Here is a 55,552-nt window from a genome sequence, read left to right as displayed (position 1 = left end):
ACGTAACCGTGTTTCACTAGGTCTTAAACAACTTGGTGAAGATCCATGGTTAGCGATCATGAGCCGTTATCCTAAAGGTTCTATCGTTAAAGCACGTGTAACTAACCTTACTGATTACGGTTGTTTTGCTGAAATCGCTGAAGGCGTTGAAGGCTTAGTTCACGTTTCTGAAATGGACCACACTAACAAAAACATCCACCCATCTAAAGTTGTTCAGATCGGTGATGAAGTTGATGTAATGGTTCTTGAAGTAGACGAAGAACGTCGTCGTATTTCTCTTGGTATCAAACAAACTCGTGCTAACCCATGGGAAGAGTTTGCTAAGAACCATGACAAAGGCGAAAAAGTTTCAGGTACGATCAAGTCTATCACTGACTTCGGTATCTTCATCGGCTTACCTGGCGGTATTGATGGTCTAGTTCACTTGTCTGACATTTCTTGGAATGAACAAGGCGAAGAAGCAATCCGTCGTTACAAGAAAGGTGATACTGTTGAAGCGGTTATCCTATCTGTAGATGCTGAAGGCAACCGTATCAGCCTTGGTATCAAACAATTGAATAGCGATCCATTCAACGATTTCTTGGCTACTAACGAACGCGGTGCGCTTGTTAAAGGTACTGTAACTGCAGTTGATGCTCGTGGCGCAACGATTAAGTTAGCTGACGAAGTTGAAGCAACTCTTAAAGCATCTGAAATCAATCGCGATCGCGTTGAAGATGCGACTAAATTCTTAGAAGTTGGTCAAGAAGTTGAAGCTAAAATCATCAATGTTGATCGTAAATCTCGCTCTATCAATTTGTCTATTAAAGCAAAAGATGAAGCTGAAGAGAAAGAAGCTGTTGCTAACTTACGTCAAGTAGCGGCTACTGGTCAAGACAATGGTCCTAAGACTATTGGTGATTTGATTAAAGCTCAAATGAAGTAATAACGTAAAAAGGTTGAAAATTAGTGTAACTAATTGATACTTTTTATTTAATTACTGTAAACGGTAGCGTAGTATTGGTATACTGCGCTACCGTTTTGTATTTAAACGGGTTATTATCAATTGACTGATAAATCGATATAAACCAATGAGGTCATAGATGACTACAGAAGCACTTAATAAATCTGATTTAATACAACGTATTTCTTTGAAAAATCCGCATTTGGCTGAGCCTCTTGTTGAGGAAGCTGTCAAGATTATGATTGATCAAATGATTGAGGCGTTGTCATCGGACAATCGTATTGAAATCCGCGGCTTTGGAAGTTTTGCGCTACATCACCGTGAACCACGTGTAGGACGTAACCCTAAAACAGGTAAATCTGTTGAGGTTGCAGCAAAGGCGGTTCCTCATTTTAAACCGGGTAAAGCATTGCGTGATGCTGTCAATGAAGCTGGAAGTGAAAAATAACTAAAACAGCACGCTGATGTAGGAGGCCTTATGCGCTTTATCCTTATTCTTGTATTGATTATATTGTTTGGCTATTCATTGGCTTTGGTTTTACAAAATGGCACTGAGTTAAGTGTAGATCTGCTATTTACTCAGGTTCCTGCTATGCGTTCAGGCTTAATGTTATTATTAACATTGGCTTTAGGTGTGGTGCTGGGGTTATTGCTAGGCGTACAGGTTTTTCGTGTGTTTCAAAGTCGTTGGGAAATCCAGCGCTTACGTAAAGATATTGATCATTTACGTAAAGAGCAGATTCAAAGCGCGCAACTGGCTGCTACAGAAGCAATTACTCACAGTAGGCAAGAAAAAACTGTTTTGGATATTAGCCCAGAAGATAAAAGCCCATTATAATGGGCTTTATTTTTGGTTGGAATTAATCTCTTGAGTATTATTGTTGCCTTAGATGCGAAAAGCCAAGCCCAAGCGTTAACCATTGCTGAACAGCTTGACCCTGAACTTTGCCGAGTGAAAGTAGGTAAGGAACTATTTACTCATGAAGGTCCTCAGATTGTAAAAGCTTTACATCATCTTGGATTTGAAGTCTTTTTGGATTTGAAATTTCATGACATTCCAAACACAACTGCACAGGCAGTGTGTGCCGCTGCAGATTTGGGCGTCTGGATGGTGAATGTCCATGCTTCTGGTGGTCGTAAAATGATGGAAACCTGTGTTGAACGACTAAAAGCTGGAAATTATGCAACCCAATTGATTGCGGTTACTGTATTAACGTCTATGGGGCGTGAAGATTTACGTGATATTGGTCTGGATATTGAGCCAGTTGATCAGGTTCGTCGTTTAGCAAAATTAACCTATGATTGTGGTTTGGATGGTGTTGTGTGTTCAGCACAGGAAGCTAAAATTTTGCGTCAGGATTTGGGCAGCGAATTTGCCCTTGTAACTCCAGGCATTCGCCCTGCAGGTTCAAATGCAGATGATCAAAAGCGTATCGTGACACCTGCACAGGCAATGCAGGATGGTTCTACACATCTAGTTATTGGTCGACCAATTACTCAAGCGCAACACCCTCAGCAAGTGTTGCGCGATATTTTGGCAACCATATAATTTCCTTTAAATACTCGTTTAATGTTAAAAAAGGCGTGCAATTTTGCCGCCTTTTGCAATTTCAGGGTAAAAAAACTTGAAATCAGGCTTTGCTTTATAAAATAATACGGTTGGATTGTGCTGCAAATCATATGGATAAATATATAATTTATTCAGATTTTTATGGTGCAAGGGAATGAATGTTTAAAATGATTGTATTTATGTCTAGATGAATTATTGTCTAAGACATAAAAATCACAGCCAAATTCGCATAACGTTGTTTATTGACATGAAATATTGAAGCATATGTTTAATTCTAAATCTGAAAATCTGACTCATGCCGCGGCATTATCGCCTGCGGAACGTTATGCGAAAGCATTGTCTTCAGGGCAGTTTATGCCAGATGATGCGCAAGCTCAGGCAGTGCATGAGCTAGAGCGAGTCTGGCAAGAGTTGCTAAACCGTTATAAAGCCTCAAAAAAAGCGTTCCGCCGCTTTCGCCGCCAAACTACACCACAAGGTGTGTACATGTGGGGTGGAGTGGGACGTGGTAAAACTTGGTTGATGGATCAGTTTTTTGATTCAATTCCATTTCGACGTAAAACCCGAATGCATTTTCACCATTTTATGCAATATGTGCATAAGGAATTAAACAAGCTTTCAGGGCAGCGTAACCCTTTGGATTTGGTTGCTGATCAGATTTATAAAGATGCGGTCATTATTTGTTTTGATGAATTTTTTGTATCGAATGTGACCGATGCTATGATTTTGAGTGATTTGTTCCAAAAGTTGTTCCAACGAGGGATTACTTTGGTTGCGACATCAAATATTGCACCAGATGGCTTATACAAAAATGGTATTCACCGAGATCGTTTTCTGCCAACCATCGAAATGGTCAAGGAAAACTGTGCTGTTTTAAACGTTGATGCGGGTGTGGATTATCGTTTACGGGTATTGAAGCAGGCAGAGTTGTTTAAGCATCCACTTACACCTGAAGCAGACCGATGGATTGATGAGCGTTTTCATGCACTGACTCAATCACAACATATCGTCAAAAGTAATATTGAGATTAACCATCGCCAGATTGAAACACTTGGTCATAGTCAGGATGTATTGTGGTGCGAATTTAAAGAGCTGTGTTTAAAACCACGCAGTCCTGCCGATTTTATTGAAATTGCGAATATTTACAATACGGTACTGGTCAGCCATATTCCACATTTAACTGATCAGCTCAGTGATGCAACACGACGTTTTATTTATTTGGTTGATGAGTTTTATGACCGTGGCGTCAAGTTATTGTTAACTTCACAAGACAGTATTATTGAAATTTATTCAGGTGAAAAGTTGGCATTTGAAATTGAGCGGACACGCTCGCGGTTACTTGAAATGCAGTCGGATGATTATTTGAATTCTGAGCATCATCATATAGAGCAAACATCTGATAAAAAAGAAGAAATATAAAAATAAAAGCGCCGAAAAGGCGCTTTTATTTTCTTACATCTGTGTAAAATAAAAGCATAGACGCTGTTGGTTGAAATTTGTTAGAGTCAATTTGACTGCAATGATGACGAGTGGCACTTTAGTCTAATTACAGATCCTTTAAAAATAATTTACATCCTTTTTTCTGTATTTTATTTTTATATATCAATGATATGGTGGGGTGGTGTTGATTTAAAATGTTCACTATTTCGCAAGTTAATAAAGCTATTCAGCCCAGTATAAATGTTTATACTGAATACCTCGGTAATAAAAAGTAGCACAATCAGGAAAGACAATGACTGCACGTATTCAAAAAGGCAAACTTGCAATTGCTAAGGAATTGTACGATTTTATTGAAAATGAAGCTCTACCTGGTTCAGGTTTAGACAGCGACAGCTACTGGAAAGGATTTGAACAAGTTGTTGTTGATCTTAGTCCAAAGAACAAAGCGCTTTTAGCCAAGCGTAATGAGCTTCAGGCTAAAATTGATGAATGGCATCGTAATAACACATTCAAACTAGAAGCTTACAAGGCTTTTTTGACAGAAATTGGCTACTTATTACCCGAAGTAGAAGATTTCCAAATTACAACTGATAATGTAGATGAAGAAATTGCATTACTTGCAGGGCCGCAATTGGTTGTTCCTGTGCGTAATGCACGTTATAGCCTGAACGCTGCCAATGCACGTTGGGGTTCATTGTATGATGCACTTTATGGTTTCGATGTAATTCCTGAAACTGATGGTGCAGAAAAAACTAAAGCTTATAACCCTGTTCGTGGCGAAAAGGTTGTTGCATTTGCTAAAAATTTCTTAAATGAAATTTTCCCTTTAGCTCAAGGTTCTCATGCAGATGTAGTGTCGTATACCGTTGAAAATAACCAATTGGTTGTTACGCTAAAAGACGGCACAAAAACCACACTTGCAAAAACTGCACTGTTTGTTGGTTACAATGGTGACGCTGCTCAGCCGACAGAAATTGTACTAAAAGAAAATGGTTTGCATGCAATTGTGCAAATTGATGCCAATAGCCCAATTGGTAAAACAGATAGCGCTAGCGTGAAAGATATTGTGCTAGAAGCGGCTGTAACGACGATTCAGGATTTAGAAGATTCAGTTGCGGCTGTTGATGCTGAAGAAAAAGTGGAAGGCTATCGTAACTGGCTTGGTTTGATGAAAGGAACTTTAGAAGATTCTTTTGAAAAATCAGGTAAAACAGTTAAACGTGCGTTGAATCAAGATCGTAGCTATCACAATTTAGTGGGTGGTACGACTACCGTTCATGGTCGCTCACTGATGTTGTTGCGTAATGTTGGTCATCTAATGACAAACCCTGCAATTTTGGTCGATGGTGAAGAAATTTACGAAGGCATCTTGGATGCTTTAGTGACTCCATTATTGTCTAAGGTTGATATCTTGGGACAAAATACAGTGAAGAACTCTCGCAAAGGTTCAATGTATATTGTTAAACCAAAAATGCATGGCCCTGAAGAAGTTGCTTTTGCAGTTGAATTATTTGAACGTGCAGAACAATTGATTGGCTTGCCAGCGAAGAGTTTGAAAGTCGGTATTATGGATGAAGAGCGTCGTACCTCTGTAAACCTGAAAAACTGTATTGCAGCAGCCAAAGATCGTACTATTTTTATTAACACAGGCTTCATGGATCGTACGGGTGATGAAATCCACACCTTTATGGAAGCAGGTCCAATGGTGCGTAAGGTTGAAGTGAAAAACCAAAAATGGTTTGCAGCTTATGAAAACCGTAACGTGATGATTGGTCTAAAATGTGGTCTACGTGGTAAAGCACAAATTGGTAAAGGCATGTGGCCAAAACCAGATTTATTGCTTGATATGTATAAAACCAAAATTGAGCATCCACAAGCAGGTGCATCGTGTGCTTGGGTTCCATCTCCATCGGGTGCGGTGATTCATGCGATTCATTATCATCAATGTAATGTATCTGAGCGTCAACAAGAACTCTTGTCTGAATCAGCATTGCCTTTAGATGATTTGTTGACACCACCTTTGGCTGCTGAAACTAACTGGACAGCAGAAGAAATCACTAAAGAACTTGAAAATAACTGTCAAGGGATTTTGGGTTACGTTGTACGCTGGGTTGACCTTGGTGTAGGTTGTTCTAAAGTTCCAGATATCAATGATGTTGGTCTGATGGAAGACCGCGCAACTTTACGTATTTCTTCACAGCACGTTGCGAACTGGTTACGCCATGGTATTGTGACTCAGGCACAAGTTGAAGAAGTCTTACATCGCATGGCAAAAGTGGTTGATGAGCAAAATGCCAATGACCCAGAATATACAGCGATGTCAACAGACTTTGACAACAATATTGCGTTCAAAGCTGCTTCTGATTTGATTTTTAAAGGTGCAGAGCAACCAGCAGGTTATACAGAACCTTTATTGCATGCAGCACGTTTAAAATTGAAAGGTTATACAGGTGATTAATCACCTGAACTAAAAAAAGCCTCTTCGGAGGTTTTTTTTATATCTGTAAAATGGCTTTTAGATCGCCTGAATTAGAAAAAATATGATTTTTCATTGATAATAGGTCGAGACAGTCAAATTTGATTCGAATATGTGCGTGAATTTCAAGCCTCTAACACTCACTCAACTTCAGCAATTACAGTTACCTGCGATTGATTTTGAATATTCTGATGAAGTTTACCCGATGGGAAATTGCCCTTTACTGTTTCAGTCAGAGCGAGAGTTAGAATGGCGCAACGTCATGTTTGGTTTAGTGCCAAAATGGGCGACAGATGTAACGGTTGCCAAGCATACTTATAATGCTCGGCAGGAAACACTGCTACAAAAACCAAGTTTTCAGGCATCAATCTTGAAATGCAAATTTGGTGTGATTCCTGTTACGGAGTTTTATGAGAGTAAATATATTGATGATCAACCGCAGCGTTGAGGTGTTAAACGTAAAGATGAGCAGGCTTTCTTTATCGCAGCTTTATATGAAATTGTGAAGATCGGAGAACAAATTATTCGTTCTGCAACTATGCTGACGATGGATGCAAGTCAGCATTTAAATCATAAATAATTTTTTTTTAAATTAAATAATTTAATTTTATAGATTAATTACTCACGATGTTACTCACATTTGGTTTTTTTGCAAAAAAAGATCGCACTTGGCGACCTTCTTTATTGGTGGTTTCATGCAACCAAATCCTCATTATTGGAATCAGTAACACACTTTAAAACATAGCTATTAAGCCAGAAGTTTTTACGACCATCCTTGATTCGTTCGTATAGCTCTTTTTCAGTAAAATTCATCCGCATTGCAAATTCTGCAGTAGAAACCCGACGCTCAGTATTTGTTAAATCTATAGTTGTCTCCACATCACACCTCCGCCGTGGAATTGTTTGTCAGATTACGGACAATGAAGCCCGAGCATTCCAGCGTATTATCCTAGATATTCGTGCTATTGATAGCAAAACACTACAAGACTGGATAGATGCAGTTTGGCAAATCTGTGTAGAAGATAAAAAACTACGTGAAGTTGCTAAAATGTATGAAACTTCAACTATCCAAATTCGCCAAGATATGAAATGCGCGTTGGCTTTTATTTCTGGACGTTATCCAAATTTAAAATCTGATTTTCTTCATAAATGATATTTATATAAAAATAGTGCTAAATTTTGGTTTAGCAGTATATAGGGAATTATAAATCTTTATATAAACAATCAAATATGTGCTTATTCGCTTTAAGTGGAACTTTTTAATGATAATAGATATCCCAGCTAAAGAAGATTTTTATGCTTCAGCAGATGATATGGTAAATGAAGCTTGGAAGAAGATATCAAACTTAGCTCATACATATTATGAATTAGACACAGATAATATGTTTTATAAATCTTCAGATTATTCATGCGACTATATTACTTTAGGTTTAGATAATTATTGGAGTCATGTAAGACCAAAGCTTATATCAGCTTTGACATTGGTTATACAGTCAGTTGAATTTAGACTAAAAGGTCTTATTGCTGAAATTTCACCTTACTTATTGTTATCTAGTAGCTCCAAAAACATACCTAATAGATCATTTACCCAATTCCATTCTATTGATGCTCAAGATTTGATTAAAGTCTATGAAATGTTTGCAGATAAAGATTTTAGTCCAAAATTTAAGAAATGGTATGAAGACATTCGTATACTACGGAATAGATTCATGCATACAGTGGATAAAAGGTCAGATATTAGCCCAGAGTTAATTTTTAAAAGTATTATATTTGCTCATGATGAATTAAATGGGAATAATTCTCATTGGATTTAGCATCGATACAAATATAAAGTAAGTCATTCAGGAGGGGGGATTGATTTTGATCCGAATGAAGTCTCAGGTGATATTTTTGAAATGCTTCAAGTCCATTATGAATTGACAGGTGCTATTCACTCTTGTTCAAGAGAAACTGCTAATGAAACATTTAAATTTGATAAAGCTGTTGATAGTTTTTATTGTAAAAAATGTGTTTCGATTATGGAACAGTTTGAATATTTTGACAGTAAGCATATAGATACTTGTATTGGAACTGTCCAAAAAAATAAAAGATCAGAAATTTATCAGTGTGTATTTTGTAGAACAGAATATAAAAATTATACAGGTTCTATTTGGGAAGATGATTAAAGCTAGCAACCATATTTAAATAATTTTCATAACTGGCATGTGTACACGAGTTATGGCATATTTCTGTTATAGTGTTCGAAGTGTAAGTAGTTCACTGGTTATTAAGCCTGACAATTTGTTGTTGGGCTTTTTTCATTCTGTAGCATGATATATTGATTTTATAGCCATAAAATCAGAGCAAAAAATGTCATCAGATAAAATAGTGATTACATGTGATTTACGCGGATATAGAATCCTAGAGAATGCTATTAAAAATAACACCTTGCCATTACAAGCTTGCAATTACTTTGATGATGGCATAAACGGATATGTTTATTTTAATACTCAAAGACCAAATTATGATAAAGATTTGCTAAAGTGGTCTGTAGATGTGGTTTTGGCTTTTGCATCTTCTGGCAATCCTAATATCGAAATTATAGAATTTTAAAAGCTCACATGATGGTGGGCTTTTTTAATAATTAAAGTAGTATAGTGGGGCTAATCCTCAAGTTCTTTAATTTATGTCTGAAAAATATAATTACATTTATACTAAAATAAGTACATTTGGCTCATTACCAACACATAAGGTTTTTTTAAGTAACATAAGCAGAAAGGTAAAATTAGTTTTTGCTGATAATACGTTTATTTATGGTGTTGTTTCTGATTGGGGGTTGACTCATTCAGGTCTTGACTCAAGGAAACCCACTTGGGTAGAAGAGCCTAAATTATTCCTAGAAGGTGAAAAAATAAAATTAAGCACATATAGGGATTCACATCCAGCATTCATAACTGAAGTAAGTACGGGTTAGAGTATAGGTAATTTTGTATTCATTGCACTGTAAGAAAATTATATTTCGTATAAAGTTTGCTTTGTTTGCTCTTGGTGTGTATAAAGCTAACTCGTTGATGCGGGATGGAGCAGTCTGGTAGCTCGTCGGGCTCATAACCCGAAGGTCGTTGGTTCAAATCCAGCTCCCGCTACCAACGAAAAAGATTCAAAGTTTATAGCCTAATTTGCTTCATGCTTATTAGGCTTTTTTATTGCCTGTGTTATACATATATCTCTAAAAAAACAGAGAATACTCAGGTGAAAAAACAATATATTGGAATCATAAATAGTAGTATTAAAGGTGCTGAGAAATATTATGAATATGCTCAAGTGTGGTCGGATGGTGTAATTCACCTTGTTAAAGATGTAGAGTCAGTGACAAAATTTAAATCAGAACAAGAAGCAATTGATTCTTTATTTATGGTCAGTATATGGGTGTGTGAATATCAAGATGGAAAAGTTAAACCATTACAACCATCACGATAGGGATGACAGTACTGATGAATACTAGAGATGAATTAATCAAAAAAATTGAAGCAGATAAACAAGTTTATGGTATTGAGTCCTACGAGATAGTAGGTCGTTCAATATCTATTAAAACCAAAGAAGGATTTGAGGAGGTTGCGGCAGTATATATTGCTGAGTTGAATGATCAGTTCCCTGATCTAATAAATGGCGGAAACGCAACCTCAGATTAAACCACCTTCGGGTGGTTTTTTATTGCCTGAAATAATTGCGCCATTAGCTCAGTTGGTTAGAGCCTTTGGGTCGTAGGTTCAAGTCCTACATGGCGAGCCATTATCGATGTTGTTGAGTTGGTAAGGTAGAGCCATGAAATGGCTGATTTAGTCATTTTTTTGACTTGATTAAGACTCAAAATTATGCTGAATTTAACATGGAAACTTTGCCTAAGTTTTTGAGTTGAATTCACCCACATATTGAGTTACCAAGGAGACGGACATGCTTGGATTTTTAAAGCGATTGTTCTGGATTGATGAAGATTAGCCGAACGGATTACGGCACATAAGACCGCACTGCTTGAGAAAGTTGGTGCGGTTTTTCTTTTGTTATATATAGTATTATATAATAAAACTTTTAATAACAATAACTTGAATTATGTTTGATTATTAGATAAGCTTTACTTATCGATTTTTTTGATGAATAAGATTGCAGTTAATGTTTGGATACCCAGATACGCTAATTATTATCGACCTTGATGGTAATGAATCTAAATTGTCTCGCTGTCGTATAGATAACAACAAAAAGATATGGACCACAGATCATGAAACAAAAGTTTTTAGAGGTTACAAAATACTTAAGAAGTATTCGGATGGTCGGGATCAAGAATTCATAGTAAAAAATGTTGGTAAAATTAACTTATTGGGCTCGATAGAAATTGATATTCAAAAGTTATAGAAACCATGATTCAAATACCCCCAGCCATCGTGCTGGGTTTTTTATTGCAGGTATAAAAATGCGTTTCTCTAAAGTTGCTTTATTAAGTGCATTGGCTCATGGAATTTTTGGTGCTTCAACGACTATTCAGGGTTATCCATCCACGTTACTACCAGTTTTTAATGAGCCAAGTTCGAGCAAGCCAAAACAAAATAAATTGCGCCAAAAGAAACGCCGTTTGATGAAACGTCGGATTGGGTATAAGTAAAAGGATTCATCATGACAGACAAAGTACAATCAAAAAAAGACTTGAATTACTGTTGTGATGAACTCAGCAAATATCAGTCTTTATCAAGAACTGGCTTGACCCGTGATGAGTTGCTGGCGATTGATGGCATTATGGTTAAGCTGAAAGAGCGGATTAAGAATATTCGGGCCGCTTTGAATGGACATTGATCAATACAAGCGGCTCACTAAAAAAGAACCGCCAAGAAATACGCCGTTGCCTAAAGCTAAAAAAAAATACCTTGAAGCTGAAGGAAAACTGACTGAGCAACTGGAAAAGCTTGGAATTAAGTTTGAAAAGAAATTTCAGTTTAAATCTACAAAGCACTGGCGTTTTGATTTTCACATTATCGGAAAGCAATTGTTGATTGAGATAGCTGGTGGATCGTGGTCAGGTAGTCGTGGTGGAAAGCTGGCTAAAAAGGTTTGGAGTTTGGATCGTTACGACCATGCTGAAGAAATGGGGTATTTCATTAAGCGATTTGAGTCACATGAAGTGTTTTTCAATGAGGCAATCTGTTGGATAAGAGACTATGGAACAAATCAGACCATTTCCACCGACAGACCTGATTGACCAAGCTGAGGATGAGGAAGCAATTCGCTTGGCACCTGCACCCGATCTAAAGGCATGGGTGGTCAAGAATTTTCTAACGATTGGTGCTGAGCTGTATAACCCTGACCATGACCACATTGCCGAGCTGCTGCATGACAACGATGAGCTTCTAGCATTCGCTTGGGCATCATCTGCCTCCGTTGCAAAAAAATGCATGGTGCTTGGACAGTGTGAAAAGGTGATGTTCAATCAGGGTGGCTGGAAAAAGGCTCGACAAGAGCAACAAATGCGTGACTGGTTTGGCTTTGTGCCTATCTACCTGATCACCACTGATGCCAGTTACTGCGTTTTGTGCGCTGATCGAGCATGAGCTATATCACATCGGTGTTGAACGTGATGGCGATGGCGAGATTGTTTATAGCGATATGACTGGACTGCCAAAGCATTATTTGGCTGGGCATGATGTTGAAGAATTTGTGGGTGTGGTTAAACGCTATGGAGCAAGCGAAAACGTCAAGCGTCTTGTTGAAGTCGCAAAACAAGCGCCGTTTGTATCAGAAAAGAATATTGCTGCGTGTTGTGGGACGTGTGTGATTAATTGAAAAATTATGTGAAATATTTAATTAAAATAATTTAGGTATTTCATGTATATTATTGGGAAATTTTAATAGAAATCGTTGTAAAAGAAGACATAATATGAAATTACTTTTAAGAACTAGCCTTATCCTGTTGTGTGCTTGTAGTGAGTTTGCTCAAGCGGAAGGTTTATCTCAAGCCGTAGCATCTTTGCCTCACTACCAAAAAGACCGAAACAATAGTTCAGAAAATAAATCTGATGATAAATATGCATATACTAAAGAGTTAAGAATCATTACACGTGGTACTAGAGCTAAAACATCTACCGCTCAAGTGGCTAGGCTGTTACTGCTAGGAAGTAATACCTCAATTTATAAAGACGAACTTGTTGGCAATGTTATTGAGGATATTCAAGATAGATCTAAGCTTAAAAATCCATCTGAAGATATTGAGAAAAACCTTAATGATTACTTGGCATTGAATGCATACAAGAATATTCAAAAGACGGAAAAAAATAACATTCGCAAAATCACACTTGAGCCAGCTCGCCCATATTGGTCTCTGCTATATAACTCAAGCGATAAAAATGTTGATAATGGTTATAGTTTGAATTTTGGTGCTAAAACGCATGTATTTTTACCTATAGGTGCGGTTGATTTTAGCGTGAATCTGCGTGTTACAAACAAAGAGTGTAGCTACACTAGTGAGCCTAAGTCATTGGAAACATGGAAAGCAAATGACTATGCGCTTGTTAAAGATTATCGCGATAAAGCTATTGAAATTTGCACTAAAAAATACATTGAAGAAATAGATAAGGCTTTACTTAAATCAGTACAGTAAGTCAATTTAAGTGGAAAGACTGGCTATATGCTGGTCTTTTTTTTGCCTATTTTGTTGGACGTAGCATGACAAAGAGGTGTTTATGGTAGCACTAAAAGAGCCTGTTAAAATCTTTATAGTTCAGTCTCTTGCTTGCTTTAAAACCCCTCAACAAGTTGCTGATGCTGTCCAACAAAGATTTGGAATTGAAATTGACCGCAGACAATGTGAGGGTTACGACCCTACTAAATTCACAGGTCGCAATCTAAGCAAAAAATTAAAAGAGCTGTTTGAGCAAAGCTGAAAGGATTTTAAGGCAAATATTTATGACATTCCTTTAGCTAATAAAGCTGTGCGCCTCAATGAATTACAAAAAATGTATGAAGACTGGGGTAAAAACAAAGTCATGAAGCAAAACATCATCAAACAGATTAAAGATGAAATGCAGGGGCATGACATTCAGTTATTAGATATTGAGCTTAAAAAGTTAGAAATTCAGCGCATTCGTAAAGGTGAAGATGGTGCGGGTGAAAACAAGATTGTTTTGGTTGATGCTCCGGACGCATAGTTATGAACGCTTACGTAAAATTTAAAAAATTTCATGACGGTCAAAAAGCAATCCTTAACAATAACCTGCCTCAATTCTCCGTTATTCGTGCCGGTCGTCGTTTTGGTAAAACCACAGGACTGGAAGAATGGGCCTCAGCAAAAGCTACACGTGGATTAAAGGTTGGTTGGTTTGCGCCTACGTTCAAGTTGTTACATCCGACTTTTGCAAGGGTAAAAAAAACACTTAAACCTGTCATTGAGCGCTCATCAAAAACTGAATGGATTATAGAAACCAAGACAGGTGGCTGTGTTGAATTCTGGTCGCTTGAGGATGAAGATGCTGGGCGTTCACGTAACTATGATTTAACAATTATTGATGAGGCTAGTTTAAAGGCTAAAGGCTTACGTGAGATCTGGGAACAGGCGATAAGACCTACGTTGCTTGACCGCGATGGCAGCGCAATCCTTGCAGGCACACCCAAAGTAATTGATCCTGAAAATTACTTTTATTTAGCTTGCACAGACCAAACACTTGGATGGGTTGAGTTTCATGCTCCAACGATGGCTAACCCTATGCTAAATCAAAACAGTGTGGCGCGATTAAAGGTCGAGAACGCTCCACTTGTGTACCAGCAAGAGTTTTTAGCTGAGTTCGTAGACTGGAATGGATCAGCGTTCTTTTCTGAATCTAGTATGTTGGTCGATGGTTTATCTATCCCAATGCCTGAGAATTGTGACCAAGTTTATGTGGTTATTGATACTGCGCTTAAGGATGGTTTAGAGCATGACGGCACGGCAGTCACATATTACGCACGTAACAAATATACAGGCCACAAGTTAATTATCCTTGATTATGACTTGGTTCAAATTGAAGGTGCTGTCCTTGAGGATTGGCCGCCTAGCGTTGCGCAGCGTGGTGAAGATTTGGAGCGTCAATGCGGTGCTCGTGAGGGATATTTGGCGCTTGGATTGAAGATAAAGCATCAGGGATTGTATTGCTACAACAAGCGGCACGCCGTGGCATTGTTGCATATCCGATTGATGAGAAGCTTACCTCACTGGGAAAAGATGGGCGTGCGCTAAGCGTGTCTGGCTATGTTTATCGCGGTGATGTGAAGTTTTCGACTTATGCGCACAACAAAGTAATTAATTTTAAAGGTCAAACACGAAATCATTTAATTTCCCAAGTCTGTGGTTATCGAATGGGGGTGAAAACACCTCACGGCATGGACTTGCTTGATACATTCACTTATGGCGTAGCGATTGCGCTAGGCGATGCAAACGGTTGGTAATCTTATGTCGTCAAATCCAGATACAAGTGGGGCTTCAAGCTTGGGGCTGACCTCAAGCCTATCTACCCAGCTCATGGACTTATTGGCAACCAATGACATCATGCCGGGTTCTTCACCATCTTACCAAGTGTGTAAGGCGATTTACTCATACCACCCCTTGGGCGCAAAAATGGCAGAAGAGCCAATCAAGCGTGCACAGGCTAAACCGCGCGAAATCATAGTTGATGTTGCGATCAATGATGACTTGGTAAAAGCGTTCAATCAGGAATGGAAAACTATTGGAAAAACTGGTGCTGATTTAATTATTCGCAACGTGATGAGGACTAGCCGTATTTATGGCATTTCATCACTCGCCGTATATTCCGACCACCCAGAAAAACCAATCGATTACAAATCGCTATACAAAAGCGATATTAGCTTTAATGTGCTTGATCCGCTAAAGGGTAGTGGGATAACCAAGTTGCAATTGGGCGTGCAGCAGAAGCGATTAAAAAATTAGGAAAATCTCTCCCTTGTCATGTTACTGCTGTAAATAACCAAATTGTTACCGTGGTATTTGAAGTAGATACATCCCCTTGGACATTGCCACCAATCACTATTCCAAAGGCTGAAAGTCAGTGGTTGCAAACACCCACACAAGTTGGCGACAAAGGCATGACCATGCCTGTTGATGTGTATCATGGTGCAGTATCAGGGCTTGGTAGTGCTACACCAAACATGATGACACCTTCAAACTTATCCGCATTGGTTTTTGTGCCAATCAGCAATACACAGCAAGAAAAACCGGATGAAGGTGCTGTGTTGATGCAAGGCCCCAATGGTGTGATTGCTCAAACAGAGGATGGTTCATCAAAAATAACAGTTAATAAATCTAGTATCACTATGAAGTTTGGAACGCACACATTAGAGCTAAATGAATCTGGTATCTTTATTGATGGTGTTGAGTTTGAAACACACAAACACCAATACACACCGGGTACAGGCGCTCCAACAAATACGGGTGGGCCAACATCATAAGAGTTTACGGAAGAATCACAAATCCAAATGGTTCAAAAAGCTGGGTTGTGGTTACTATTGATGCGAAGGGTTTTAATGATGCTGTTTATGTTACTGCGCTTGCACAGGCAATTAAGTTGGTTTTACAGGAAAGCCCATTCTATGGAAATGTAGGTATTCCGCAGTATCAAACCATTGTGACACAGGTCTACCCTGATTTTTATGTAGCACAACTGCAGTCACAGTACGCCCAATATTTTGCGTCATTAAATATTACGCGGCAACAAGGGGTAGATCCCCCAACATACAACGTGACAGCAATCACCCATCAGGGGTCAACTCTTAGCGCAGCGATACCGATATGACATATAACCTAAACATGACTGCTTCTGGTCCAGCACCAACACCAGCAACAACTCTGCTTACCAATTTGCTGGCCTATGTTGCTTCAACCAATCCAGACTACACAGCTAATTTACCGGGTACATTGATCGAAGACATTAGTTCAACCGATGTTGGTGCAATGTTGATGATAGACCAAGCTGTTGTTGATTTGGTGAGTAGAGTATCCCCATACGCTGCACCACCATTTATCTTGGCTCAGATGGGAGCGATGTTTGGTATTCCGCAAGGCCAACCAACCAATACCAGCGTATATGTTGTATTCGAGGGGTTACCGGGATTTGTAGTTCAACAGGGTTTTATTGTTGGCGATGGTACAAATCAATATGTTGTACAGGATGGTGCGATTATTGGTAGCTCTGGTTTATCACAACCAGTCTATTGCGTGGCAAATCAAGCTGGGTCGTGGGCTGTTCCTGTAAACACAGTTAATCAGGTTATAACTTCGGTACCTTCTGGCTACACATTAACTGTTAACAATACATCAACAGGTACAACGGGTACGGGGGCTGAGCAGGTTAATAGCTATCGTAGTCGCATTTGGCAAGCATGGAATAAGACGGGGCATGGAACACCTGCTTACATTAAATCATTGCTTGAAGCGATTCTAAACCCTCGCTTGATTTCAATTATTCAAAACGGTGCAAACTGGGAGGTGATTTGCGGCGGGGGGGATCCTTATGCTATTGCTGGGGCAATTTACCTTGGTGCAATGGATATTAACAACTTTGTAGGCTCAGCAACCACAGCACGAAATATCACCGTATCCGTTACTGATGCACCAAATAGCTACAACATTACATTCGTAAATCCACCTCAACAAACCGTAACCGCTAGTGTTGTCTGGAATACCGACTTGCCGAATTTCACAGGAAGCTCTGCTGTCAATCAGTTAGCTTCTGTTGCACTAGTAAATTACTTAAATAGTATTGTGGTGGGCCAAGCAATCAATATTCTGCAGATGCAAGCAATCTTTCAGGAATCGGTTGCAAGCATTTTACCGCAGCAATATTTATCAACATTAACATTTCAAATCTACATTAATGGGGTGCTTACACCACCATCCGCTGGAACTCAACTGGTTACTGGTGACCCTGAATCATACTTCTTTTGTCCGGCTACAGGCGTATCGGTGGCGCAATGAGTATAGAGAACTTTAACTCACCAATGATGCAAATCATTAAGAGTTATCTGTATCAACAGTACGCGGATGATGATGACCTACAGGCTTTTGTCGATGCGTTTAATAACACTGCTCAAAACTATTTGGATTGGCGCAATCAGACACCATTGGCGATTTATACATCGCCCATGATTTATGAGCAGCTACTTGATTGGATACTGGTGGGTATTTATGGGATTTATCGTCCAATATTTGGATTAATTAATCAATCACCACCGCCAGCAGGGGGGAATACAGCACCTTGGAATGGCTTTGATATTCCAACCAAAATAAATGCAAATGGCAATACATCAGCATTTACGATTGTTGGCCCTTATGAAACAGTAACTTATAACACCCGGCCATTTGGTTATTTTTCATCTGTAGCTAATTCGGGTGGTGCAACTACCGCGCCAGCTTATACCGTAGCATCTGATGACACATACAAGCGATTAGCGACATGGATTTTATACCGTGGAGATGGGTTTCAAATGTCTTTGAATTGGCTGCGTAGGCGTGTTGCTCGGTTTTGCTATGGTTTGAATGGTGCTGATATTGATATAGGACTTGTTTCAAATATTAGCATCACCATAACGGGCGACAATATTTTAATAAAAGCACCAAAATCCCCCTCTTCGCAAATCCTTATACAACTCATTCAAGCCAATCAAGTCCCCTTGCCGCTAGGGGTAAATATTACGATGACAACGGTGTGACATGATTAATTTTATCTTTGCCAATAATGTAAACACAGCTTTGGCTGCCAGTGCTGCATCAAACGCGACCAAAAGTGTTTTTGAGGTATGTTACGTTACTGCAATCAGTGGTAATACATTAACAGTACTGCGTGGACAAGAAGGTACCACTGCACAAAGCTGGCTGGCTGGCTGGTGATATTGCGTATTGTGAGCCAACGGCTGGTTCTGTATCACCAGCAATTGGTAATGTGGCTTTAGTTGTTCCAGTATCAGGAACGACATACTTATCAAGTGAGGCGGCATTTGCGCGAATTACAGCGCCATCGACAGTTTCAACAACCCAAACCACAGTATTAAATATTGCACCAAGCTGTGTAACCATTGATGTGTTATTTGATAATCAATCGTCATTTGCACAAACACTTCAGCTGGTAAGCAATACCCAATACACAGGTGCAACTGGGACGCTGAATGCGGGTGTCTGGACAACAAATATTACTGTCCCAGCAAATAGCCAGTTAACATTACTGCTAAAACAAGATGGAACTTATCTAACCTCAATAAATGTAGATATAACCAATTTACAGAACCAACTAAATACGACTGTAACTACATATCCAGGAGGTACCATTGTCCAGTATGGCGATGGTTATATGGAGATATTTGGGTATGTTGTTAGTGTTACATCTAGCGAATTAGCAGTTAATTTTCCTGTTGCATTTACAACTTGTTATGGCGTTTTGGCAACGTGTTATTCCAACGGTTCCGCATCACCAGTTGCGATAGGAACAACTTTGCCAACCAATACAGGGTTTACAGCTTACGCAGGATCTCAAACGGTAGGGTTTCAGTATTTTGCAAAAGGGCGGTGGAAGTAATGAAATATAGTGAGTCAACAAAAGCATTTTATTTTAATGAAAACACTCAAGCACCGAGCGATTGTATTGATATAACCGATGAGCAGTGGTTACATGCGATTGGTAGCATTGCCGATGGTGGATCTGTAATGGTTGAGGGTGGGCAATTAATCATTGAAAACCAAGTGGAAGATAAGGCCTCACCTGTAGCCACACAAGTAACTTATACAGGGCGATCAAATGAATGATTTTGTATTTGCCAATAATTACAGTAGCACTTTAGGGGTTGCATTAGCAACCTCTTCTAATTCTATAACAGTGGTTTCATCTATTGGATTACCTGGGTTGCAGAATGGACAAATGGTTCCGGTAACAATCACTGATGCTGCTACTCGCACCAAGTTTGAAATCTGTTATGTTACAGCTATCTCAGGCAGCATCTTGACTGTACTGCGCGGGCAAGAAGGTACAGCAATTCAAAGCTGGAATATTAACGATATTGTGTTCTGTTGTCCGGCAGCAGGTACGATTGCACCAGCCGTCACTAATGCCACAGCAAACGTACCGTTGTCGGGGACGATGTATCTGACAGCCACAAACAGCTATCAACAGCTATTGGCACCATCTGGTGCAGCATTAAGCATATCAACACTAAACATTGGTGCGGGGGTGATTACCGCTGACTTCATGTTTACCAACAAATTAGTAAACACTCAGACGCTACAGTTGGTAAGTAATACCCAGTACACTGGCACCAATACCAGTCAGTCGGGTAGTACGTGGACGATGACATTCACCATTCCAGCCAATACAGGTCTGATATTGCGACTAATGCAGGATTCAACCTATCTCGTAGCTGTTAACCAGAAAACCTGCCCTTAAGGATTGTTTTATGAATAGCTTGATTAAGGCTTTATTCATGTTGTTTTGCATGGTGAATTATTGCTATGCGACGACTGATTACTTTCAAAATATTAACGTCTCCACCCCAAACCCAACAATTAGCTATCAGGCTAGTCCTGCTGGGGCTGTAGCTCGTACCTACCAAAGCAAATTTGGCGAGCATGTTTCACTGCAAGATTTTGGTGGAAAAGGTGATGCTATTAGTGGTGCCGATGGTGCAATAACATCTGGTGCAGCCACTTTTACATCAAGCAGCGCATCATTTGTATCTACTGACGTCGGTAAAGCCATTGAAGTGAATGGTGCTGGATCATCCGGCGCACCCTTGCTGACAACCATTTCAGCTTTTAACAGTGCGACATCGGTAACGCTTGCAGTTAATGCCTCAACCACTGTATCTGAGGCAACATATACCTACGGAACAGATAATACTTCCGCGATCAACTCATGGTTGTCTGCAATTCAAAATGGCACTGGCTATATCCCTTATGGCAAGTACATGTTTACTTCAGCATTAACTCTGCCTAACTCTTTCACGTCAATCACTGGGGCTGGGAAGTACAATAGTATATTTGTTTATGCTGGCACCAATACAACAAACAACCTGATCAGCCTTATTGGTACTTCATCAACAGCGATTGCGAATTCAATGAACCTCAGCGGGTTTGGTATTCGCAGCAATACTGTGATGACTGGTGGTGATGCGCTATTCATCAAATGGTCAGCGCAGATCCGTATAAAAGATATTGCTTTGGGTGCGAGTCATGACCCGAATCATAATCTTTATCATGGCATTGAATACTACTCAACCGACTTTCAGACGCTTGAAGATTTTGAAATTCAAGTTCAGGGTGAGGGTATTCGTGCTAGTGGTTGCGGTGTAGCGTGTTCTTACCCGCAGTTTGACCTCTGGGTAACGCGCGGAAAAGTATCTGGCGGTACAACAGGCATTCACATCGGTGGTGGTTTTGATAACGCTTACTTTGACAAAATGATGGTTACTTTTAATAACCAGAACGTAGTCATCGATAATGCGATTCAAAACTACAAAAACCAAGAGATCGGTTTTGGTTCTCAGTTTATTACTGACCAGCCTCAGACGGGTGATAACTACTACATTAATGACACACTAGCCAACATTGCTCAATATTGTCAGATTTCAATTTATGGCGCTGTCACTGGTTCAAAAGCAGGTAATGGCATTCATGTCCATAGCTGGCCTAGCTGTTATATCAATGTACTTAGTCCGCATATTGCCAATAACAATCAGAATGGCATTCTGATTGACGATGCTTCTTCGAAGGTATTAATTTCCAGTTCGACAGACATTGTGAACAATGGCCAGTGGGGTATTAACTCGGCATTTGCAAATACTGCGGTAAATGGCCAGCCTATTGTCGCAAGCAATACTGTTGGTCAGGTTAACGCTAACACCATCATGAATCACTATGCCAACTCCTATGTGACCAATACACCAGCAACAAGCCAGCCAGCACTAGATACATCAGGAAGCAGTGCGACAATTTCAATTGCAAATGGTGGTAATGCAACCTTACCTATTGGTTCTGGCTTGGTGATTGCCACCAATAACAATGGTGGTAATAACGTAGGTGTTTACTCAATTGGTTCTGGTGTGGTTGCTCAAATTACCCCAGCTAACATTTGGGTGGCACCAACAACTAGCCCTGCAAGTGGTAAAATAAGTATTCAGTGGAATGGCTCTAACTATGCCATTTACAACAACACTGGCTCAACAGTTACCGCTGGTGTTGCCTTTATTCGTACTTCCAACTCCAACTAACTAAAATCAATCAAAGCACCTTTTGGCGCTTTTTTATTGCTAAAAATAAGGGGGTAATCGTGGAGCATTTTTTATCCAACTTGGGCGACCTGATTGCTCAGAATGGGGCAACCGTAGTGGGGGTGATTGTGGCTTTCTTTATGGCTTTATTTCGAACAGCACAAATGCATGGAAAATCAGACTGGTTAGAGGCATTAATGTGCGCACTGTTCGCGCTTGGCATCAATGGTGCCTTGTCATGGCTCAATTTTCCGAGTGGCATTGGCATTCTTGCCAGTGGGTTTATCGGTTATATCGGAACGGTAAAATTTTCAAGATACATCAAAGAAAAATTAGGAATGAAAGAATGAAACTCATTAATAACGCACAGCAATTACACAAGCTTTGGAGTGTTCGATTAAGCGCCTTAGGCGCTTTTTTTATGTCTATTGAGATGGCGTATGGCACTCGAATCACAATTTGGTGGCAAATGTCGGCAAGTGAATATTTCCCATTCCTAAACCGAGGGCTTTCCTGTCGATGAATTTGAATGTTTGCATGTGCTCAAACAAAAACCAATTAAACGAACACCTCAACTCAATATGTTTGAATAAAAAAAAGCACCTATTTATCGGTGCTTTGGGCTACTTACAGAGAGGATTAGTGTCCGCCAAGCAAGATTTGTGCAATTACGCCTGTTGCGATGGCAATAAGAACGTAGTCACCATTAACGCGAACCCAACGATGACCACGTGGAGGTGCTGGTAAGTCATGTGAACGCCAGTCACGGACTTGGTATTCGTTACCACGGTATTGAGACGGAACGCGTCCACCTCTACGCCATTCTTGGCCTGGTCGTGGCATATCATGTCGATAAGCTTGATGGTTTTGTTGGTAACGAGGCGTATTCCAGTGATGGTCTTGCTGATGATTGTCGCGACGATCGTTTGACTGATGTTGTTGATAATCACCATCACGACGATCGTTTGATTGATGCTGTTGGTAATTACCGTCACGACGATCATTGGATTGTTGCTGTTGATAGCCACCACCGTCACGACGATCATTTAGTTGGTTTTGTTGAGGGCCGCCACGGTGGTCATCATTTGGGTCTGCAAATGCTGCACCTGCGGATAAGGCGGTAGTCATTGCTAAAGTGATTGCCATTAATTGGGTTTTCACGAGATTTCTCCAGTTGATTGTGCTTGGCGCATATTATTTTGTTTGTGTATTTGTCATGAATAAAAATAATACGTTATCAAGCTAAGTAAATTGAACCTGACATATTAAAATTCACCTTTATTTGTACAGATAAAAAACCATACGGATAAATAGATTGTCAGATTTTTAAACATAGAAATTGGGGAGAATATCTTTTCTGACCAATATCTTATTTGTTGCTAATTTATCAATATATTAAGGGTAAATAATGGAGATATTGCTGTATTAGATTAAAGTTTAATATATAAACTTTAATCTAATGATAATTAGCTAGTTCTTTTAAAGAACATCAATACCATCTTTGTATGTTAGATGTTCTACCAAATAATCAATAAAAACTCGAACCGCAGGTAACATGCCGCGTCGGGAAGGATAAACTGCATGTAAAATACCATGAGGTGCTTTCCATTCAGGTAAAACACGAACGAGTTCACCTGTTTTGACATAGTCAGCCGCAATGGAGTCGGGTAATAAAGCAATACCACAATTTTGTCGAGCCAGTTGGCATAGCATTATTAAGTCTGAACCCATCACAATTGGGTTGATTTTAATTTTAGTTGGTTGATTTTGTTGATTATGTAACACCATAAACTGGTCAGCATGTTCATCTACCATACTCAGTACTTTGTGCTCACTTAATTCTTCTGGACTTTTCAAATCACCATACTGATTCAGATAAGCCTGACTAGCAAAAAGATGTTGTTCATGTCGGTCAAATTTACGCACAATCAGTCCAGGATCATCATCAATTTTTGCACGAACACGTAAGGCGACATCAACCCCTTCATTAATGACATCGACACGACGATTGCTAACGATCAGTTGCAAACGAATTTCTGGGTAACGCTTCAGGAAATCAGGAAGAATCTTGGTAAATTCATTTTGGGCGACCGAAACAGGTACGCTCACTTTGACAATACCTCTCGGTTCAACACTCAGATGGTCGATGAGATCATGTGCTGCTTGCGCGGCATTCATCATGACTTGAGCATGTCGGTAAATATTCATGCCGATATCAGTCACAGCAAAATGACGTGAACTGCGCTGAATCAGGCGAACACCTAAATGTTCCTCTAAATTATATACACGACGACTTAATTTAGATTTGGGAATGTCTGTAGCACGTTCGGCTGCACTGAACCCGCCATGTTCAACGACCAAAGCAAAACAGTAAAAATCATCTAAATCGCTGAGCATTACAAAGCCGACCTGAGAGATAAAGTATTTAGAAAATATACGTTCTTATAAACAGATACAAGTTTTAAATGCCATGCTGCAAGATTTCTTGAACCTGCTGATACTCTTTTAGATGTAAAAAGTCCCGTTCAGTTGGGTGGGTAATTCGACTCAGATCCATATTGTCTGCAACATCGGCAAGTTTGACTTCTCGTGCAATTGGATTTTTGACAGCACGCCATGCAGCTTCTATACGATTTTCGCCTTCTTTTTTGGTGAGTGCACAAACCGCATCAATAACATCTTGATTAAACCCCAAGGAGATGAGATCGACAATTGTTGCATCGGTATCTTCTATGACATCATGTAGTACAGCGACTATTTGCTGTACTTCGTTTTTCATTTTTAGCATTAAACGCAGTGGATGAAGAATATAAGGTTGACCAGCTTTATCGACCTGTCCTGCATGTTTGCGTGTTGCAAATGTAATGGCTTTTTCTAGAGTTGCCATGTTGAGTTCCTTGAAAGATGTTCCACTCTTTTTGCCAAAATTATAACCAATTTCAAAGTATACAATGCTATTTATCTTAAAATATTTTAAACTATACCACCGAAAAAAAATGATATTTTATGAATTACCAGCTTATTGAAATTCAGGGTGAGCAGGCAAATCTTGCTTGTCCTTATTGTCAGCATGTTGTGCTGAATTGGGAAGAAGAACAGTATATACAGCCTTGCGAGCATACGGCATTTATTGCGATGGATTTGGGATTTGAATATATTGCAGATCAGTTTGAGCATTGCTTGCCACATTCGGTCGATGATATTCATACGCAAGAAATGAATGTATTTGAAGAAATCACTCATGCTCAGGTAGAGCAGTTGTTTATTTATAAAATGGAATTGGGAGTAGCAGATTTATATCGCTATGTTGGAATTATGCTGTTTTAGCCATGTTTTTACAGCCCAACAGCCATACATTTGCAAGTCTGGATGCAGATTATTCAGATTGGCATAAAGGAAGAGATCAATTTTCTCTCTGGTATTTAGAGATAGACGATGCTGCCTGTAGTGAATATTTAAAGCAAATACAACAGCAATTTCAAGCTTATCTGTATATGCCTAACCGTCGACGGTGGCATATTACATTGTTTGTCTGCGGGTTTTGGCAATCACCATTTCATTTACAGCATTTATCTGATCATTTTCATGAACGCCAGCTTAAGCAACAGATTGAATTGTTACAACAACTACAGGCGAATACTTTTGAGCTTAAACTGGGGCGGGTACGCAGCTTCCAAAGTGCTTTATTTGTCGAGGTAATTGATGAACAAAATATTTTATTGCAGCTACGCCGCTGTTTTTGGCCTGTTGCAAAAGAAATTGATGCGATTATTTACTGTCCGCACGTAACGCTAGGCCTGTATCGAGATGAGTTTGCTGCCAATCCAATTTTAGAACAAATTGAGCAAATACCAGTTCAACCATGGACAGTTAAATTTCGATATTTGACCTTTGGTTCATATCAGACACGCCAATTACAAGGTGAATTGTCTGCACATTATCATTTTCATTTAGGTTAGTTTTATTTATGTTGCATTTAGTATTGGGGGGAGCGCGTTCAGGAAAAAGCCATTATGCTGAACAGCTTGCACTGGCAACACAAAAACCGCGCGTGTATATTGCCACGGCTCAGGCAGTTGATCAGGAAATGCAAGAACGTATCTACCATCATCAGCAGCGGCGAGGTCAGGATTGGCACTTGGTTGAAGAGCCTATCTATTTGGCAGAACGTTTACAGGCACTCGATCGTGAAAATCAGGTGATTTTGGTGGATTGCTTAACAGTTTGGATGAGTAATCTGCTTTATGCACAAGATCCTGAAGTTCAGAAACGTGAGTGTTTGAAATTATTGGAATTATTACCAAATTTGAAGTCGGAAATTATTTTGGTTAGCAATGAAACGGGGCTTGGGGTTGTGCCGTTAGGGGAAATTACCCGTCGTTTTGTCGATGAGTCTGGGCGTTTACATCAGGCTTTGGGACAGATTTGTCAAAACGCGGTATTTTGCGTTGCAGGATTTCCGATGCAATTGAAAGGAGTAGAAAAATGAGTTGGTGGTTACAGCCGTGTCGCAATATTGATGACGCATTTAAAGAAAAAGCATTGGAAAGACAGGCGCAACTGACAAAACCTGCTGGCGCATTGGGGGATTTGGAAGAATTGGCAGTCACCTTGGCAGGTTTGCAGCGTACCGAGCAGCCAAATATTGATCATGTCTGGATTAGCTTGTTTGCAGGAGATCATGGCGTGATGCAGGAGAATATTTCTGCTTATCCGCAAGCTGTAACTCGGCAAATGCTTCAGAACTTTACCTCAGGCGGTGCTTCAATTAGTGTAATCGCCCGACAGTATCAGGCTCATCTGCAGGTGATTGACTGTGGAACAGTTGGTGAGGCTTATGATTACCTAGGCGTGCAGCAGCATCCAATTGCCGCAGGAACACAGAATTTTGTAAAAACAGTTGCCATGAGTGAAACCCAATGTATCGCTGCGATGACAATTGGTAAAAATAGTGTCGATCAGGCGGTAGAACAGCATAGTAATTTGTTTATCGCAGGTGAAATGGGGATTGGGAATACTTGTTCGGCATCAGCACTAGCATGTTTGTTGTTAAATGAACCTGCTGAAGTCCTAACGGGCGTAGGAACTGGTATTGATCACGCTAAATTGCAACATAAAAAACAGGTGATTCAGCAAGCGATTGAATTACATCAACCTGATGTACAGGCAGATCCAATTAAAATTTTAGCGGCAGTCGGTGGTTTTGAAATTGCTGCAATGGTTGGGGCTTATTTACGCTGTGCACAAGTTGGCATTCCTATGCTGATTGATGGTTTTATTAGCTCTGTAGCTGCTTTAATTGCAGTACAGATTCAACCTAAAGTCCGTGCATGGATGCTGTTCGGGCATCAGTCTGCGGAATATGGGCATCGCCGTATTTTAAAAGAGTTACATGCACAGCCAATTTTGCAATTGAACTTGCGTTTGGGTGAGGGAAGTGGTGCAGGTGTTGCGCTGGGTGTACTCAAAATGGCATGTGTGTTGCACAATGAAATGGCAACCTTTCAGCAAGCTGCTGTGACAGGTGAAAAGCAATAAATGCTGCAACTGGATGTGTTACGGCATGGGCAAACAACGCAGGGGCATACCTTACGTGGGCATCTAGATGATGCCCTGACTGTCGAAGGCCGCCAACAAATGCAGGATACGATAGCCTTATATTTACAACAGCATTCTGTTTGGGATGCAATAGTGGCATCACCCTTACAGCGCTGCCTCAGTTTTGCTCAAGATGTGCAGCAGCAGTTTGGTTTGCCTCTCGTTACGATGCCGCAATTTAAAGAGTTGTATTTTGGGGATTGGGAAGGTCTGACTTTACAACATATTCATGAAACTCAGCCAGAACAGTTAGGGCAGTTTTGGCAAGACCCTTGTCAGTATGCGCCACCACAAGGGGAAAATTTACTGGGTTTTCAGAACAGATTGCAGCAAGGCTGCCAAATGCTGCTTAATCAGGCACAGCAGCAACAGTGGCAAAAGGTATTGCTGGTTTGTCATGGTGGTGTGATTAAGTGGTTGAAATGTATGGCTCAACAACAACCACTCACTCAACTGCTGACTATGCCTGCTGAACTTGCCAGTATTCAAGCCATATATCTCAAGCAAAATGAATACTTGCAACTGTCTATTCAAGAGTAAATCCTATGATGCCATTTTGGATAGCATTACAGTTTCTAACCATTTTCCCCATACAGCTCAAACAGTTACCCAGCCCACAGCAAAATGCTTATTCACTCGCTTTTTATCCTGTGATTGGTTTGTTACTCGGTGGTCTAATTTTTGGGCTAGCTTGGGGACTCAATTATATTCATTTACCTGTTTTGCTTTCCGCTAGCCTGATTTTAACGGTTTGGGTTATTATAACGGGTGGTCTGCATCTGGATGGCTTGGCAGATACGGCTGATGCTTGGGTCGGCGGATATGGTGATCGTGAACGTACTTTAAAGATCATGAAAGACCCACAGTGTGGACCAATTGGGGTGTTGAGTCTGGTTTTGAATTTACTGCTCAAATTTTCCAGCATTTATGTCATTTTACAAACCCAGCATCTGTATGGGTTGGTGATGATTCCTGTCCTTGGGCGCTTAACAGCCTTATTTTTATTTCTGACTTGTGACTATGTACGAGCACATGGATTGGGTTCATCCTTTTTACAGGATTTACCTCGCAAGCTTTTATGGCTCATATCGCTTATTTGTCTGTTTGCATGTAGCAGCTTAGGATGGGTAGGGCTTGCGGTTGTAGCCGTATTTTGTAGCTGTTTGGGGTATTTGCGTCATGTATTTGTACACCGTTTAGGTGGAATCACAGGCGATACCGTGGGGGCTAGTATTGAAATTTCTGAATGTGTGAGCTTACTTAGCCTTGCAATCTTGTTATCAATACGACTTTTTTGACACAGAATAACTCACTTATATTTTTACAAACTGATCACAATGCGAAGAATTTTAACAATTACAAAAAATTCTCATTTGAAGATTTGTGCTATAAAAAAATCACCAATTAGATCAGGATGAGGGATCGAGTTATGCGAACGATTCATATTCAAGTAAAAGATCAATTTAATGTGTACCATATGGCAAAAGCTGTATTGAAAGAATTGGCAGATGGAGATGATTCTGGGCAGTATTCTTTAGAGCAAAAAGTTGATTTTATTGAAATTTATGGAGAACGGATTTTACCATCAATCGAATTGCTCTTTCAAAGTGAAGCCAATTGTAAAATTTATAAAGTTATTGAAAATTAAACATTTTAATGTGAATGGTTTAGGTAGACAGTAGATGCTGTTTACCTAAATCTTTGATTATTTTTCTCCCTATACATTTTAAATTTTGTATTAATAGGATGATCTAATTTTGTGTATTTCATCACAGTATTTTTAAGCGATGCGAAAGAATATTAAAATTAAATTTACCTGCGTATCAGAGAAAAATTATTGATGATACAAATACATGGTTGAATTTAATGTTGTATAAAAAAGTTAATGAATGCAATTTTGAGTATTTAAAGATTATAAAATTATATTTTTTTGTTATTGAATTGTTTCTTAAAATATTGTATAAAAAATATTCAACTTACCTGAGAGAGGTGGGCTATGACAACTTTAGAATTATTATTAACGTCATCATCTGTATTAATGCTAATCACCATCGTGTATGCCTTTGGACAGATGTTTAATTGGGCTATTTAATGAAATAAGTAAAGCACCTTCGGGTGCTTTGTTATTTGGAATGATGATGACTTGTTCTTTCAGAACGGTTGTGCTGTGATGCTAAATTAAGTCATTGGTTATAGTGGTTATAGTAGTTATGGTATCTTCAGAGTGAATTGTATTTTTAGGGGTTTTCACGAGTTCGATGTTTTATGCTTATATCATTTTAGCTTTTGCAATTATTGCCGAAGTTTTAGGAACAACTTTTCTGGTTAAATCAGAAGGCTTTAGCAAATTATTGCCATCGCTCTTGGTGATTATTTTTTATAGCGCATCATTTTATGCACTTTCTCAGGTCACCAAAACGCTTAATATTGGGGTAGTCTATGCCATCTGGAGTGGAGTTGGCATTGTATTTACAACAATGATTGGCTATTACGTATTTAAGCAAGCTCTAGATACACCTGCATTTATTGGTATCGGGTTTATTATTGCAGGTGTATTAATTATGAACTTATTTTCAAAAACAGTTGGGCATTAAGTTAAATAGTTGAAAAAGCGAGCTTTGCGCCAAAAGTTAAAAATAAAATACCAACTGCACAGGTGGCCAGACTTGCAAGGCGCTGCTGCTGGGAAAAGTAACGCGCCAATTTTCTGCCACCAAAAATCAGGCTGGTTAAGTAACTGAAACTAATGAACTGTAAAATCACGGCAAGAATCAGAAAACTGAGCATCGGTGCAGAACTATTTGGGTCAACGAATTGCACAAAAAAAGACAGAAAAAATAAAATGGCTTTAGGGTTTAGTAAACTGATGGTTAAGGCGGTACGAAATGGGTGCAACGCATTCATAACAGGTTCACTTGTTGATGTGGCTTCGGTTACAACAACTGGATTTTTAGCATTTTTCCAAATACCAATACTGTGTAAAAACAGTTTAATGCCTAAATATGCCAAATAACCTGCACCCAATACTTTCAGAATCGTAAAGATGACTGGGTAAGCATGGATTAGAGACACAGCACCTAACACTGTCGCCAAAATCAGTATGCTGTCTCCTGTTAAAATGCCAAGAGCAGCTTGATAGCCTCGTTTGATTCCATAACGCGAAGCTGTTGCTAACAGATATAAGGAATTTGGACCAGGAAGTAAAACAATTAAAATCGTACCAATAATAAATCTTGGTAAATCAATAATCCCAAACACGATAACCGACCATAAATAAAACCGAAACTGTTTAAATCAGTTTCGGTTGCTATAAGAAAGAGAATATATTTTAGTTCTTTAATTCGGCAGTTATGCCAAAAGATTGTCTTAATAAAGCACTGAGTTGCTCACGAGCTTTAATAAATCCATCAATACCTGCCTGTAATAACTGAAATGCCATGAGGTCATGTTCAAGCTGATGCTTAAATTCTGCTTCAGTCAGTTCCGCTTCAGCAGGAATAATGTTTTGTGTTGGAACTAATTGAGCAGTGACCTGACGTTGATCTTCACTCAGTTGGGCCAGTAAATTTGGCGCAACGGTTAATAAGTCACAACCTGCTAAAGCCAGAACTTGTTCAGTGCTGCGGAAACTTGCGCCCATCACTTCAGTTTGAATACCATGGGTTTTATAGTCGTTAAAAATAGCCTTAACCGATAGCACACCTGGATCTTGTTCGATTGGATAATGGTCAACATTTTCTGCTTTTTTATACCAGTCCAAAATACGCCCAACAAACGGTGAGATTAGGGTGACTTTGGCATCTGCACAGGCTTTAGCTTGATGAGAACCAAACAATAGCGTCAAGTTACAGTGAATGCCTTCAGCCTCAAGTACTTTCGCTGCCTGAATTCCTTCCCATGTCGAAGCAATTTTAATCAGGATGCGGTTTTGATCAATACCATAACTTTTATACAATGCCAGTAATTCTTTGGCTTTGGCAATGGTTGCGTCGGTATCGTAAGATAAACTTGCATCAACTTCAGTTGAAACACGTCCTTCAATAAGTTTTAGAATTTCTACACCAAACTTGACAGTTAAAATATCAATCGTACGTTCAATCAACTCATCAGCGCATAAACCTTCTTGTTTCGCTTGGGTATAAGCTGCTTCAATCAGTTCTCGGCTGCTTTCTTGGGCTGCTGCTGCAGTAATCAAAGAAGGGTTCGTGGTTGCATCGAGTGGGCGGAATTGTTCAATCGCACTTAAGTCGCTGCTGTCAGCAACAATGGTTGTCAATTTTTTTAATTGGGATAAAGAAGAATCTGTCATTGTTTAAACTGTTCGATCATGTTTTGAATCCATCTAGTTATAGCATAGGTTTTTGCAAAAAAGATGTGTTTTATTGCACTTTTTTAAGACGCTGCTGCCGAACAAAATCAATTAAAAATTGACTGGCTTGTCCCAGTTTCGCTTCTTTATTCCAAACAAGGTCAATGTAATATTCAAGTTGTGGGGTAATATCCAAAATATCCAGAATCTTCAACTGGGTATATAAATGTGGGTTTTGTTCCAGCATGGTCAATGGTAATAATCCCCAACCCAGATTTTTTAAAATCAAAGAAAGCGCAAGCTGATGGTTATCGGTGCGCCAGTATTGAGTCGAAAACAATAGCTCGGGTTTTAGATGCTGGTCGCGCCCTGTGACAATCACTTGACGGTAACGCTGTAGTTTTTCTAGTGGAATTTGATTTTGCTTTGCCAAGTTGTGTGACAAGCTGACAACAGGCACAATGGTTTCTCGCTTCAGCTCGATAAATGATTCACGATGATCAAGATATTCTCGCTCAAACATCAGGGCAAACTGGACTTGTCCTTGCATCAGCATGCGTAAAGCATCTTCTTGTGGTGCTGAAAAAATATCAAGTTGTAGTGTGGGAAACTGTTGTTCGAGCAGGGCAATATAATCTGTCCATTCGGTATGAATTAGTTCAGATACCACCACAATACTTAATGTCGATTCCAGACCATAACTGAGAGCATTTGCATGCTGTACCCATTGCTGAATCTCTGTCAGCAAATATAGGGTTTTCTCATAAAGTACCTGAGCTTGTGCGGTCGGTTTTGGTTCACGCCCAACCCGTTCAAAGAGCTGTAAGTTGAGATCAATTTCCAGATTGGCAATCGACATGCTGACCGCAGAGGGGACTTTACCAAGCTGACGGGCAGCGGCAGAAAAAGAGCCTGTTTCCATAACAGTTTTAAAGATATTGAGTTGTTCTTGATTAATATTCATTTATATTCATCTATCAATTATTTTGAAAGAATCTAATTCGATTAATCAGAATAATAAAAATAAAATGCAGTGATTCCAAGTAAAAAGAGCTGAAAATTTCATGTTGTTGTCCAAGAAAAGATGGATTCATGCGTTAAGTTATGAAGGTATTTTATTGTTGATCATGACTTTGGCATTAAGTTATATGTTTGAAATGCCTGTGGAACTCACGGGAAGTTTAGGGTTGGCAATGGCGATTATTTCAGTGTGTTGGAATGTGGTTTATAACAACCTGTTTGAAAAATTGGAAGGTCATTTAAAATTGCAACGTGGCATCTGGGTACGTATTCTGCATGCGATCGGTTTTGAAGGCGGGCTACTGTTTATTAGTGTGCCGTTGATTGCCTGTGGTTTAAATTTAGGTTTTTTGAATGCATTGCTACTCGATATGAGTATTACCTTATGCATTTTAGTATATACCTTTATATTTCAATGGTGTTTTGATGTGATTGAAAGAAAATACAGTTTGAGTTAAACATAACTCTCTCAAGCAGGGGATTAAAAAAAAGTAATTGATCGAAAAAGAAAAATTATAAATTTATGGTGAAAGTCCATTATTTACAAAAGCGCTAAGATTATACTGATTAAAAGACTGGAAAAGTTTTATATCGGATAACATTTTGTATAATAAATTATATTTCATATTTAAATTTTAATTCATATTAAACAATAACTTATATTTAATATGAATTAAAAAACACAGTATAAAAAAACTAATAATTTTTTAAATATATCCAGAGTCTTCGTGATATGGCACGATATTTGGAATATCTGTATGAGATTAATGCAATTGGTTGATTTTAATCACTCAATTTATCGTTGATTTTTCAAGAAACGACATTAATTTAAAAACGATTTGTTATAATCGCTGCATCCATAAAACATTGATAGATGATTAATTTGGCGATTCAATGCAGGAATGCAAGTCAGTTAAGTTATTTACGCCAATCTTCTACATCAGAAATGGAATTTCGAAAATATAGATAAGCACGATTCTGCTTGGAAATAATAGGAACGAGGGGTTTTATGGAAAGCTTTATCTTTTTTAGCCTACCGTATCAAGCATGATGCTTGATTTAGACGAGAACTAGCGATGACAGCACATACCGTTATATATGCACCAATCGGTCAAGCGACACGCTCTGAACAGGTCGTGGAACGATTAGGCAATGCCATTATTGCAGGGTTGCTTGAAGCAAATGAACAACTTCCAAACGAAGCTGATTTATCGCGTCTTATGGGCGTGTCGCCTGTAACTGTGCGTGAAGCACTGAACACGCTACGTGTCAAAGGATTAATTGATACGCGTCGTGGACGAAATGGTGGAAGTTTTGTTTGTGAGCTTTCTGCCAATCAAGTATTACAGCAACAGCCTTTACGTCAAGTCAGTAACGAATATCTCGCTGATCTATGCGAGTTTCATAGTGCAATTTTATCGCATAGTGCCAAACTTGTGACGCAACGTACAACTCCTCAGCAGTTGTCCAAACTGCATGAACTGATCTTGACTTTTCAAGATGCACAGTCTGCAGATGTACGTGCCCAAACGGACATGCGATGTTTGTTGATGATTGTAGCCTATGCGCAATCTTCACGTTTAGCCAATCAGGAGCTTGCTATTCAGGCAGAATGGCTGCCACTGGTTGCAACATTGTATAAAAACGATAAAATTCATATGCAAACTGTTGCTGAATACCTAAAACTATTTGCTTGTTTGCAACAGCAGGATGCTGATGCCGCCGCTCAACAGGCACAAAATTTGCTTGATACATTAACAGATCAAATGCTTGAATATAAGTTAACACTTTAAAATCAAACTAAGTTTCTGACACTGTTCGAGCACAAAGAAAAAGTGGTAAAAAAAGGAAATAAAAGCATGAGCGATATACAGATTGAACAGATTCAGGACTTACTGAATCAAGTAGTTGTCGAAATTACTCAAGCTGCCAAAGGACTGGTAGAACAAGCTCGCCACTTACTTTCAGCAGATTCTCTCTTACCAGAAGGTGTAAAACTGACACCCTCAGACCGGTACAAACTACAACAGCACATTCAAACTGCATTGCAACATAGCCAATACAGCCATGGTATGGGATTTGCTGGCTATTCTGCGGAAACTGCAGAAGAACAAGGTTACTGGACGCTCGAATGGTGGTATAAAAAAGATCAAAAAATTCAGCAAGCAGAGTTAGAAAACTATCAGGATTTACAGCAGCGTCTGGATTTTCGTTTATTCGATTGGTTTAATCATCCTGCAAAAAATAAACAACCGTATGTCGATGGGCCTTATGTTGACTATATTTGTAACCATGCCTATACCATCACATTTTCACATCCTGTCATGATTGCACAACAATTTGTTGGGGTTATTGTGATTGATCTATTGGTTTCAACGCTAGATCAGCTTATTTTACCTAGATTACGTACATTGGATCAGACTGCTGTCGTCACCAATGATGATGCTCGAATTATTTTGTCCAATACTGCAAAATACCGCACAGGTGCATTATTTCGTGAACATGCGAAAGCGACTCAAAAATGTGTGCCACAAAATCATCCATTTCAATTGATGTTAATGCAGAATTATTGTTAATTTCGCGCTTAGATAAAATTTATGTATATTGGACAGCTTGCAGCACGTTGCAACACAACACCCAAAGCCATTCGCCATTATGAGCAATTAGGTTTGCTTCCTGAACCAAAGCGTTTGGGTAAATATCGCGTATATTCTGATCTGGATATACGCTTGGTCAGGATGATTCGTCAAGCGCAAACCGTTGGCTTTAGTTTGGCTGAGATTCAAGAACTTGCTTGTATTAAAGCGCAGCAACAGCGCTTTCCCTTAGATATCGCCAAGCAGCTTATGACTGAAAAATGGCAAAAACTAGAACAACAAAAACAGCATTTGATACAGTTACAACAAGATTTGTTAGACCTTGATCAGACCTTGACTCAATTATATGCCGATGAAGAGCAGCAAATATGCGCTGACCTTGCCTAAAATAAACACTTGACTCTGTCCCTAGGGGACGAGTTTATAGTCATGGCTCAATGATAAAAGGTAAGTGCAATATGAGTCATGTCTTAGAAAAATTTCAAAATAAAACAGCGTTAATTACAGGGGCATCTTCTGGGATTGGACAAGGCTTTGCTGAATATTTGGCAAAACAGGGTATTCACCTGATTATTGTGGCGCGTAGCACAGAAAAATTGCAGCATTTGGCTGAGCAACTACAGCAGCGTTATTCGATTCAAGTCGATTGTATTTCACTGGATTTGGCAAAACTGGATGCTGCATCACAACTATTTGAAAAAATTACTCAGCAAGGTTTGAGCGTTGATATTTTGATCAATAATGCGGGTTTTGGTAAATGGACAAAATTTTTAGAGCAATCACTACAAAGCTACCAAGAAATGATCCTGCTGAACATGTTGACCGTGACTCAATTAACTCAATTGTTTTTGCCAAAAATGTTAAAACAAAAACAAGGAATTATCTTAAATGTTGCATCAACTGGGGCATTTCAACCTTTACCTTATATTGCAGTTTATGGCGCAAGCAAAACGTATGTGCTGAATTTTACCGAGGCGTTAGCAGGCGAGTATCGTAATTCTGGCGTGCAATTGTTGGCACTTTGCCCAGGAAATACCACGACCAATTTTGCAGAGGTTGCACAGGCAAATACAGAGGGTATGCAGGCAATGACGGTGGAGGATGTCATTCAGTCTGCAATTCGTGGATTGGAAAAAAAACAAACCTTTGTCATTACAGGAAAACTCAACTATTTAACGGCACAGCTTGCGCGAGTGCTGTCACGGCAGTCAATGGTTAACTTGGTTGCAAACATGTTTGAAAAACGCATTGCTTCTGCCTAAATAAAAAAACCCCTCAAACGAGGGGCTCTTTTTAGAGGTGATCTAATCGAAAGATTAGATTTTACCTACTAGGTCAATAGATGGAGCAAGTGTTGCGTCACCTTCTTTCCATTTTGCTGGGCAAACTTCACCTGGGTGACCGTGTACGTATTGAGCTGCTTTTACTTTACGAAGAAGTTCTTGAGCATCACGACCGATACCACCAGCGTTGATTTCAACGATTTGGATTTTACCTTCAGGATCGATGACGAAAGTACCACGGTCAGCAAGACCAGCTTCTTCAATTAACACTTCGAAGTTTTTAGCAAGTGCCCAAGTTGGATCGCCAACCATTGGGTATTCAATTTTTTTGATTTCAGCAGAAGAATCATGCCAAGCTTTGTGTGTGAAATGAGTATCTGTAGAAACTGAATAGATTTCCACGCCTAATTTTTTGAATTCAGCGTAGTTGTCTGCAAGGTCACCAAGTTCTGTTGGGCATACAAAAGTGAAGTCTGCTGGATAGAAGAAGAATACAGACCATTTGCCTTTAAGAGTGGCTTCAGTAATGTCAACGAATTGGCCGTTATGAAATGCAGTTGCTTTAAATGGTTTAACTTCAGTATTAATTAAGCTCATCATTATCTCCGTAAGATGGATGGAAGTAGTAATCTGTTTACGAAATTTAGAATAAGAAAAAAAACATCATTGGTAAAATAGTATTTTTTAATGCATAAAATCGGAAAAATGAATTATGGATTTTTGCAATACCGTTCACTTCTTACAATCAAGATTGTTATGTGCATCTATTGCAAGGTGATGACAGTCACAATCCTATTTCGCATCACTTTGACTCAATATGGCGATTCATAGCTTTGAATTCAAGAGATTGATTCAAAAAAACTTGAAAATGTAATTCTTTCTATCATGATCAGAGTCGAGTAAACTAGCCACTTTTATGTATGAGGATAGCATTCGGTGCAAAGTGATTTAAATATAGATCAATTGGTTATGGTGCGTGACCGACATCGTTTAAATCGACTAGGCAAAACGAAGGATGCAGATTTACAGCAATACCAAGAATTATTTGAGAAATCGAATGCGCAGGTGAAAGCGCGATTTCAACGTTTACCACAGATTAAACTCAACCAAGATTTACCTGTTTCTCAGTATGCCGAGCGCCTGATTGCTGCGATTCAAAAGCATCAGGTCATTATTGTTGCGGGCGAAACAGGCTCAGGTAAAACAACGCAGTTACCACAAATTGCCATGCTCGCAGGACGCGGCTTAACAGGCATCATTGGTCATACCCAGCCTCGCCGTTTGGCTGCACGCAGTGTGTCGCAGCGGATTGCCGAAGAAGTCGGTGAAAAACTTGGTGAGTCGATTGGTTTTAAAATTCGTTTTAATGAACAAGGCTCAAATGATTCAATCGTTCGTTTAATGACGGACGGGATTTTGCTGGCAGAACTGGCACATGACCGTTTTTTAAATAAATACGATACGATTATTATTGATGAAGCGCATGAACGTTCTTTAAATATTGACTTTATTATGGGTTATTTGAAGCAGTTGTTGCCAAAACGCCCTGATTTAAAAGTCATTATTACCTCGGCAACTTTAGACGTAAACCGTTTTAGTGAATATTTCCGTCAAGCGCCTATTTTTGAAGTGGAAGGGCGCAGCTTTCCTGTCGAAGTGCGTTATCGTCCAATTTCTGAAATGAATATTGGTGGTAGTGATGACGATGAGTTCGACGACTTTGAAGAAAACTTACCGCGTGCCGTCGTTCAGGCAGTTGAAGAATGTTTTGCTGATGCCGCCGCGAAAGGCCATCCAGAACATGCAGATATTCTGATTTTTTCCAGTACTGAACAGGAAATTCGAGAGCTGCAAGAAACTTTGCAAAAATATGGCCCACGTCATACTGAAATTTTACCTTTATATGCGCGCTTGGCACTTTCAGAACAACAAAGGATTTTTAATCCAGGCGGTGCAGGGCGACGTATTATTATTGCCACCAACGTTGCAGAAACAGCGCTGACCGTTCCAAATATTCGTTATGTGATTGACAGTGGTTTTGCGCGTATTTCGCGTTATAGCTATCGTTCACGGGTACAGCGCTTGCCGATTGAAGCAGTGTCACAAGCAGCTGCCAATCAGCGTAAAGGGCGCTGTGGTCGTATAGCCGCAGGTGTCTGCATTCGTTTGTATAGCGAAGAAGACTTTTTAAGTCGCCCAGAATTTACCGAACCTGAAATTAAGCGAACCAACTTGGCATCTGTAATTTTGCAAATGCAAAGTTTGGGGCTCGGTAATCTTGAAGATTTTGATTTTATTGAGCCGCCCGATCATCGCTTAGTCAATGATGGTCGTAAGTTACTGATCGAACTGGGTGCGATGAGTGAACGTAAAAATGAACTGACCAAAGTCGGGCAGATGATGGCAAAAATGCCGATTGACCCGCGTTTGGCACGTATGATCATTGCAGGTTCGCATTTTGGGGTACTCAAAGAAATTTTGGTAGTGGTCAGTGCACTCGCTGTCCAAGACCCGCGTGAGCGCCCTGCGGATAAACAAACCCAAGCCGACCAAAAACATGCATTGTTTAAAGAAGCGGATTCTGATTTTCTGTTTTATTTGAAACTTTGGGAAACTTTACAAAGCAACCGTGAAGTGATGACCGAAAATAAACGTCGATCATTTGCACGCCAGCATTTTTTAAGCTGGTTACGACTACGCGAGTGGCGACAAACGCATCAGCAGTTAGTGGAACTGGCTGAAGGTCTAAAACTGTCTTGGAATGATAAGCCTGCCAGTTATGAAAACCTACATCGTGCCTTACTGACAGGTTTATTGTCATTTATTGCCAACAAAACCGATGAGCGCAATGTTTATATGGCAGTGCGTCAGCAAAAAGCACGTATTTTTCCTGCCAGTAGTTTGCATAAAGCAGGTGTGTCGTGGGTGATGGCATTTGAGATGGTAGAAACCTCACAGGTGTATTTGCGAACCTTGGCAAAGATTGACCCTGAATGGATTTTGCTGGCCGCACGTGACTTACTGAAATACCATTATTTTGAGCCGCATTGGTCGAAGAAGTCGGGGATTGTGAATGCTTATGCCCAGATTTCGCTATTTGGTCTGATTATTGAGCCGAAACTTCTGATTAATTTTGAAAAGATTGATCACGCGGCATCACATGAAATTTTCCTGCGTGATGCTTTAACGACAGGTCACTTGGGCATTATGCCGCCATTTTTAAAGCATAATTTACTCAAGCTTGAGGAAGTGGAACGGGTTGAAGATAAATTGCGCCGCCGTGATCTGGTGGTGGATGAAGAAACCATTTATCAATTTTATGCAGCACGTGTGCCTGAAGAAATTGCCAGTCGCCGTACCTTTGAAGACTGGCGTGCGACCATTGAACCGAAGCAGCCGCGTTATTTGTTTGTAGAAGATGATGCACTTTGGCAAAGTGACCGTCCAACCACACAGCAATTCCCAGATTATTTGCACAATGGTGAGCTGCGTTTAGCCACCAGTTACCGTTTTGACCCAAGCCATGATCAGGATGGGGCAACTGTTAAAATTCCAGTTCAGGCATTGCCTCAGGTCGATGAAAATATCTGGTCTTGGGGGATTCCAGGCTGGCGTTTGGATTTGATGGAAGCGTTGTTGAAGGGATTACCCAAAGACAAACGCCGTAATATCGTGCCGATTCCAGATACCGCTAAAAAATTACTGAAAGCTGTAGATGCTGTGCATTTGCGTGAGCATATTTTTAAATATTTGGCATTTGCATTGCGTGGCGAGCAAATCAGCGAGAAAGATTTCTCGTTTGAGCGTGTTGATCCGTATCTTGTGCCGTTTATTGTCGTTGTGGATGAAAAAGGGCGTGTGATTGAAAAAGGGCGTGATTTGCCTGAACTCAAAGCACGTTGCCGTACAGAAACTCATCGACCAGTTAAACAGTCTAAAGACGAGTTTCAGACCTTTCCTGAACAGTTTGTGTTTGAAGCTGCACAAAAAGTAACTGGCGTGATTGTAAAACAGTTTCAGGCTTTGGTCCCGACAAAAGCTTTTGCTGAGCTAGATGCTAAAGATGAATCGGGTGTCGTGATCCAGACCTTCAATGATCAAGCTGAAGCCATGCATCAGCATAAGCAAGGTGTGATCCGTTTGGTACATCTGCAACTGGGTGATGCGATTCGACAGTTGAAAAAACAGATTTCCAAGCCGTTGGCTTTGGCATATTCACCACTCGGTGATAAAGCTAAACTGGAACAAATGTTGATTTATGCCACTTTGGATGAAGCGATCAATGAATTACCTGTTGATGCCAAAGCCTTTGCAGAATTGGTCACGCAAGTCAAAAAGCAATTTTTGACGCATGGTCAGCATATTTTAGGTCTGCTGAATGATATTTTAATTCCATGGCAAACCATTCGCCGTCAACTACTTACGCTTGATCAGGGAATCCTTGGCAAGAATATGGATGATATTGAAGATCAACTAGATTTGATGCGTCTGGATAATTTCGTCTATACACAACCTTTGAGCTTGTGGCAAGAGTTCCCGCGCTATTTGAAGGCGCTGATGATGCGACTGGAGCGTCTACCAAATAATCTGCAAAGAGATAATGCTGCCATTGATCAGGTCGACCCTTGGATGGAAAAATTGTTCAAGCATAAAAATGACCCAAGATTGCGCGAATTGTACACTATGGTTGAAGAGCTGCGAATTTCACTGTTTTCGCAGCCGATGAAAACCAAGATACCAATTTCCGAAAATCGCTTGCAAAAGCACTGGCAACAGTTGGGTCTTTGATTTTTGAATCATTGAGGAATTTGACATGAGCATTCGTATTACAGGAACAGGGTTATTTCATCCAACTGAAGCGATTAGTAATCAAGAGCTGGTCGCGAGCTTGAATGCTTATGTAGAGCGCTATAATCAACAGCATGCTGAGCAAATTGCTCAAGGTGAACTTGAAGAGTTGCATGGTTCAAGCGAAGCGTTTATTGAAAAAGCCTCAGGAATCAAAAGCCGCTATGTGGTCGAAAAATCGGGTATTTTAGATATTAACCGCATGTATCCGCGTCTGACTGAGCGCAGCAATGATCAATTGTCCTTGCAAGCAGAGTGGGGCGTGACCGCAGCCCAACAAGCCATGCAGCAGGCAGGCGTGACGACAGAAGATATTGATGTGGTGATTTTGGCATGTTCCAACATGCAACGTGCTTATCCTGCGGTATCGATTGAAATTCAGTCGGCTTTAGGCATTCAAGGCTATGCCTATGACATGAATGTTGCCTGCTCTTCGGCAACTTTTGGTTTGAAACAGGCACACGATGCGATTCAGGCAGGTGCGCGCCGTGTGTTAATGGTCAATGTTGAAATTACTTCTGCACATCTCAACTTTAAATCGCGCGATTGTCATTTTATCTTTGGTGATGTGGCAACTGCGGCAATTATTGAAGATAGTGCGGACAAAGCAGGTTTTGAGCTGGTTGATGTACACTTGCAAACTCAGTTCTCCAACAACATTCGCAATAACTTTGGCTTTTTAAACCGTTGCGAAGATGCCTTTGGTGATAGTTTGTTGTTTAATCAAGATGGGCGTAAGGTGTTTAAAGAAGTATGTCCATTGGTTGCACAAATGATCAACCAGCAACTTGAGAAAAACCAGTTAAATGCCGATCAAATCAAACGCTTCTGGTTACACCAAGCCAATGCCAACATGAATGAACTGATTTTGAAATATGTAGCAGGCAAACAGGCAGAAGTTGCCCGCGCACCGATTATTTTAGATGAATTTGCCAACACATCTTCAGCAGGCGTAATGATTGCCATGCATAAAACCGCACATGAAGTTGAAGTGGGGGAATATGCCATTTTGAGTTCGTTTGGTGCGGGCTATTCGGTGGGTACAGTTTTGCTGAAAAAAGTCGCTTAACTTGCAGCCATTCAAATAAAAAAAAGCCCAAAATTTGGGCTTTTTTATTGGGTCATGTTGAGTTGATTTTGTGATATTAGATCGGCTAGGTTCTAGCGTTTATGTTGTAAATGTCCAATTTTCCGTTCGATATGATCTTGAAATTGTTCCAGTAATTTCTGAGCTTCGTCTTCACAGGTTACCAATGGTGCAGCGCCCGTTAGTGGTTTGTTGGCAGGTTCTCTTAAATAAAATGCTGTGGCTAAACCAAGTTTAATTTTTACTTCATTGTCAGGAATCGGATTGACACGGTTCACTGCCATGTAGGCAGCTTAGAAATAAGATAAAGAGCTGTTGGTATAAAAGTGGAGATACACTTTTTACACGATCTTGTAGTGATAAAGATTCTTTAGACAGCGTTTTTTTAGCTGAAAATTCATCGTTAATACACTTCTCGATCAATTCATCTAAAGTTTTTTCCACTTATTCAACATCTAGATTTAAAATAGCGAGGTTGATCAGAATATTAATTTCAATGCGGTTACTCCATTTTTGAATCAATGGCTCTTTGTTAGAGATCTTTGTTTTAATCAGTGGAGGGAACCTTTACGGTTTTCGTATTTGAGTTCTGTATCGAGTTTTGCCATCAGCGATTGCCTGTTCTCCAGCGACATCCATCTCTATCACACCATATCAAATTTACGCCAAGCACAGTTATGGTGTGAATTTCGGCATAAAGGAATAGTTGGATATGTTGAAGAATGATTGAAATTGATTGAGAATTTGGAAAGTTGAAAATTGAGTAAAAACAAAGTAATTACAGAATTGTTCGATAAAACAAAGCGTAACCAAATTTGGGTCGCGCCGATGGCAGGCGTCACTGATAGGCCCTTCAGAACACTGTGCAAGTACTTCGGTGCAGGGCATGCCGTTAGTGAAATGATGACTGCCGATAAAACGCTACGCATGAGCAAAAAAAGCTTGTACCGTGCCAATTTTGATGGAGAAATTGCACCAATCTCTGCGCAAATCGCAGGTTCAGAACCAGAACAATTGGCAGAAGCAGCGCGCTATCAAGTTGCCAATGGTGCGCAGATTATTGATATTAATATGGGATGCCCCGCCAAAAAAGTCTGTAACAAACTGGCAGGTTCAGCATTATTGCAAGATGAAGATTTGGTCGCGCGTATTTTGGATGCGGTAGTTGCTGCAGTTGATGTTCCTGTGACTTTAAAAACCCGACTTGGTTATTTAAACGGGCAAGAAAATATTATGCGGGTTGCCAAACGTGCAGAGCAGGTGGGTATCGCAGCGCTTGCTTTGCATGGGCGCACTCGTGAAGATATGTATTTAAATACAGCCCGTTATGAACTGATTAAACAAGTCAAAGCGCATATCAACATTCCCGTGATTGCCAATGGTGATATCGACAGTCCTGAAAAAGCCAAATACGTGCTGGACTATACAGGTGCAGATGCGGTGATGATTGGTCGAGCAGCACAAGGGCGACCATGGATTTTTCGTGAAATCGCTCACTATCTCAAAACAGGTCAGCATTTGGTTGCACCAAGCATTGAAGAAGTGAAAACCGTTTTACTTGGGCATCTGAGTGAATTATATGAATTTTATGGTGAATACTCAGGTTGTCGAATTGCCCGAAAACATATTGCCTGGTACACCAAAGGGCTACATTCGAGCAATGACTTTAGACAAAATATGTATCAGGTAGAATCGACCCTTGAACAAGCCAAAGTAGTTGAAGATTATTTCAACTTGTTGCTCGATCAAGGGCAAAATATGGATGATGTACAAATCGAATCGGTCAATTTACTGGAAATGTAGATTTAAGCATAATGCATTTCTTTCACCAGTGTTTGTACCAGTTCATGCGCCTCAAGCTGTCGAATTTGTGATACATGAGCGCCTGCCCAAAATGCGGCATATCCATGATGGTCATGTTGTGCTGCGGCAGTATGTAGTTGTTTTGCAATGTCATAGGTGTACGGATAAGCAGGAATTTCAGGGCGGTAAATGCTATCGACCTGTTTATGCCAGTCATTGATAATCCCACGAGCAGGACGACCTGAAATTGCAGCACTAATTTGTGTGATAGGCTCATCAAATAACGCTTCTCGGTACATAGTGCTGGCATTTGAGCTTGTGCATTGAATAAATGCTGTACCTAATTGCACAGCCGATGCACCTGAGTCTAAGGCATAACGAGCTTGCTGACCTGTCATGATGCCACCTGCTGCAATAACTGGAACTGAACAATATTTGTGCAGTAATTGTACTAGGTCAATAGTGGTCATTGCAGCATCGCTATCCGCATTAAAAATACCGCGATGCCCACCTGCCTCAGTTCCTTGAGCAACAATAATATCAATGCCCGCCTGTTCAATGGCTTGAGCTTCACTCAAATTGGTGGCAGTCACCATCGTCACAATACCCGCATTTTTGAGTGCCTGAATCTGATGCGGATGTGGAATACCAAAATGAAAGCTGACCGCAGCAGGGCGTAACTCAAGCACTAAGTTCAGGTAGTCATCTGAATCTAAAAAGCTTGGGTAAATACAATTTAATGTTTGGGGTGCAGGTTGACCAAACTGCGCAAAATGTGGCTGTAGATATTCAATCCATTGCTGTGCAATGTGTGGGTTAACAGTCTCACTACGATGACAGAAAAAGTTGACTTGAAATGCCTTGTCCGTCAGTGTTTGGGTTTCTAGAATTTGCTGGCGACAACTTTCCAGATTGCTTGCACCCAATCCAAGTGAGCCTAGTGCGCCTGCATTAGAAACTTGAGCGGCCAGTTGCGGGGTTGAAACGCCTGCCATTGGCGCCAGAAAAATGGGATGCTCTAGCTTAAGCTGAGAAAGTATAGACATGATGAATAACTTATCTGTAAATGCTGACGAAGAAATGATTACTGATGGTCTGCGTTATTAATAGAGCTTGCAACATGATCGTTAGCTTGTTGAGTTTTAAGCTTCACGGTATCAATGGTCTTTTTATATTGATTTTGTGCTTGCTCATTGTGTGCTCCTGACACTGGATTAGGTTGTTTTGTACAACCGATTAACGCCGTCACAACAATAACCGCACTGATGACAACACTATGTTTCATTCGGCTTTCCTCTGATTTATCGTTGAATTTAAATTCAGTGTAGATATTTCCCTCAGCGAAAAAAGTGAAAATTACATTTTTCTAACGGGATTGTCATAGCCTCAAACATTTTGATGAATTGAACAATACGACCTTTAGAGTAAGTCAGAGGCATTGCAATCCCATTCATTTAACTGGCAAGCCAGTGTTGCAACACTGCTGTGGTTTCTTCTGGACATTCGAGTGGTGGCAAATGTCCACAGTGTTTGAAAATATGTAGATGTGAATTTGGAATGCCTTCATGCATTTCCTGAGCCAGTTTGACAGGTGTAACCAAATCATTTTCTCCGACAGCCACCAAAGTTGGAATGTGGATATTGGCTAAAAATGGTCGTGAGTCAATTCGCCCTAAAATGGCTTTTTGCTGATTTAAGAATGTATGTCCGCCTAAACGCTGAGCCATGGCTTTGATTTCTTCGCCAATCGGGTCATGTACGCGAGAAGGGTGAATAATCTGGGGGAGTAATTTATTGGTGACCCCCATAAATTTACCCATTTGAATCGAATTAATGGTCGCTTGGCGATGCTTGGCAGAGGTGATGCTGTCAGGGCGAGCGCTGGTATCAAAAAGCGCAAGTTTAATAACACGTTCAGGTGCTTGGCGCAGCAATTCAAAGGCAACATAACCACCCATTGATAGCCCGACCAGTGCGAATTTTTCAGGGGCTTGCTGCAAAATACGCTGTGCCATAGCCGATAAGTTATCATCTTTTGATAAATCTGCAATGATGACCTGTGTCTGCTGTGACAATACGTTTGCCTGATGCTGCCACAGTTTTTCGTCGTTAAGTAAGCCAGGAATAAAAACTACAGTTGGGAGAGAAGAAAGCATAAACAACCTAAATTAACGTTTTACATGCAGTAAAGACAAAATACTGCCCAAAATAGCAAAGCTCAAAGTCAGAGCAACAATCGAGAGCCAACCACCATGTAGCCAGAACCAGCCACCCACAGAACCAATGATGCTCGAACCCATATAATAAAATAAAAGATAGAGCGATGCTGCATGCCCTTTATGTTCGCCTGCAGTTGGGCCAACGCAACCACTGGTCACCGAGTGGCTAATAAAAAAGCCTGTGGTCACCAAAATAATCCCTGCAATTACCGCAAAAATCGAACTTGCCAAAGTCAATGCCACGCCTAAACCCATAATCATGAAGCCACTGAGCATAAGTGGGCGTTTACCAAAACGGTCGGCAAGACTTCCTGCAATTGAAGATGACACCACGCCAAAAGCATAGACTAAGAAAATCAGGCTAATCGTGGTTTGGCTAAATGAATAAGGTGCATCTGACAAGCGAAACGTTGCATAGTTAAACAGTGTGACAAAAATGCTAGTCAAGCAGAAACCGATAGCATACAGGCGAATCAGACCGATATTGCTCAGATGCTTTTGCCAAGTACGAAGATGAAAACCGATACGAAAGCCAGGCTGAGCGACAAAATTACGTGATTTTGGCAACAGGTGGTAAAACCCAAAAGAGAACAACAGACAAATCACGCCCAATACGCCAAGTGCTATGCGCCATGAGTAGAACTCACTGACCAGCCCCATCCCAACCCGACCCATCATGGCGCCAAATGCTGTACCACCAACATATAACCCCATGGCTTTACCCAAGTGTGCAGGATCAATTTCTTCTGCCAGCCATGCCATGGCTACAGCAGGCACACCACCAAGCACCAAGCCTTCAAGTGCACGGGCAATCAGTAAAGCATGCCACTGCGGCATAAATGCAGCCAAAATGTTCAATACCGATGCGACAGCCATTGAGACAAACATAATGCCGCGACGTCCAAAGGCTTGTGAAAATGCACTGGCCAGTACAATCGAAAAAGCCAGTAAACCTGTGGTCAAAGAGAGTGCTAAAGAACTGGTTGCAGGGCTAATCTGGAAGCTATGTGAAAAAGCGGGTAATAACGGCTGCACACAATAGATGAGAGAAAAACTGGCAAAGCCCAGTAAAAACAATGCACCGCCTGCGCGATAGTAGTCTTTTGAGCCTTGTTGAATCCAGACATTTTTAAATGGAGGACGTAACGTGGACACAGAAGTTGTGTGATTGGAATCTGTCCAGGTTTCTGTTGCTGAAACCTGAACGGATTTGGATGAGGAATCGCTCGCCATGATGAATGCTCGATTTCAGGGGTTTTGCAGGGAGAAGTTAGTAACACTTAATCTAGCAATTTGCTGGGTATTTTTCTAATATATTTAAATGTGTACCTTGATATGTTTTATATATGGAACTTCGGCATATTCGTTATTTTCTAGTTGCTGCAGAAGAAAAAAATCTGACCAAGGCTGCGGCGCGTTTGGGCATTAGTCAGCCACCATTGAGTATGCAAATTCGTGATCTGGAAAATGAAATTGGTGCAGCACTGTTTCATCGAAATGCACATGGTATTGTTTTAACAGAAGCAGGGCAGGCATTTTTACAGGCAGTGCAACCGTTACAGCAACGTGCGGATGAGGCGATTCAAATCGCACGTCAGGTTGCCAATGGTGAACTGGGTCAGTTAAATTTGGGTTTTACAGGAACAGCCGCGCTCAATCCGCTGATTCCTGCAGCGATTCGTGAGTTTCAGAAAACTTACCCGAAAGTGAAAGTTAAAATTGAAGAAGCCAATTCTGCCACGCTCATTCATAAACTTTTAAATGAACAGGTCGACATCGCTTTTCTACGTTCTTCCAACCCACAACCTGAAGCGTTAAAAATCCAGCAGCTAGTCGACGAACCTTTGGTGGCTGTCGTGCCATATCAGCATCGGGTTGCACAGCAACAGGGTGATTTGGCATTGTTGGAGCTTAAAGATGATCCATTTATTATGATTCCTGAATCATTTTCGGGTATGGGGTTGTATGATGCGATTGTACAAGCCTGCTTGCAGGCAGGTTTTGACCCAAAAATAGGGCAGAGGGCACCACAACTGGTTTCAATTTTGTCTTTAATTTCAGCAAATCTGGGTGTGTCACTGGTGCCTGAGTCAGCCATGCAGGTGCAACTGGCTGGTATTCAGCATCGCCGCTTGCAAGCACCTGTTCCGCATGTCAGTTTAGCGCTGGCATATAGGATGGAAAACCCGTCACAACTGGCGATTAATTTTGCCAGTATCGTGATGTCACTTTGCCATCAACCACAACATTCATTTTGATTCCTCTGGAGGGTTCAATGCAGTTACAACGTGGAATTTACCGACATTACAAAGGGCAGCTATATCAGGTTTTTTCGGTTGCACAGCATAGTGAAACACAAGAAGCACATGTGGTTTATCAGTGTCTATATGGTGATTATTCGATGTGGATTCGGCCATTGGAGATGTTTATGGAACAGGTGACCTTAGAAGATGGTACAGTTTGCCCACGTTTTGCATTGGTGCAAAGTCTAAGCTAAATGAGATGGATTGCTTGGTCAGTGTCAGAATTTATCGGAAAATAAAAGCTGACACCAACTTTAAAATCAGTCATCTGCCGAGCGATGCAGATGAGGTTTTTTCTGAATGGAATTCTGTGTCAAGCAAGCGCAACACTGGAAAAATGTAAATTATAAGTTAAATATCTTTCTATAAAATCAGTTTTGTTCTGCACACGAAGCATGTTGTCATAAACAAAAGTTGGCACCGAATAAAATAGCACTGCCGAACCATCGGTATAAAAAATTTTTAAATAATGTGAACTCGCACTGTACTTCCAAGTTTTAACAACGTGATCAGTTTTATACATATAATCTCATCCTTCTCGTTGTTGATATTTTTCTAAAATAGTGCAATTTTCAAACCAACAAATGCATTATTTCTTCTATTATTATGATTTATCTGCTGTTTATCTGACACATCCTGTGCTTTGCTATTATTCCATCCTATATTTTCAATATATCCTTTTTTAAAATAATAAGCTTGCTATAAAAAACAAACAAGTAGCCTTGCGTGTCACGTAAGGCTACTTTGTATAAAGATTATTTTTAGGTTTATTTCTCAACGATAGCAGTCACACCTTGCCCACCTGCGGCACAGATCGAAATCAGTGCACGTCCAGAACCTTTTTGGTGAATGAGTTTGGCCGCGGTTGCCAAAATGCGCCCACCTGTTGCTGCAAATGGATGTCCAGCTGCCAAAGACGAACCATTGACATTGAGCTTACTGCGATCAATACGTCCAAGCGGTTGAGCTAAACCTAGGCGCTGCTGGCAAAACTCTGGATCTTCCCATGCTTTTAAGGTGCTGAGAACCTGAGAAGCAAAAGCTTCGTGAATTTCATAAAAATCGAAATCTTGAAGGGTTAGATTGGCACGTGCCAACATGCGTGGCATGGCATAAGCAGGTGCCATGAGTAAGCCTTCTTTTTTATGGACGAAGTCAACCGCCGCAGTTTCAGAAAAACTTAAATAGGCAAGAACTTCGTATCCATGGGCTTTTGCCCAATCTTCCGATGCGAGGAGTACACATGAAGCCCCGTCAGTTAAAGGAGTTGAGTTCGCAGCGGTCATGGTGGCGTTGTCACCTTTACCAAATACGGGACGTAATGTTGCCAGTTTTTCTACAGATGAATCGGGGCGCAAATTTTGGTCACGTTCTAGACCTAAAAACGGTGTAACCAAATCGTCAAAGAAGCCTGCATCATAAGCGGCTGCCAGTTTATGATGGCTGGCAACGGCGAGTTCATCTTGTGCTTGACGGGAAATTCCCCATTCTAAAGCGGTGAGTGCAGCATGCTCACCCATCGACAAGCCTGTACGTGGTTCGCCATTTTTGGGAGCTTCAATCAAGCTCTTAAAGTTAATGCTCGCAAGTGCCTGTAAACGGGCTTTTGCAGTCTTGGCAACATTAAGTTCAAGTAATGCCTTGCGTAAGCCATCGCCAAGTGCAACAGGTGCATCGGAGGTTGTATCGACACCACCTGCGATACCGACTTCAATTTGCCCAAGCGCAATTTTATTGGCAACGGCAAAGGCTGCCTGTAGACCAGTACCACAGGCTTGTTGTAAATCATAAGCGGGCGTTTCTGCTGCAAGCCGCGTATTTAAGATACATTCACGAGTCAGGTTAAAGTCGCGGCTATGTTTAAGGACTGCACCGGCAACAACTTCCCCAAGTTGTTGACCATGTAGCTCGAAACGTTCAATCAATCCATTGAGTGCGGCAGTGAGCATGTCAGCATTACTGGCTTTAAAATATGGGCCATTGGAACGGGCAAAAGGAATCCGATTGCCACCCAAAATTGCAACACGACGAATAGTCTGACTCATAACGGTGTTCCTATGCAAAAAATTGAAAAATGTTGGATGGAAAATAAAGTGAAATTAGAGATAATTTTGGTTTACCATAGCATAGAATACAACTCGGGCAATTGACCGAAATGACACAATAACAACGATTCAAGTCAACATATCTTATACGCAATTTCAGTATGATAATTTCAGCATTATCTACCCATTCAGATGTGTTTCATGCTGTATCTATATGATTCACCGAAGTGAAGAGAACATAATTATGACTGATCAATACCAGCATTTCTTTAAAACGCCAATTGGTAAATTTGTCATCAAGCATTTGGGTTTACCTGCACCCGTTACACTTGAGCGTTATCGGGCTGCTACACCAGTGGTACAAGGTGCGGTTTTATTGGGAACAACACCGCAGGCATCGTTTACAGCCGCCATTGTCGATACACTGCGACAAATCCATGCCAATACTTATATTTCTGATGACGCAGAGCTGATCGCCCAAACCAAACGTGCAGATCTCGACGTCAGTATTTTTACAGCAGAAAATAACACAACCAAATTTAAAGCACTGGTTTTTGATGCATCAGGGATTCGTAGCACTGAGCAACTCAAAGCGGTATACGCATTTTTTCATCCGCTTGCACGGCAAATACAGGCATCGGGTCGGGTGATTATTTTGGGTTTAAATCCAGACAGTGCAGAAACCGTTACACAAGCAATCGCCCAGCGTGCGTTGGTCGGTTTTGTAAAGTCTTTGGGTAAAGAATTGCGTAAAGGCATTACTGCACAGCTCATCTACGCTGATCAGAACGCGGCTGATAATCTGGCATCGACTTTACGCTTTTTCTTGTCACCGCGTTCGGCTTATGTGTCGGGGCAGGTGGTGTTGGTACAAAAAGCAGATGTGGTTGCCGTGGACTGGGCAAAACCGTTGGCAGGTAAAACTGCGTTGGTTACAGGCGCAAGTCGGGGGATTGGCGAAGCGATTGCTCATGTTTTGGCACGCGATGGCGCACATGTCATTTGTCTGGATGTCGAACAGCAACAGGCAGATCTAGATCGAGTAGCACAAAGTATTGATGGTTCGACACTGGCACTGGACATTACTGCAACCGATGCAGGCGAGAAAATTGCGCAAGCGTGTCAGCAACATGGTGGTTTGGATATTTTAGTCCATAACGCAGGGGTAACCCGTGACAAAACCCTTGCCAATATGAAAGAACAGTTCTGGGATATGGTGCTTAACATTAACTTATCTGCTGCTGAACGGATTAATGACTATCTTCTTGAACATGATGCTTTTAATGCACACGGGCGAATTATTTGCGTGTCATCAATTAGTGGGATTGCAGGCAATTTAGGGCAAACCAACTATGCGACATCAAAAGCAGGTGTGATTGGTCTGGTCAAATATACTGCGCCGCATTTGAAAAATGGCATGACCATTAATGCAGTTGCACCTGGGTTTATTGAAACGCAAATGACCGCTGCGATTCCGTTTGCGATTCGTGAAGCTGGTCGCCGCATGAATGCCCTAAGTCAGGGTGGCTTACCTGTCGATGTCGCTGAAACTATTGCATGGTTTGCAACGTCTGCATCATCTGGTGTTAATGCCAATATTGTACGGGTCTGCGGGCAAAGCTTGCTTGGTGCTTAAAATCATGCGAACTTTGGGGGATCAAAATCATCCCCCATTTTTATAATCAAAACAGGTGCATCATGAGAACACGCCATTTTAGCCAATTTCCAAAACCCTATTTTGCTTATCCAAAAGTGATTCAAGGGTTGATCTTAAAAAATAAACAACTAGAGCAACGCTTGCCTGAAGTGGAATATGTGGTCGATGCGTTTCATGTCGATGCCAAACATTTGCGCGCTTATAACCAGATCTGTGGTTTTGCCAATAACGGCTATGTACCTGCGATTTATTTTGCGGTGCTGTCACAAAGCCTGCAAATGCATATGATGACTCAGGAAGCTTTTCCATTTGCAATTTTAGGTTTGGTGCATATTCATAATCAGGTGACACAGTACAAACCTTTGGCTGCAAATTTTCAGTACCGTTTGGTTTGTCGTTTTGGTGAATTAAAACCTCACCATAAAGGTCAGCAATTTGAGTTTATTACCGAAGTGTATATGGGTAATGAATTGGTGATGCATGGCGTGAGTACTTATTTGGCACGACAAAAAACGACTCAAACAGTGATTGAAAAAGCAACTGAAAAAGCCAATCTGGAATGGGTCTTGCAAGATCACTGGTCAATTCATGAAAATACAGGGCGTCGTTATGCACTGGTTTCAGGCGATGCCAACCCGATCCATTTGCACGCGTTGACTGCAAAAGCTTTTGGTTTTAAACAGGCGATTGCGCATGGAATGTGGACAAAAGCCAAGGCTTTAGCTGCACTGAGTTTGCCTGACAAATATCAGGCAGATGTCAGCTTTAAGTTGCCTGTATTTTTACCATCAGAAGTTGAATTATTGACACATCAACAAAGCAAAACAGTGAGTCAGTTTCTCATTCGCAGCGCCAAATCGCATAAACCACATGTGGTTGGACAAATTAGCAGTCTATAACGATCTAAATTTTTCTATGTAATAGACTTCTTTCATAAGTCCTTTTTATTTCTCCCTATGGGAGAAAAAGAAAGAGGGTGTAAGCAATTATGAAAGAAGTCTAATAGAAAGAGGGTAAAGGAATACCCCGATTCTATAAATAGCCTAAGTTTTTTTAATGGCTTGATCTAAATATTCAGTAGAATCAGTTGCTATTTAAGCGAATAAATACAGTTGCATTCACTATTGATTAAAAAAACAGTATGCTTAGCGAGGTGGAAAGGAGCATACATGTACCAAGTTCTTGCTAGAAAATACCGTCCTCGTAATTTCAATGAATTGGTGGGGCAAAACCATGTGGCTAGAGCGCTAATTAGTGCTTTGGAACGTGGACGTTTGCATCATGCCTATTTGTTTACGGGCACACGCGGAGTGGGAAAAACCACCATCGCGCGGATTCTTGCCAAATGCTTGAACTGTGAAACAGGGGTAACCTCAACACCGTGTGAAACGTGTGCAACTTGTCGCGCGGTCAATGAAGGGCGTTTTATTGATCTGATTGAGATTGATGCGGCGTCGCGCACCAAAGTTGAAGATACTCGTGAACTGCTTGACAATGTTCCTTACGCACCAACGCAGGGGCGTTTCAAAGTCTATTTGATTGACGAAGTACACATGCTGTCAACGCATTCTTTCAATGCGCTACTGAAAACACTCGAAGAACCCCCTGAACACGTTAAATTTCTGTTTGCGACCACCGATCCACAAAAGCTGCCGATTACTGTAATTTCACGCTGTTTGCAGTTTACTTTGCGCCCGCTGGATGCTAGTGAAATTCACCACCATCTTGACCATATTTTAATTAAAGAACAGATTCAGGCAGAGCAGGACGCGCTATGGCAAATTGCTGAAGCTGCACAAGGGTCATTACGTGATGCTTTGTCTTTAACCGATCAGGCTATTGCCTATGGGCAAGGGAAAGTTCAGCACCAAGATGTCAAAGACATGCTTGGTCTGATTGACCGCTCGATTATTTATGATTTGATTTTAGCGATTCACCAAAACCAGCCTCAACATGTTAGCCAGTTGTTATTGCAATTTCGCCAGCAAGCACTGGACGTAGCGTTAGTGCTGGATCAGCTTATTTCAACGCTGCATGAACTGGCATTGATGCATTATTTGCCAGATTTAAGTTTGAAATATAGTCAGGAAATTAATCAGAAAATTCGAAATCTTTCTCAACAGGTTTCTCCTCAAGATTTACAGTTGTATTATCAAATTGCTTGTAAAGGACGCTCTGAGCTGACGTGGGCAGTGACCCAAGAGCAAGGTTTTGAAATGTGTATCTTGCGTTTGTTGGCATTTCGACCTTTACAGATGGGTGAAGTGATTCAGACCTCCGAATCAGCCCAATCTTCATGTGTAGCTGTTACTTTGGAAACTGTTGCGCTAGTCTCGCCTGAGCCTGAGCCTGAGCCTGAGCCTGAGCCTGAGCCTGAGCCTGAGCCTGAGCCTGAAGAACAATCTCAAGTTGACTTGCCGCAAGGCTTGGTACAGTTTGATGCACTCAATGAAAGTACATTAATTGCAGTTGATTTACCTTCTGCACAGCAAGCTGTAATTGCCACAGATATTTATGCTGAAGAAAACTTATTTCCGTTCGAACCTGAATATGCTGAACCATCGCAACAAACTGTAGAGCCACAATCTATTCCTTCAGAAGAACAAGACGTGTTTACTTTATTTGCAGAGCCTGATTCTGTAGAAGTAGAAACAGTCATGCCTGCTGAACAGTTGGCTGCGATTGAGATAGAGTCATCTGTTGCACAAAATCTGATGCCACAAGATATTTTGAAACTTCCAGAGCAGCAACTTGAAGGTGAATGGACGGTTGAAAAATGGGAATACTGGTTTAGAAATAGCGCATTATCACCTGCGGTACAGGAACTGGCACAATATGGCTTAATGCATGGTCAGATCGATGGTGTAAGTACATTTCATATTCCACAGCAATATGAACAGCTTTTGACGCAGCAACAGCATAATTTAGAGCAGGCATTGAAAAATCACTGGGAAAATACACATTTTTCAGTGCAATATGGCGAAGTCACGCAAGTTACTCCGTATGTCATGCAGCATTTTCGCCGTGAGAAAGCACAGCAGCGTGCCGCCGAACTCATCCATCAGGATGGTATCGTTCAGCAGTTGTTGAGTA

66 protein-coding genes, 1 tRNA gene and 5 pseudogenes (2 of these 72 only partly in view) are annotated in these 55,552 nt (G+C 40.5%); 56 read left to right on the top strand and 16 right to left on the bottom strand.

The window, feature by feature from the left end; genetic code table 11:
- From rpsA to E0H77_RS12610, 7 genes and pseudogenes are all read left to right on the top strand, one after another.
- Positions 1 to 925: the 3' portion of a 30S ribosomal protein S1 gene (gene rpsA, locus E0H77_RS12640; RefSeq protein ID WP_131378499.1), read on the top strand. 752 nt of this gene lie to the left of the window's left edge; 925 of the gene's 1,677 nt are visible here — the last part of the coding sequence; the start codon falls outside the window, past its left edge; the stop codon is at positions 923 to 925.
- Between the two features lie 157 nt (positions 926 to 1,082).
- Positions 1,083 to 1,391 carry an integration host factor subunit beta gene (locus E0H77_RS12635; protein ID WP_004752586.1) on the top strand — a complete coding sequence of 103 codons (309 nt, stop codon included), beginning with the start codon at positions 1,083 to 1,085 and terminating at the stop codon, positions 1,389 to 1,391.
- A 30-nt stretch (positions 1,392 to 1,421) separates the two neighbouring features.
- Positions 1,422 to 1,781: a lipopolysaccharide assembly protein LapA domain-containing protein gene (locus E0H77_RS12630; RefSeq protein WP_004752584.1), complete on the top strand. Its 360-nt coding sequence runs from the start codon at positions 1,422 to 1,424 to the stop codon at positions 1,779 to 1,781.
- Between the two features lie 30 nt (positions 1,782 to 1,811).
- Positions 1,812 to 2,492 carry an orotidine-5'-phosphate decarboxylase gene (pyrF, locus tag E0H77_RS12625; RefSeq protein ID WP_045793558.1) on the top strand — a complete coding sequence of 227 codons (681 nt, stop codon included), beginning with the start codon at positions 1,812 to 1,814 and terminating at the stop codon, positions 2,490 to 2,492.
- Positions 2,493 to 2,777: 285 nt separating this feature from the next.
- Positions 2,778 to 3,932 carry a cell division protein ZapE gene (gene zapE, locus E0H77_RS12620; protein ID WP_004752580.1) on the top strand — a complete coding sequence of 385 codons (1,155 nt, stop codon included), beginning with the start codon at positions 2,778 to 2,780 and terminating at the stop codon, positions 3,930 to 3,932.
- A gap of 313 nt (positions 3,933 to 4,245) precedes the next feature.
- The gene (locus E0H77_RS12615; protein ID WP_131378497.1) at positions 4,246 to 6,411 is read left to right on the top strand and encodes a malate synthase G; all 2,166 of its coding nucleotides are present in this window, start codon (positions 4,246 to 4,248) and stop codon (positions 6,409 to 6,411) included.
- A gap of 130 nt (positions 6,412 to 6,541) precedes the next feature.
- Positions 6,542 to 6,994, top strand: a pseudogene (locus tag E0H77_RS12610) (SOS response-associated peptidase family protein); the annotation flags it as partial.
- 128 nt (positions 6,995 to 7,122) lie between these two features.
- Here the strand turns inward: E0H77_RS12610 and E0H77_RS13960 are convergent.
- Entirely contained in the window at positions 7,123 to 7,308 is a 186-nt protein-coding gene (locus tag E0H77_RS13960; protein ID WP_131378495.1) for a hypothetical protein, read from the bottom strand.
- Between E0H77_RS13960 and E0H77_RS13820 the strand changes: the two genes are divergently transcribed.
- From E0H77_RS13820 to E0H77_RS12525, 18 genes and pseudogenes are all read left to right on the top strand, one after another.
- Positions 7,241 to 7,582 carry a hypothetical protein gene (locus tag E0H77_RS13820; protein WP_228258338.1) on the top strand — a complete coding sequence of 114 codons (342 nt, stop codon included), beginning with the start codon at positions 7,241 to 7,243 and terminating at the stop codon, positions 7,580 to 7,582. The two genes, E0H77_RS13960 and E0H77_RS13820, sit on opposite strands and share 68 nt — an antisense overlap.
- 109 nt (positions 7,583 to 7,691) lie before the next feature.
- Positions 7,692 to 8,243, top strand: coding sequence for a hypothetical protein (locus E0H77_RS13955; RefSeq protein ID WP_228258337.1), 552 nt, complete (start codon positions 7,692 to 7,694; stop codon positions 8,241 to 8,243).
- Between the two features lie 81 nt (positions 8,244 to 8,324).
- A complete protein-coding gene (locus E0H77_RS13950) occupies positions 8,325 to 8,594 on the top strand; it encodes a hypothetical protein (RefSeq protein WP_228258336.1) in 270 nt (89 codons plus the stop codon).
- Positions 8,595 to 8,778: 184 nt separating this feature from the next.
- Positions 8,779 to 9,021 carry a hypothetical protein gene (locus tag E0H77_RS12595; RefSeq protein ID WP_131378493.1) on the top strand — a complete coding sequence of 81 codons (243 nt, stop codon included), beginning with the start codon at positions 8,779 to 8,781 and terminating at the stop codon, positions 9,019 to 9,021.
- Positions 9,022 to 9,094: 73 nt separating this feature from the next.
- Positions 9,095 to 9,382 carry a hypothetical protein gene (locus E0H77_RS12590; RefSeq protein WP_131378491.1) on the top strand — a complete coding sequence of 96 codons (288 nt, stop codon included), beginning with the start codon at positions 9,095 to 9,097 and terminating at the stop codon, positions 9,380 to 9,382.
- A 98-nt stretch (positions 9,383 to 9,480) separates the two neighbouring features.
- Positions 9,481 to 9,557: transfer RNA gene (locus E0H77_RS12585), tRNA-Met, on the top strand.
- 103 nt (positions 9,558 to 9,660) lie between these two features.
- The gene (locus E0H77_RS12580; protein ID WP_131378489.1) at positions 9,661 to 9,888 is read left to right on the top strand and encodes a hypothetical protein; all 228 of its coding nucleotides are present in this window, start codon (positions 9,661 to 9,663) and stop codon (positions 9,886 to 9,888) included.
- A gap of 14 nt (positions 9,889 to 9,902) precedes the next feature.
- The gene (locus E0H77_RS12575; RefSeq protein ID WP_131378487.1) at positions 9,903 to 10,100 is read left to right on the top strand and encodes a hypothetical protein; all 198 of its coding nucleotides are present in this window, start codon (positions 9,903 to 9,905) and stop codon (positions 10,098 to 10,100) included.
- A gap of 776 nt (positions 10,101 to 10,876) precedes the next feature.
- Entirely contained in the window at positions 10,877 to 11,065 is a 189-nt protein-coding gene (locus E0H77_RS12565; protein ID WP_131378485.1) for a hypothetical protein, read from the top strand.
- 11 nt (positions 11,066 to 11,076) lie between these two features.
- Complete coding sequence (locus tag E0H77_RS13785; RefSeq protein WP_165491529.1) at positions 11,077 to 11,253, top strand: hypothetical protein; 177 nt, start codon at positions 11,077 to 11,079, stop codon at positions 11,251 to 11,253.
- Positions 11,243 to 11,656, top strand: coding sequence for a hypothetical protein (locus tag E0H77_RS12560; protein WP_131378483.1), 414 nt, complete (start codon positions 11,243 to 11,245; stop codon positions 11,654 to 11,656). Before E0H77_RS13785 ends, E0H77_RS12560 begins: the two co-directional genes overlap by 11 nt.
- Positions 11,616 to 12,237, top strand: a pseudogene (locus tag E0H77_RS12555) (putative metallopeptidase). Before E0H77_RS12560 ends, E0H77_RS12555 begins: the two are co-directional and overlap by 41 nt.
- 94 nt (positions 12,238 to 12,331) lie before the next feature.
- The gene (locus E0H77_RS12550; RefSeq protein ID WP_131378481.1) at positions 12,332 to 13,051 is read left to right on the top strand and encodes a hypothetical protein; all 720 of its coding nucleotides are present in this window, start codon (positions 12,332 to 12,334) and stop codon (positions 13,049 to 13,051) included.
- Between the two features lie 82 nt (positions 13,052 to 13,133).
- Positions 13,134 to 13,598: pseudogene (locus E0H77_RS12545) on the top strand (DUF2280 domain-containing protein).
- Positions 13,599 to 13,600: 2 nt separating this feature from the next.
- Entirely contained in the window at positions 13,601 to 14,662 is a 1,062-nt protein-coding gene (locus E0H77_RS12540; protein WP_131378479.1) for a hypothetical protein, read from the top strand.
- A 2-nt stretch (positions 14,663 to 14,664) separates the two neighbouring features.
- Positions 14,665 to 14,871 carry a hypothetical protein gene (locus E0H77_RS12535; RefSeq protein ID WP_165491528.1) on the top strand — a complete coding sequence of 69 codons (207 nt, stop codon included), beginning with the start codon at positions 14,665 to 14,667 and terminating at the stop codon, positions 14,869 to 14,871.
- 4 nt (positions 14,872 to 14,875) lie between these two features.
- Positions 14,876 to 15,370, top strand: a complete 495-nt coding sequence (locus tag E0H77_RS12530; protein WP_131378475.1) for a hypothetical protein — start codon at positions 14,876 to 14,878, stop codon at positions 15,368 to 15,370.
- Between the two features lie 50 nt (positions 15,371 to 15,420).
- The gene (locus E0H77_RS12525; protein ID WP_213073569.1) at positions 15,421 to 15,888 is read left to right on the top strand and encodes a hypothetical protein; all 468 of its coding nucleotides are present in this window, start codon (positions 15,421 to 15,423) and stop codon (positions 15,886 to 15,888) included.
- Between the two features lie 111 nt (positions 15,889 to 15,999).
- Here the strand turns inward: E0H77_RS12525 and E0H77_RS14000 are convergent, their stop codons facing one another.
- Positions 16,000 to 16,134 carry a hypothetical protein gene (locus E0H77_RS14000; protein ID WP_265937318.1) on the bottom strand — a complete coding sequence of 45 codons (135 nt, stop codon included), beginning with the start codon at positions 16,132 to 16,134 and terminating at the stop codon, positions 16,000 to 16,002.
- Between the two features lie 94 nt (positions 16,135 to 16,228).
- Here E0H77_RS14000 and E0H77_RS12515 point away from each other — a divergent pair, with 94 nt between their 5' ends.
- The 10 genes and pseudogenes from E0H77_RS12515 to E0H77_RS13945 form a co-directional block, all read left to right on the top strand.
- Positions 16,229 to 17,413, top strand: coding sequence for a baseplate J/gp47 family protein (locus tag E0H77_RS12515; RefSeq protein WP_213073568.1), 1,185 nt, complete (start codon positions 16,229 to 16,231; stop codon positions 17,411 to 17,413).
- Positions 17,410 to 18,147, top strand: a complete 738-nt coding sequence (locus E0H77_RS12510; RefSeq protein ID WP_131378469.1) for a hypothetical protein — start codon at positions 17,410 to 17,412, stop codon at positions 18,145 to 18,147. Before E0H77_RS12515 ends, E0H77_RS12510 begins: the two co-directional genes overlap by 4 nt.
- 1 nt (position 18,148) lies before the next feature.
- Positions 18,149 to 18,325 carry a hypothetical protein gene (locus E0H77_RS13780; RefSeq protein ID WP_165491527.1) on the top strand — a complete coding sequence of 59 codons (177 nt, stop codon included), beginning with the start codon at positions 18,149 to 18,151 and terminating at the stop codon, positions 18,323 to 18,325.
- Positions 18,279 to 19,007 (top strand): gp53-like domain-containing protein, encoded by a 729-nt coding sequence (locus E0H77_RS12505; RefSeq protein WP_165491526.1) that lies wholly within the window; start codon positions 18,279 to 18,281, stop codon positions 19,005 to 19,007. Before E0H77_RS13780 ends, E0H77_RS12505 begins: the two co-directional genes overlap by 47 nt.
- Positions 19,007 to 19,234 carry a hypothetical protein gene (locus E0H77_RS12500; RefSeq protein WP_131378465.1) on the top strand — a complete coding sequence of 76 codons (228 nt, stop codon included), beginning with the start codon at positions 19,007 to 19,009 and terminating at the stop codon, positions 19,232 to 19,234. The genes E0H77_RS12505 and E0H77_RS12500 overlap by 1 nt, the downstream gene beginning before the upstream one ends.
- Before the next feature lie 112 nt (positions 19,235 to 19,346).
- Entirely contained in the window at positions 19,347 to 19,868 is a 522-nt protein-coding gene (locus E0H77_RS12495) for a hypothetical protein (RefSeq protein ID WP_131378463.1), read from the top strand.
- A gap of 10 nt (positions 19,869 to 19,878) precedes the next feature.
- Positions 19,879 to 21,690 (top strand): hypothetical protein, encoded by a 1,812-nt coding sequence (locus tag E0H77_RS12490; RefSeq protein ID WP_131378461.1) that lies wholly within the window; start codon positions 19,879 to 19,881, stop codon positions 21,688 to 21,690.
- 59 nt (positions 21,691 to 21,749) lie between these two features.
- Entirely contained in the window at positions 21,750 to 22,040 is a 291-nt protein-coding gene (locus E0H77_RS12485) for a phage holin family protein (protein WP_165491525.1), read from the top strand.
- A complete protein-coding gene (locus E0H77_RS14100; protein ID WP_458837371.1) occupies positions 21,929 to 22,213 on the top strand; it encodes a DUF7940 domain-containing protein in 285 nt (94 codons plus the stop codon). Before E0H77_RS12485 ends, E0H77_RS14100 begins: the two co-directional genes overlap by 112 nt.
- Positions 22,194 to 22,283, top strand: a pseudogene (locus tag E0H77_RS13945) (DUF159 family protein); the annotation flags it as partial. The gene E0H77_RS14100 and the pseudogene E0H77_RS13945, both read left to right, overlap by 20 nt.
- A gap of 46 nt (positions 22,284 to 22,329) precedes the next feature.
- On the opposite strand, the gene E0H77_RS12475 reads toward E0H77_RS13945, so the two are convergent.
- From E0H77_RS12475 to E0H77_RS12465, 3 genes are all read right to left on the bottom strand, one after another.
- Positions 22,330 to 22,851 (bottom strand): RcnB family protein, encoded by a 522-nt coding sequence (locus tag E0H77_RS12475; protein ID WP_131378457.1) that lies wholly within the window; start codon positions 22,849 to 22,851, stop codon positions 22,330 to 22,332.
- Between the two features lie 318 nt (positions 22,852 to 23,169).
- Complete coding sequence (locus E0H77_RS12470; RefSeq protein WP_131378455.1) at positions 23,170 to 24,087, bottom strand: LysR family transcriptional regulator; 918 nt, start codon at positions 24,085 to 24,087, stop codon at positions 23,170 to 23,172.
- 64 nt (positions 24,088 to 24,151) lie between these two features.
- Entirely contained in the window at positions 24,152 to 24,577 is a 426-nt protein-coding gene (locus E0H77_RS12465) for an HD domain-containing protein (protein WP_131378453.1), read from the bottom strand.
- 119 nt (positions 24,578 to 24,696) lie between these two features.
- On the opposite strand from E0H77_RS12465, the gene E0H77_RS12460 reads away from it, so the two are divergent.
- The 8 genes from E0H77_RS12460 to E0H77_RS12425 all read left to right on the top strand — a co-directional run bounded on the left by E0H77_RS12460 (position 24,697) and on the right by E0H77_RS12425 (position 29,882).
- A complete protein-coding gene (locus E0H77_RS12460; RefSeq protein WP_131378451.1) occupies positions 24,697 to 25,017 on the top strand; it encodes a hypothetical protein in 321 nt (106 codons plus the stop codon).
- Positions 25,018 to 25,019: 2 nt separating this feature from the next.
- Entirely contained in the window at positions 25,020 to 25,649 is a 630-nt protein-coding gene (locus E0H77_RS12455) for a 2'-5' RNA ligase family protein (protein ID WP_131378449.1), read from the top strand.
- Positions 25,650 to 25,657: 8 nt separating this feature from the next.
- Positions 25,658 to 26,179, top strand: coding sequence for a bifunctional adenosylcobinamide kinase/adenosylcobinamide-phosphate guanylyltransferase (gene cobU / locus E0H77_RS12450; RefSeq protein WP_131378447.1), 522 nt, complete (start codon positions 25,658 to 25,660; stop codon positions 26,177 to 26,179).
- Positions 26,176 to 27,228 (top strand): nicotinate-nucleotide--dimethylbenzimidazole phosphoribosyltransferase, encoded by a 1,053-nt coding sequence (gene cobT / locus E0H77_RS12445; RefSeq protein ID WP_131378445.1) that lies wholly within the window; start codon positions 26,176 to 26,178, stop codon positions 27,226 to 27,228. Before cobU ends, cobT begins: the two co-directional genes overlap by 4 nt.
- A complete protein-coding gene (locus E0H77_RS12440) occupies positions 27,229 to 27,828 on the top strand; it encodes a histidine phosphatase family protein (protein ID WP_131378443.1) in 600 nt (199 codons plus the stop codon).
- 5 nt (positions 27,829 to 27,833) lie between these two features.
- The gene (locus E0H77_RS12435; protein ID WP_131378441.1) at positions 27,834 to 28,586 is read left to right on the top strand and encodes an adenosylcobinamide-GDP ribazoletransferase; all 753 of its coding nucleotides are present in this window, start codon (positions 27,834 to 27,836) and stop codon (positions 28,584 to 28,586) included.
- A gap of 131 nt (positions 28,587 to 28,717) precedes the next feature.
- Positions 28,718 to 28,936, top strand: coding sequence for a hypothetical protein (locus E0H77_RS12430; RefSeq protein WP_131378439.1), 219 nt, complete (start codon positions 28,718 to 28,720; stop codon positions 28,934 to 28,936).
- 610 nt (positions 28,937 to 29,546) lie between these two features.
- Entirely contained in the window at positions 29,547 to 29,882 is a 336-nt protein-coding gene (locus E0H77_RS12425; RefSeq protein WP_131378437.1) for a DMT family transporter, read from the top strand.
- A 1-nt stretch (position 29,883) separates the two neighbouring features.
- Here the strand turns inward: E0H77_RS12425 and leuE are convergent, their stop codons facing one another.
- The 3 genes from leuE to aceR all read right to left on the bottom strand — a co-directional run bounded on the left by leuE (position 29,884) and on the right by aceR (position 32,561).
- Complete coding sequence (gene leuE, locus E0H77_RS12420) at positions 29,884 to 30,546, bottom strand: leucine efflux protein LeuE (RefSeq protein ID WP_131378435.1); 663 nt, start codon at positions 30,544 to 30,546, stop codon at positions 29,884 to 29,886.
- A 70-nt stretch (positions 30,547 to 30,616) separates the two neighbouring features.
- A complete protein-coding gene (gene tal / locus E0H77_RS12415) occupies positions 30,617 to 31,597 on the bottom strand; it encodes a transaldolase (protein ID WP_131378433.1) in 981 nt (326 codons plus the stop codon).
- A gap of 70 nt (positions 31,598 to 31,667) precedes the next feature.
- Complete coding sequence (gene aceR / locus E0H77_RS12410; protein WP_131378431.1) at positions 31,668 to 32,561, bottom strand: HTH-type transcriptional regulator AceR; 894 nt, start codon at positions 32,559 to 32,561, stop codon at positions 31,668 to 31,670.
- 100 nt (positions 32,562 to 32,661) lie between these two features.
- On the opposite strand from aceR, the gene aceI reads away from it, so the two are divergent.
- The 5 genes from aceI (at position 32,662) to E0H77_RS12385 (ending at position 36,476) form a co-directional block, all read left to right on the top strand.
- Positions 32,662 to 33,075 (top strand): chlorhexidine efflux PACE transporter AceI, encoded by a 414-nt coding sequence (aceI, locus tag E0H77_RS12405; RefSeq protein ID WP_131378429.1) that lies wholly within the window; start codon positions 32,662 to 32,664, stop codon positions 33,073 to 33,075.
- Between the two features lie 618 nt (positions 33,076 to 33,693).
- Complete coding sequence (locus E0H77_RS12400) at positions 33,694 to 34,410, top strand: FadR/GntR family transcriptional regulator (RefSeq protein WP_131378427.1); 717 nt, start codon at positions 33,694 to 33,696, stop codon at positions 34,408 to 34,410.
- Between the two features lie 66 nt (positions 34,411 to 34,476).
- The gene (locus tag E0H77_RS12395; RefSeq protein ID WP_131378425.1) at positions 34,477 to 35,193 is read left to right on the top strand and encodes a cache domain-containing protein; all 717 of its coding nucleotides are present in this window, start codon (positions 34,477 to 34,479) and stop codon (positions 35,191 to 35,193) included.
- A gap of 21 nt (positions 35,194 to 35,214) precedes the next feature.
- Positions 35,215 to 35,601, top strand: coding sequence for a MerR family transcriptional regulator (locus tag E0H77_RS12390; RefSeq protein ID WP_131378423.1), 387 nt, complete (start codon positions 35,215 to 35,217; stop codon positions 35,599 to 35,601).
- Positions 35,602 to 35,672: 71 nt separating this feature from the next.
- On the top strand, positions 35,673 to 36,476 hold the full coding sequence (locus E0H77_RS12385) for an SDR family NAD(P)-dependent oxidoreductase (RefSeq protein WP_131378421.1): 804 nt from the start codon (positions 35,673 to 35,675) through the stop codon (positions 36,474 to 36,476).
- Positions 36,477 to 36,530: 54 nt separating this feature from the next.
- Here E0H77_RS12385 and ahpC read toward each other — a convergent pair whose 3' ends face one another.
- Complete coding sequence (gene ahpC / locus E0H77_RS12380) at positions 36,531 to 37,094, bottom strand: alkyl hydroperoxide reductase subunit C (protein WP_131378420.1); 564 nt, start codon at positions 37,092 to 37,094, stop codon at positions 36,531 to 36,533.
- A gap of 339 nt (positions 37,095 to 37,433) precedes the next feature.
- On the opposite strand from ahpC, the gene hrpA reads away from it, so the two are divergent.
- Together hrpA and E0H77_RS12370 are read left to right on the top strand one after the other, a co-directional pair.
- Positions 37,434 to 41,285 (top strand): ATP-dependent RNA helicase HrpA, encoded by a 3,852-nt coding sequence (gene hrpA / locus E0H77_RS12375; protein ID WP_131378418.1) that lies wholly within the window; start codon positions 37,434 to 37,436, stop codon positions 41,283 to 41,285.
- Between the two features lie 25 nt (positions 41,286 to 41,310).
- Positions 41,311 to 42,414 carry a beta-ketoacyl-ACP synthase III gene (locus tag E0H77_RS12370; RefSeq protein WP_131378415.1) on the top strand — a complete coding sequence of 368 codons (1,104 nt, stop codon included), beginning with the start codon at positions 41,311 to 41,313 and terminating at the stop codon, positions 42,412 to 42,414.
- A 92-nt stretch (positions 42,415 to 42,506) separates the two neighbouring features.
- On the opposite strand, the gene E0H77_RS12365 is transcribed toward E0H77_RS12370, so the two are convergent.
- Complete coding sequence (locus tag E0H77_RS12365; RefSeq protein ID WP_213073567.1) at positions 42,507 to 42,716, bottom strand: hypothetical protein; 210 nt, start codon at positions 42,714 to 42,716, stop codon at positions 42,507 to 42,509.
- 502 nt (positions 42,717 to 43,218) lie between these two features.
- Here E0H77_RS12365 and dusB point away from each other — a divergent pair.
- On the top strand, positions 43,219 to 44,235 hold the full coding sequence (gene dusB, locus E0H77_RS12360; RefSeq protein ID WP_265937319.1) for a tRNA dihydrouridine synthase DusB: 1,017 nt from the start codon (positions 43,219 to 43,221) through the stop codon (positions 44,233 to 44,235).
- A 2-nt stretch (positions 44,236 to 44,237) separates the two neighbouring features.
- Here dusB and E0H77_RS12355 read toward each other — a convergent pair whose 3' ends face one another.
- The 4 genes from E0H77_RS12355 to E0H77_RS12340 form a co-directional block, all read right to left on the bottom strand.
- Positions 44,238 to 45,281: an NAD(P)H-dependent flavin oxidoreductase gene (locus tag E0H77_RS12355; RefSeq protein ID WP_131378411.1), complete on the bottom strand. Its 1,044-nt coding sequence runs from the start codon at positions 45,279 to 45,281 to the stop codon at positions 44,238 to 44,240.
- A gap of 38 nt (positions 45,282 to 45,319) precedes the next feature.
- Positions 45,320 to 45,520, bottom strand: a complete 201-nt coding sequence (locus tag E0H77_RS12350; RefSeq protein ID WP_131378409.1) for a hypothetical protein — start codon at positions 45,518 to 45,520, stop codon at positions 45,320 to 45,322.
- Between the two features lie 169 nt (positions 45,521 to 45,689).
- Positions 45,690 to 46,391, bottom strand: a complete 702-nt coding sequence (locus E0H77_RS12345) for an alpha/beta fold hydrolase (protein WP_131378407.1) — start codon at positions 46,389 to 46,391, stop codon at positions 45,690 to 45,692.
- Positions 46,392 to 46,403: 12 nt separating this feature from the next.
- Positions 46,404 to 47,687, bottom strand: coding sequence for an MFS transporter (locus E0H77_RS12340; protein WP_131378405.1), 1,284 nt, complete (start codon positions 47,685 to 47,687; stop codon positions 46,404 to 46,406).
- 113 nt (positions 47,688 to 47,800) lie between these two features.
- Here E0H77_RS12340 and E0H77_RS12335 point away from each other — a divergent pair, with 113 nt between their 5' ends.
- Together E0H77_RS12335 and E0H77_RS12330 are read left to right on the top strand one after the other, a co-directional pair.
- Positions 47,801 to 48,712, top strand: coding sequence for a LysR family transcriptional regulator (locus E0H77_RS12335; protein WP_131378403.1), 912 nt, complete (start codon positions 47,801 to 47,803; stop codon positions 48,710 to 48,712).
- Between the two features lie 17 nt (positions 48,713 to 48,729).
- A complete protein-coding gene (locus E0H77_RS12330) occupies positions 48,730 to 48,951 on the top strand; it encodes a DUF1653 domain-containing protein (protein ID WP_131314681.1) in 222 nt (73 codons plus the stop codon).
- Between the two features lie 119 nt (positions 48,952 to 49,070).
- Here the strand turns inward: E0H77_RS12330 and E0H77_RS12325 are convergent, their stop codons facing one another.
- Positions 49,071 to 49,280, bottom strand: coding sequence for a KTSC domain-containing protein (locus E0H77_RS12325; protein WP_004901391.1), 210 nt, complete (start codon positions 49,278 to 49,280; stop codon positions 49,071 to 49,073).
- A gap of 244 nt (positions 49,281 to 49,524) precedes the next feature.
- A pseudogene (locus E0H77_RS12320) lies at positions 49,525 to 50,802 on the bottom strand (acetyl-CoA C-acetyltransferase); the annotation flags it as partial.
- Positions 50,803 to 51,046: 244 nt separating this feature from the next.
- Here E0H77_RS12320 and E0H77_RS12315 point away from each other — a divergent pair.
- The 3 genes from E0H77_RS12315 to dnaX form a co-directional block, all read left to right on the top strand.
- The gene (locus tag E0H77_RS12315; RefSeq protein ID WP_131378399.1) at positions 51,047 to 52,438 is read left to right on the top strand and encodes a 3-oxoacyl-ACP reductase; all 1,392 of its coding nucleotides are present in this window, start codon (positions 51,047 to 51,049) and stop codon (positions 52,436 to 52,438) included.
- Positions 52,439 to 52,500: 62 nt separating this feature from the next.
- Entirely contained in the window at positions 52,501 to 53,358 is an 858-nt protein-coding gene (locus tag E0H77_RS12310) for a MaoC family dehydratase (RefSeq protein ID WP_131378397.1), read from the top strand.
- A 270-nt stretch (positions 53,359 to 53,628) separates the two neighbouring features.
- Positions 53,629 to 55,552 carry the 5' portion of a DNA polymerase III subunit gamma/tau gene (dnaX, locus tag E0H77_RS12305; RefSeq protein ID WP_131378395.1) on the top strand. Its footprint extends 44 nt past the window's final position, so only the first 1,924 of its 1,968 coding nucleotides appear in the window; the start codon lies at positions 53,629 to 53,631; the stop codon falls past the right edge of the window.

The sequence above is a fragment of the Acinetobacter brisouioides genome (genome assembly GCF_004331075.1).
Classification (GTDB): domain Bacteria; phylum Pseudomonadota; class Gammaproteobacteria; order Pseudomonadales; family Moraxellaceae; genus Acinetobacter.
The sequence above is the reverse complement of the archived record's forward strand: the minus strand, read 5'-3'. Positions and strand labels throughout refer to the sequence as shown.

What these genes read in the sequence shown, in the direction of transcription:
- E0H77_RS12635 (WP_004752586.1), top strand. Translation starts at nt 1,083, where the DNA reads ATGACTACAGAAGCACTTAATAAATCTGATTTAATACAACGTATTTCT.
- E0H77_RS12630 (WP_004752584.1), top strand. Translation starts at nt 1,422, where the DNA reads ATGCGCTTTATCCTTATTCTTGTATTGATTATATTGTTTGGCTATTCA.
- zapE (WP_004752580.1), top strand. Translation starts at nt 2,778, where the DNA reads ATGTTTAATTCTAAATCTGAAAATCTGACTCATGCCGCGGCATTATCG.
- E0H77_RS12615 (WP_131378497.1), top strand. Translation starts at nt 4,246, where the DNA reads ATGACTGCACGTATTCAAAAAGGCAAACTTGCAATTGCTAAGGAATTG.
- E0H77_RS13955 (WP_228258337.1), top strand. Translation starts at nt 7,692, where the DNA reads ATGATAATAGATATCCCAGCTAAAGAAGATTTTTATGCTTCAGCAGAT.
- E0H77_RS13950 (WP_228258336.1), top strand. Translation starts at nt 8,325, where the DNA reads ATGCTTCAAGTCCATTATGAATTGACAGGTGCTATTCACTCTTGTTCA.
- E0H77_RS12595 (WP_131378493.1), top strand. Translation starts at nt 8,779, where the DNA reads ATGTCATCAGATAAAATAGTGATTACATGTGATTTACGCGGATATAGA.
- E0H77_RS12590 (WP_131378491.1), top strand. Translation starts at nt 9,095, where the DNA reads ATGTCTGAAAAATATAATTACATTTATACTAAAATAAGTACATTTGGC.
- E0H77_RS12575 (WP_131378487.1), top strand. Translation starts at nt 9,903, where the DNA reads ATGAATACTAGAGATGAATTAATCAAAAAAATTGAAGCAGATAAACAA.
- E0H77_RS12565 (WP_131378485.1), top strand. Translation starts at nt 10,877, where the DNA reads ATGCGTTTCTCTAAAGTTGCTTTATTAAGTGCATTGGCTCATGGAATT.
- E0H77_RS13785 (WP_165491529.1), top strand. Translation starts at nt 11,077, where the DNA reads ATGACAGACAAAGTACAATCAAAAAAAGACTTGAATTACTGTTGTGAT.
- E0H77_RS12560 (WP_131378483.1), top strand. Translation starts at nt 11,243, where the DNA reads ATGGACATTGATCAATACAAGCGGCTCACTAAAAAAGAACCGCCAAGA.
- E0H77_RS12550 (WP_131378481.1), top strand. Translation starts at nt 12,332, where the DNA reads ATGAAATTACTTTTAAGAACTAGCCTTATCCTGTTGTGTGCTTGTAGT.
- E0H77_RS12540 (WP_131378479.1), top strand. Translation starts at nt 13,601, where the DNA reads ATGAACGCTTACGTAAAATTTAAAAAATTTCATGACGGTCAAAAAGCA.
- E0H77_RS12530 (WP_131378475.1), top strand. Translation starts at nt 14,876, where the DNA reads ATGTCGTCAAATCCAGATACAAGTGGGGCTTCAAGCTTGGGGCTGACC.
- E0H77_RS14000 (WP_265937318.1), bottom strand. Translation starts at nt 16,134, where the DNA reads ATGACGCAAAATATTGGGCGTACTGTGACTGCAGTTGTGCTACATAAA.
- E0H77_RS12515 (WP_213073568.1), top strand. Translation starts at nt 16,229, where the DNA reads ATGACATATAACCTAAACATGACTGCTTCTGGTCCAGCACCAACACCA.
- E0H77_RS12510 (WP_131378469.1), top strand. Translation starts at nt 17,410, where the DNA reads ATGAGTATAGAGAACTTTAACTCACCAATGATGCAAATCATTAAGAGT.
- E0H77_RS13780 (WP_165491527.1), top strand. Translation starts at nt 18,149, where the DNA reads ATGATTAATTTTATCTTTGCCAATAATGTAAACACAGCTTTGGCTGCC.
- E0H77_RS12500 (WP_131378465.1), top strand. Translation starts at nt 19,007, where the DNA reads ATGAAATATAGTGAGTCAACAAAAGCATTTTATTTTAATGAAAACACT.
- E0H77_RS12495 (WP_131378463.1), top strand. Translation starts at nt 19,347, where the DNA reads ATGGTTCCGGTAACAATCACTGATGCTGCTACTCGCACCAAGTTTGAA.
- E0H77_RS12490 (WP_131378461.1), top strand. Translation starts at nt 19,879, where the DNA reads ATGAATAGCTTGATTAAGGCTTTATTCATGTTGTTTTGCATGGTGAAT.
- E0H77_RS14100 (WP_458837371.1), top strand. Translation starts at nt 21,929, where the DNA reads ATGGCTCAATTTTCCGAGTGGCATTGGCATTCTTGCCAGTGGGTTTAT.
- E0H77_RS12470 (WP_131378455.1), bottom strand. Translation starts at nt 24,087, where the DNA reads ATGCTCAGCGATTTAGATGATTTTTACTGTTTTGCTTTGGTCGTTGAA.
- E0H77_RS12465 (WP_131378453.1), bottom strand. Translation starts at nt 24,577, where the DNA reads ATGGCAACTCTAGAAAAAGCCATTACATTTGCAACACGCAAACATGCA.
- E0H77_RS12460 (WP_131378451.1), top strand. Translation starts at nt 24,697, where the DNA reads ATGAATTACCAGCTTATTGAAATTCAGGGTGAGCAGGCAAATCTTGCT.
- E0H77_RS12455 (WP_131378449.1), top strand. Translation starts at nt 25,020, where the DNA reads ATGTTTTTACAGCCCAACAGCCATACATTTGCAAGTCTGGATGCAGAT.
- cobU (WP_131378447.1), top strand. Translation starts at nt 25,658, where the DNA reads ATGTTGCATTTAGTATTGGGGGGAGCGCGTTCAGGAAAAAGCCATTAT.
- cobT (WP_131378445.1), top strand. Translation starts at nt 26,176, where the DNA reads ATGAGTTGGTGGTTACAGCCGTGTCGCAATATTGATGACGCATTTAAA.
- E0H77_RS12440 (WP_131378443.1), top strand. Translation starts at nt 27,229, where the DNA reads ATGCTGCAACTGGATGTGTTACGGCATGGGCAAACAACGCAGGGGCAT.
- E0H77_RS12435 (WP_131378441.1), top strand. Translation starts at nt 27,834, where the DNA reads ATGATGCCATTTTGGATAGCATTACAGTTTCTAACCATTTTCCCCATA.
- E0H77_RS12430 (WP_131378439.1), top strand. Translation starts at nt 28,718, where the DNA reads ATGCGAACGATTCATATTCAAGTAAAAGATCAATTTAATGTGTACCAT.
- E0H77_RS12425 (WP_131378437.1), top strand. Translation starts at nt 29,547, where the DNA reads ATGTTTTATGCTTATATCATTTTAGCTTTTGCAATTATTGCCGAAGTT.
- tal (WP_131378433.1), bottom strand. Translation starts at nt 31,597, where the DNA reads ATGACAGATTCTTCTTTATCCCAATTAAAAAAATTGACAACCATTGTT.
- aceR (WP_131378431.1), bottom strand. Translation starts at nt 32,561, where the DNA reads ATGAATATTAATCAAGAACAACTCAATATCTTTAAAACTGTTATGGAA.
- aceI (WP_131378429.1), top strand. Translation starts at nt 32,662, where the DNA reads ATGTTGTTGTCCAAGAAAAGATGGATTCATGCGTTAAGTTATGAAGGT.
- E0H77_RS12400 (WP_131378427.1), top strand. Translation starts at nt 33,694, where the DNA reads ATGACAGCACATACCGTTATATATGCACCAATCGGTCAAGCGACACGC.
- E0H77_RS12395 (WP_131378425.1), top strand. Translation starts at nt 34,477, where the DNA reads ATGAGCGATATACAGATTGAACAGATTCAGGACTTACTGAATCAAGTA.
- E0H77_RS12390 (WP_131378423.1), top strand. Translation starts at nt 35,215, where the DNA reads ATGTATATTGGACAGCTTGCAGCACGTTGCAACACAACACCCAAAGCC.
- E0H77_RS12385 (WP_131378421.1), top strand. Translation starts at nt 35,673, where the DNA reads ATGAGTCATGTCTTAGAAAAATTTCAAAATAAAACAGCGTTAATTACA.
- ahpC (WP_131378420.1), bottom strand. Translation starts at nt 37,094, where the DNA reads ATGAGCTTAATTAATACTGAAGTTAAACCATTTAAAGCAACTGCATTT.
- E0H77_RS12370 (WP_131378415.1), top strand. Translation starts at nt 41,311, where the DNA reads ATGAGCATTCGTATTACAGGAACAGGGTTATTTCATCCAACTGAAGCG.
- E0H77_RS12365 (WP_213073567.1), bottom strand. Translation starts at nt 42,716, where the DNA reads ATGGCAGTGAACCGTGTCAATCCGATTCCTGACAATGAAGTAAAAATT.
- E0H77_RS12355 (WP_131378411.1), bottom strand. Translation starts at nt 45,281, where the DNA reads ATGTCTATACTTTCTCAGCTTAAGCTAGAGCATCCCATTTTTCTGGCG.
- E0H77_RS12350 (WP_131378409.1), bottom strand. Translation starts at nt 45,520, where the DNA reads ATGAAACATAGTGTTGTCATCAGTGCGGTTATTGTTGTGACGGCGTTA.
- E0H77_RS12345 (WP_131378407.1), bottom strand. Translation starts at nt 46,391, where the DNA reads ATGCTTTCTTCTCTCCCAACTGTAGTTTTTATTCCTGGCTTACTTAAC.
- E0H77_RS12340 (WP_131378405.1), bottom strand. Translation starts at nt 47,687, where the DNA reads ATGGCGAGCGATTCCTCATCCAAATCCGTTCAGGTTTCAGCAACAGAA.
- E0H77_RS12335 (WP_131378403.1), top strand. Translation starts at nt 47,801, where the DNA reads ATGGAACTTCGGCATATTCGTTATTTTCTAGTTGCTGCAGAAGAAAAA.
- E0H77_RS12330 (WP_131314681.1), top strand. Translation starts at nt 48,730, where the DNA reads ATGCAGTTACAACGTGGAATTTACCGACATTACAAAGGGCAGCTATAT.
- E0H77_RS12325 (WP_004901391.1), bottom strand. Translation starts at nt 49,280, where the DNA reads ATGTATAAAACTGATCACGTTGTTAAAACTTGGAAGTACAGTGCGAGT.
- E0H77_RS12315 (WP_131378399.1), top strand. Translation starts at nt 51,047, where the DNA reads ATGACTGATCAATACCAGCATTTCTTTAAAACGCCAATTGGTAAATTT.
- E0H77_RS12310 (WP_131378397.1), top strand. Translation starts at nt 52,501, where the DNA reads ATGAGAACACGCCATTTTAGCCAATTTCCAAAACCCTATTTTGCTTAT.